Origin of the sequence: Rhizorhabdus argentea, from assembly GCF_037861105.1 — a bacterium.
Classification (GTDB): Bacteria; Pseudomonadota; Alphaproteobacteria; order Sphingomonadales; family Sphingomonadaceae; genus Rhizorhabdus; species Rhizorhabdus argentea.
Genome location: NZ_JBANFK010000005.1, coordinates 169,035 through 224,844, shown reverse-complemented (window position 1 = coordinate 224,844; position 55,810 = coordinate 169,035). Strand labels below are relative to the sequence as shown.

The 55,810-nt window shown below is 67.0% G+C and carries 53 protein-coding genes (1 of these 53 running past the window's edge); 16 read left to right on the top strand and 37 right to left on the bottom strand.

Translation table 11 applies throughout. From position 1 onward, the window contains the following. Positions 1–169 precede the first annotated feature (169 nt). The 4 genes from AAC645_RS07060 to AAC645_RS07045 all read right to left on the bottom strand — a co-directional run bounded on the left by AAC645_RS07060 (position 170) and on the right by AAC645_RS07045 (position 5,637). Positions 170–457: a hypothetical protein gene (locus AAC645_RS07060; RefSeq protein ID WP_340314847.1), complete on the bottom strand. Its 288-nt coding sequence runs from the start codon at positions 455–457 to the stop codon at positions 170–172. Positions 458–561: 104 nt separating this feature from the next. Beyond that, positions 562–1,689, bottom strand: a complete 1,128-nt coding sequence (gene prfB / locus AAC645_RS07055) for a peptide chain release factor 2 (protein WP_340314846.1) — start codon at positions 1,687–1,689, stop codon at positions 562–564. A gap of 127 nt (positions 1,690–1,816) precedes the next feature. Further along, positions 1,817–4,294 carry a penicillin-binding protein 1A gene (locus AAC645_RS07050; protein ID WP_422785801.1) on the bottom strand — a complete coding sequence of 826 codons (2,478 nt, stop codon included), beginning with the start codon at positions 4,292–4,294 and terminating at the stop codon, positions 1,817–1,819. Positions 4,295–4,452: 158 nt separating this feature from the next. Further along, the gene (locus AAC645_RS07045) at positions 4,453–5,637 is read right to left on the bottom strand and encodes an N-acetylmuramoyl-L-alanine amidase (protein WP_340314844.1); all 1,185 of its coding nucleotides are present in this window, start codon (positions 5,635–5,637) and stop codon (positions 4,453–4,455) included. Between the two features lie 518 nt (positions 5,638–6,155). On the opposite strand from AAC645_RS07045, the gene AAC645_RS07040 reads away from it, so the two are divergent. From AAC645_RS07040 to AAC645_RS07030, 3 genes are all read left to right on the top strand, one after another. Further along, positions 6,156–8,837, top strand: a complete 2,682-nt coding sequence (locus tag AAC645_RS07040; RefSeq protein WP_340314843.1) for an Rne/Rng family ribonuclease — start codon at positions 6,156–6,158, stop codon at positions 8,835–8,837. 79 nt (positions 8,838–8,916) lie between these two features. After that, positions 8,917–10,299 carry a M48 family metalloprotease gene (locus AAC645_RS07035; protein ID WP_340314842.1) on the top strand — a complete coding sequence of 461 codons (1,383 nt, stop codon included), beginning with the start codon at positions 8,917–8,919 and terminating at the stop codon, positions 10,297–10,299. Further along, a complete protein-coding gene (locus AAC645_RS07030; protein ID WP_340314841.1) occupies positions 10,296–11,051 on the top strand; it encodes a DsbA family protein in 756 nt (251 codons plus the stop codon). The genes AAC645_RS07035 and AAC645_RS07030 overlap by 4 nt, the downstream gene beginning before the upstream one ends. A gap of 114 nt (positions 11,052–11,165) precedes the next feature. Here the strand turns inward: AAC645_RS07030 and AAC645_RS07025 are convergent, their stop codons facing one another. From AAC645_RS07025 to AAC645_RS07010, 4 genes are all read right to left on the bottom strand, one after another. Then, on the bottom strand, positions 11,166–11,612 hold the full coding sequence (locus AAC645_RS07025) for a DUF4112 domain-containing protein (protein ID WP_340314840.1): 447 nt from the start codon (positions 11,610–11,612) through the stop codon (positions 11,166–11,168). Between the two features lie 32 nt (positions 11,613–11,644). Next, positions 11,645–13,135, bottom strand: coding sequence for an ABC transporter substrate-binding protein (locus AAC645_RS07020; protein ID WP_340314839.1), 1,491 nt, complete (start codon positions 13,133–13,135; stop codon positions 11,645–11,647). Beyond that, entirely contained in the window at positions 13,132–14,700 is a 1,569-nt protein-coding gene (locus tag AAC645_RS07015; protein WP_340314838.1) for a peptide ABC transporter substrate-binding protein, read from the bottom strand. The genes AAC645_RS07020 and AAC645_RS07015 overlap by 4 nt, the downstream gene beginning before the upstream one ends. Before the next feature lie 153 nt (positions 14,701–14,853). Further along, positions 14,854–16,407, bottom strand: coding sequence for an ATP-binding protein (locus AAC645_RS07010; RefSeq protein WP_340314898.1), 1,554 nt, complete (start codon positions 16,405–16,407; stop codon positions 14,854–14,856). Positions 16,408–16,757: 350 nt separating this feature from the next. Here AAC645_RS07010 and AAC645_RS07005 point away from each other — a divergent pair, with 350 nt between their 5' ends. Beyond that, complete coding sequence (locus AAC645_RS07005) at positions 16,758–19,460, top strand: TonB-dependent receptor (RefSeq protein WP_340314837.1); 2,703 nt, start codon at positions 16,758–16,760, stop codon at positions 19,458–19,460. A gap of 4 nt (positions 19,461–19,464) precedes the next feature. On the opposite strand, the gene fahA is transcribed toward AAC645_RS07005, so the two are convergent. From fahA to hppD, 3 genes are read right to left on the bottom strand one after another with little or no spacing between them, the layout of a single operon-like run. Further along, positions 19,465–20,742, bottom strand: a complete 1,278-nt coding sequence (gene fahA / locus AAC645_RS07000) for a fumarylacetoacetase (RefSeq protein WP_340314836.1) — start codon at positions 20,740–20,742, stop codon at positions 19,465–19,467. Then, positions 20,739–22,013: a homogentisate 1,2-dioxygenase gene (gene hmgA, locus AAC645_RS06995; protein ID WP_340314835.1), complete on the bottom strand. Its 1,275-nt coding sequence runs from the start codon at positions 22,011–22,013 to the stop codon at positions 20,739–20,741. The genes fahA and hmgA overlap by 4 nt, the downstream gene beginning before the upstream one ends. Before the next feature lie 47 nt (positions 22,014–22,060). Beyond that, positions 22,061–23,134, bottom strand: a complete 1,074-nt coding sequence (gene hppD / locus AAC645_RS06990; protein WP_340314834.1) for a 4-hydroxyphenylpyruvate dioxygenase — start codon at positions 23,132–23,134, stop codon at positions 22,061–22,063. Between the two features lie 74 nt (positions 23,135–23,208). Between hppD and AAC645_RS06985 the strand changes: the two genes are divergently transcribed. Beyond that, a complete protein-coding gene (locus tag AAC645_RS06985) occupies positions 23,209–23,661 on the top strand; it encodes a MarR family winged helix-turn-helix transcriptional regulator (protein WP_340314833.1) in 453 nt (150 codons plus the stop codon). 113 nt (positions 23,662–23,774) lie between these two features. Here AAC645_RS06985 and AAC645_RS06980 read toward each other — a convergent pair whose 3' ends face one another. The 6 genes from AAC645_RS06980 to AAC645_RS06955 all read right to left on the bottom strand — a co-directional run bounded on the left by AAC645_RS06980 (position 23,775) and on the right by AAC645_RS06955 (position 28,474). Next, entirely contained in the window at positions 23,775–24,413 is a 639-nt protein-coding gene (locus tag AAC645_RS06980) for a TetR/AcrR family transcriptional regulator (RefSeq protein ID WP_340314832.1), read from the bottom strand. A 146-nt stretch (positions 24,414–24,559) separates the two neighbouring features. Continuing rightward, positions 24,560–25,876: an anthranilate synthase component I family protein gene (locus AAC645_RS06975; protein ID WP_340314831.1), complete on the bottom strand. Its 1,317-nt coding sequence runs from the start codon at positions 25,874–25,876 to the stop codon at positions 24,560–24,562. Continuing rightward, the gene (locus AAC645_RS06970) at positions 25,873–26,886 is read right to left on the bottom strand and encodes a nucleotidyltransferase domain-containing protein (protein WP_340314830.1); all 1,014 of its coding nucleotides are present in this window, start codon (positions 26,884–26,886) and stop codon (positions 25,873–25,875) included. The genes AAC645_RS06975 and AAC645_RS06970 overlap by 4 nt, the downstream gene beginning before the upstream one ends. Beyond that, positions 26,883–27,752 (bottom strand): HprK-related kinase A, encoded by an 870-nt coding sequence (locus AAC645_RS06965; RefSeq protein WP_422785805.1) that lies wholly within the window; start codon positions 27,750–27,752, stop codon positions 26,883–26,885. Before AAC645_RS06965 ends, AAC645_RS06970 begins: the two co-directional genes overlap by 4 nt. Then, positions 27,749–28,030 carry an HPr-rel-A system PqqD family peptide chaperone gene (locus tag AAC645_RS06960; protein WP_340314828.1) on the bottom strand — a complete coding sequence of 94 codons (282 nt, stop codon included), beginning with the start codon at positions 28,028–28,030 and terminating at the stop codon, positions 27,749–27,751. The genes AAC645_RS06965 and AAC645_RS06960 overlap by 4 nt, the downstream gene beginning before the upstream one ends. Before the next feature lie 21 nt (positions 28,031–28,051). Continuing rightward, positions 28,052–28,474 (bottom strand): hypothetical protein, encoded by a 423-nt coding sequence (locus AAC645_RS06955; protein WP_340314827.1) that lies wholly within the window; start codon positions 28,472–28,474, stop codon positions 28,052–28,054. 338 nt (positions 28,475–28,812) lie between these two features. On the opposite strand from AAC645_RS06955, the gene AAC645_RS06950 reads away from it, so the two are divergent. The 4 genes from AAC645_RS06950 to AAC645_RS06935 all read left to right on the top strand — a co-directional run bounded on the left by AAC645_RS06950 (position 28,813) and on the right by AAC645_RS06935 (position 32,739). Beyond that, complete coding sequence (locus tag AAC645_RS06950; protein WP_340314826.1) at positions 28,813–30,030, top strand: ATP-binding protein; 1,218 nt, start codon at positions 28,813–28,815, stop codon at positions 30,028–30,030. A gap of 69 nt (positions 30,031–30,099) precedes the next feature. After that, positions 30,100–30,798, top strand: coding sequence for a phosphate signaling complex protein PhoU (gene phoU, locus AAC645_RS06945; RefSeq protein WP_340314825.1), 699 nt, complete (start codon positions 30,100–30,102; stop codon positions 30,796–30,798). After that, positions 30,798–31,496, top strand: a complete 699-nt coding sequence (phoB, locus tag AAC645_RS06940) for a phosphate regulon transcriptional regulator PhoB (protein ID WP_340314824.1) — start codon at positions 30,798–30,800, stop codon at positions 31,494–31,496. Before phoU ends, phoB begins: the two co-directional genes overlap by 1 nt. A gap of 178 nt (positions 31,497–31,674) precedes the next feature. After that, entirely contained in the window at positions 31,675–32,739 is a 1,065-nt protein-coding gene (locus tag AAC645_RS06935) for a hypothetical protein (RefSeq protein WP_340314823.1), read from the top strand. Between the two features lie 131 nt (positions 32,740–32,870). Here AAC645_RS06935 and AAC645_RS06930 read toward each other — a convergent pair whose 3' ends face one another. From AAC645_RS06930 to AAC645_RS06915, 4 genes are all read right to left on the bottom strand, one after another. Continuing rightward, positions 32,871–33,206 carry a DUF2794 domain-containing protein gene (locus AAC645_RS06930; RefSeq protein WP_340314822.1) on the bottom strand — a complete coding sequence of 112 codons (336 nt, stop codon included), beginning with the start codon at positions 33,204–33,206 and terminating at the stop codon, positions 32,871–32,873. Beyond that, on the bottom strand, positions 33,206–33,922 hold the full coding sequence (epsC, locus tag AAC645_RS06925) for a serine O-acetyltransferase EpsC (protein ID WP_340314821.1): 717 nt from the start codon (positions 33,920–33,922) through the stop codon (positions 33,206–33,208). The genes AAC645_RS06930 and epsC overlap by 1 nt, the downstream gene beginning before the upstream one ends. Before the next feature lie 145 nt (positions 33,923–34,067). After that, complete coding sequence (locus AAC645_RS06920) at positions 34,068–34,589, bottom strand: carboxymuconolactone decarboxylase family protein (RefSeq protein ID WP_340314819.1); 522 nt, start codon at positions 34,587–34,589, stop codon at positions 34,068–34,070. A 120-nt stretch (positions 34,590–34,709) separates the two neighbouring features. Then, positions 34,710–35,255: a peroxiredoxin gene (locus tag AAC645_RS06915; protein WP_340314818.1), complete on the bottom strand. Its 546-nt coding sequence runs from the start codon at positions 35,253–35,255 to the stop codon at positions 34,710–34,712. Between the two features lie 102 nt (positions 35,256–35,357). Between AAC645_RS06915 and AAC645_RS06910 the strand changes: the two genes are divergently transcribed. Continuing rightward, positions 35,358–36,257, top strand: coding sequence for a LysR substrate-binding domain-containing protein (locus tag AAC645_RS06910; protein WP_340314817.1), 900 nt, complete (start codon positions 35,358–35,360; stop codon positions 36,255–36,257). 100 nt (positions 36,258–36,357) lie between these two features. Here the strand turns inward: AAC645_RS06910 and AAC645_RS06905 are convergent, their stop codons facing one another. The 5 genes from AAC645_RS06905 to pgsA are packed head-to-tail and all read right to left on the bottom strand — an operon-like array spanning position 36,358 to position 38,846. Then, positions 36,358–37,050, bottom strand: a complete 693-nt coding sequence (locus tag AAC645_RS06905; RefSeq protein WP_340314816.1) for an anti-sigma factor — start codon at positions 37,048–37,050, stop codon at positions 36,358–36,360. Further along, entirely contained in the window at positions 37,043–37,576 is a 534-nt protein-coding gene (locus AAC645_RS06900) for a sigma-70 family RNA polymerase sigma factor (protein ID WP_340314815.1), read from the bottom strand. The genes AAC645_RS06905 and AAC645_RS06900 overlap by 8 nt, the downstream gene beginning before the upstream one ends. Continuing rightward, complete coding sequence (locus AAC645_RS06895) at positions 37,573–38,031, bottom strand: molybdenum cofactor biosynthesis protein MoaE (protein WP_340314814.1); 459 nt, start codon at positions 38,029–38,031, stop codon at positions 37,573–37,575. The genes AAC645_RS06900 and AAC645_RS06895 overlap by 4 nt, the downstream gene beginning before the upstream one ends. Continuing rightward, positions 38,028–38,285 carry a molybdopterin converting factor subunit 1 gene (gene moaD / locus AAC645_RS06890; RefSeq protein WP_340314812.1) on the bottom strand — a complete coding sequence of 86 codons (258 nt, stop codon included), beginning with the start codon at positions 38,283–38,285 and terminating at the stop codon, positions 38,028–38,030. Before moaD ends, AAC645_RS06895 begins: the two co-directional genes overlap by 4 nt. Before the next feature lie 9 nt (positions 38,286–38,294). Beyond that, complete coding sequence (gene pgsA, locus AAC645_RS06885) at positions 38,295–38,846, bottom strand: CDP-diacylglycerol--glycerol-3-phosphate 3-phosphatidyltransferase (protein ID WP_340314810.1); 552 nt, start codon at positions 38,844–38,846, stop codon at positions 38,295–38,297. A gap of 219 nt (positions 38,847–39,065) precedes the next feature. On the opposite strand from pgsA, the gene AAC645_RS06880 reads away from it, so the two are divergent. Continuing rightward, positions 39,066–40,331 carry an MFS transporter gene (locus tag AAC645_RS06880; protein ID WP_340314808.1) on the top strand — a complete coding sequence of 422 codons (1,266 nt, stop codon included), beginning with the start codon at positions 39,066–39,068 and terminating at the stop codon, positions 40,329–40,331. A 221-nt stretch (positions 40,332–40,552) separates the two neighbouring features. On the opposite strand, the gene AAC645_RS06875 is transcribed toward AAC645_RS06880, so the two are convergent. Next, positions 40,553–40,990 (bottom strand): hypothetical protein, encoded by a 438-nt coding sequence (locus tag AAC645_RS06875; protein WP_340314807.1) that lies wholly within the window; start codon positions 40,988–40,990, stop codon positions 40,553–40,555. A 125-nt stretch (positions 40,991–41,115) separates the two neighbouring features. On the opposite strand from AAC645_RS06875, the gene dinB reads away from it, so the two are divergent. Beyond that, a complete protein-coding gene (gene dinB, locus AAC645_RS06870) occupies positions 41,116–42,240 on the top strand; it encodes a DNA polymerase IV (RefSeq protein ID WP_340314806.1) in 1,125 nt (374 codons plus the stop codon). A gap of 146 nt (positions 42,241–42,386) precedes the next feature. Here the strand turns inward: dinB and AAC645_RS06865 are convergent, their stop codons facing one another. Then, a complete protein-coding gene (locus AAC645_RS06865) occupies positions 42,387–42,911 on the bottom strand; it encodes a glycine cleavage system transcriptional repressor (protein ID WP_340314805.1) in 525 nt (174 codons plus the stop codon). Positions 42,912–43,100: 189 nt separating this feature from the next. On the opposite strand from AAC645_RS06865, the gene AAC645_RS06860 reads away from it, so the two are divergent. Beyond that, on the top strand, positions 43,101–43,742 hold the full coding sequence (locus AAC645_RS06860; RefSeq protein ID WP_340314804.1) for a glutathione S-transferase family protein: 642 nt from the start codon (positions 43,101–43,103) through the stop codon (positions 43,740–43,742). Positions 43,743–43,951: 209 nt separating this feature from the next. On the opposite strand, the gene AAC645_RS06855 is transcribed toward AAC645_RS06860, so the two are convergent. From AAC645_RS06855 to htpX, 4 genes are all read right to left on the bottom strand, one after another. Next, positions 43,952–45,679 (bottom strand): heparinase II/III family protein, encoded by a 1,728-nt coding sequence (locus AAC645_RS06855; RefSeq protein ID WP_340314803.1) that lies wholly within the window; start codon positions 45,677–45,679, stop codon positions 43,952–43,954. Positions 45,680–45,689: 10 nt separating this feature from the next. Next, the gene (gene rpe, locus AAC645_RS06850; RefSeq protein WP_340314801.1) at positions 45,690–46,352 is read right to left on the bottom strand and encodes a ribulose-phosphate 3-epimerase; all 663 of its coding nucleotides are present in this window, start codon (positions 46,350–46,352) and stop codon (positions 45,690–45,692) included. Positions 46,353–46,421: 69 nt separating this feature from the next. Further along, the gene (locus AAC645_RS06845; RefSeq protein ID WP_340314799.1) at positions 46,422–47,690 is read right to left on the bottom strand and encodes an RsmB/NOP family class I SAM-dependent RNA methyltransferase; all 1,269 of its coding nucleotides are present in this window, start codon (positions 47,688–47,690) and stop codon (positions 46,422–46,424) included. Positions 47,691–48,007: 317 nt separating this feature from the next. Further along, positions 48,008–48,964 carry a zinc metalloprotease HtpX gene (gene htpX / locus AAC645_RS06840; RefSeq protein WP_340314797.1) on the bottom strand — a complete coding sequence of 319 codons (957 nt, stop codon included), beginning with the start codon at positions 48,962–48,964 and terminating at the stop codon, positions 48,008–48,010. A gap of 79 nt (positions 48,965–49,043) precedes the next feature. Here htpX and AAC645_RS06835 point away from each other — a divergent pair, with 79 nt between their 5' ends. Continuing rightward, positions 49,044–49,214, top strand: a complete 171-nt coding sequence (locus AAC645_RS06835; RefSeq protein ID WP_340314795.1) for a DUF1674 domain-containing protein — start codon at positions 49,044–49,046, stop codon at positions 49,212–49,214. Positions 49,215–49,319: 105 nt separating this feature from the next. On the opposite strand, the gene AAC645_RS06830 is transcribed toward AAC645_RS06835, so the two are convergent. From AAC645_RS06830 to AAC645_RS06815, 4 genes are read right to left on the bottom strand one after another with little or no spacing between them, the layout of a single operon-like run. After that, complete coding sequence (locus AAC645_RS06830; RefSeq protein WP_340314793.1) at positions 49,320–50,138, bottom strand: hypothetical protein; 819 nt, start codon at positions 50,136–50,138, stop codon at positions 49,320–49,322. Positions 50,139–50,171: 33 nt separating this feature from the next. Beyond that, positions 50,172–50,861, bottom strand: coding sequence for a uroporphyrinogen-III synthase (locus AAC645_RS06825; RefSeq protein ID WP_340314792.1), 690 nt, complete (start codon positions 50,859–50,861; stop codon positions 50,172–50,174). After that, positions 50,858–51,787: a hydroxymethylbilane synthase gene (hemC, locus tag AAC645_RS06820; protein WP_340314790.1), complete on the bottom strand. Its 930-nt coding sequence runs from the start codon at positions 51,785–51,787 to the stop codon at positions 50,858–50,860. The genes AAC645_RS06825 and hemC overlap by 4 nt, the downstream gene beginning before the upstream one ends. A 55-nt stretch (positions 51,788–51,842) precedes the next feature. Continuing rightward, positions 51,843–53,228, bottom strand: a complete 1,386-nt coding sequence (locus AAC645_RS06815; RefSeq protein WP_340314787.1) for an MATE family efflux transporter — start codon at positions 53,226–53,228, stop codon at positions 51,843–51,845. 82 nt (positions 53,229–53,310) lie between these two features. Here AAC645_RS06815 and tsaD point away from each other — a divergent pair, with 82 nt between their 5' ends. Then, a complete protein-coding gene (tsaD, locus tag AAC645_RS06810) occupies positions 53,311–54,345 on the top strand; it encodes a tRNA (adenosine(37)-N6)-threonylcarbamoyltransferase complex transferase subunit TsaD (protein ID WP_340314786.1) in 1,035 nt (344 codons plus the stop codon). After that, positions 54,345–55,352: an NAD(P)H-dependent glycerol-3-phosphate dehydrogenase gene (locus AAC645_RS06805; protein ID WP_422785800.1), complete on the top strand. Its 1,008-nt coding sequence runs from the start codon at positions 54,345–54,347 to the stop codon at positions 55,350–55,352. Before tsaD ends, AAC645_RS06805 begins: the two co-directional genes overlap by 1 nt. A gap of 61 nt (positions 55,353–55,413) precedes the next feature. Here AAC645_RS06805 and AAC645_RS06800 read toward each other — a convergent pair whose 3' ends face one another. Next, positions 55,414–55,810, bottom strand: partial view of an outer membrane protein assembly factor BamE gene (locus AAC645_RS06800; protein ID WP_340314784.1) — the 3' portion only. Its footprint extends 86 nt past the window's final position; only the last 397 of its 483 coding nucleotides appear in the window; its start codon lies beyond the right edge, outside the window — the gene reads right to left on this strand; its stop codon occupies positions 55,414–55,416.

The following is a 55,810-nucleotide window of genomic DNA, read 5'->3' as shown; positions in this document are numbered from 1 at the left end:
GTGCAACCTTCGCGAACGCCGGGCATCCTGCCCTGCTAGCCGTACCGATCGGCTTAAACAATCGTTGCGCTGTGCGGTTGCGAAGTTTTCAGGTGTCGGAACCGTTACATCACCGTTTCCCCTCCTGCTTCAGGAGGGGACAGGCTATGTGCAGTGCAGCGTAATCGGATCAGCGGCAGACCCGGACACGATGGTGGTGATGCCACTCCGTCCAGCATCGGGCCCTATAATGACCATGGCGGCGGTCCCAGCGCCGTTCGTCCCGCCAATGCCGATCACCGCTCCAGCGACTATCGCCGTCCCAGCGACGATCGCCGTCCCAGCGGCGGTCACCGTCCCATCGACGGTCATGGTCCCAGCGGCGGTCGTCCCAGCGATCATGCGCATTGGCGGCACCGCTCATGCCCAGCGCCGCGACGGTAAGGCCGATGGCGGCAAATATCTTCGTGAAGGTCATCGCAGTCTCCTCTCTCTACCGGCCCCGCGGTGAGAAGAAACTACGCCAACAATGCAGTAGCTTAGCTGAACGCCTGCTTCATCGAAGAGAAAGGATTGCGGTCATCAGTCGACATCCTCGACTTCGACGGTTTCGCCGGAAACGCGCTGTGACAGTGCCGCCGCCATGAACCGGTCGAGATCGCCGTCGAGCACGTCCGAAGGGGCGGTCGAGGTCACGCCGGTGCGCAGGTCCTTGACCATCTGATAGGGTTGCAGGACGTAGGAGCGGATCTGGTGGCCCCAGCCGATCTCGGTCTTGGCGGCATAGCCGGCCATCGTCTCGGCCTCCCGGCGCTGAAGTTCCTGCTCGTACAGCCGGGCCTTGAGCTGCTTCATCGCCTCCGCCTTGTTCTTGTGCTGCGAGCGCTGGTTCTGGCAGGCGACGATGATTCCGGTCGGGATATGGGTGATACGCACCGCCGAATCGGTAGTGTTGACGTGCTGCCCGCCCGCGCCCGACGAGCGGTAGGTGTCGATCTTCAGGTCTTTGTCGAGAACCTCGATGTCGATGTCATCGTCGACTTCGGGATAGACCCAGACGCTGGCGAAGCTGGTGTGGCGCCGGGCGGCCGAATCATAGGGGCTGATGCGGACAAGGCGGTGCACGCCGCTCTCGGTCTTGGCATAGCCATAGGCATTCTCGCCCTTGATCAGCAGCGTGGCGGACTTGATACCGGCCTGCTCGCCGGCATGGAAATCGACCAGTTCCACCTTCAGCCCGCGGCGCTCGGCCCAGCGGCTGTACATGCGCTGGAGCATGCCGGCCCAGTCCTGGCTCTCCGTGCCGCCGGCCCCGGCATTGACCTCGATATAGCTGTTGTTCGCATCGGCCTCGCCGGCAAGCAACGCGGAGATCTTGTCCTTCTCGGCGCGTTCCGCCAGCGCGGCCAGCGCCTTTACGCCGTCGTCGATCAGCGCATTGTCGCCCTCGGCCTCGGCCATTTCCATCAGCTCGACGGTGTCCGCGCATTCCTGCTCGATCGTCCTGACCGCCTGCACCGCCTCGTCGAGCCTGCGCCGCTCGCGCATGACTTCCTGCGCGGCCTTGGCGTCGTCCCACAGCTTGGGGTCCTCCACGCGATTGTTGAGCTCGTCGAGCCGGCGGAGCGCACGGTCCCAATCCAGGAAGCGGCGAACGAGCGCCATTGCCTGGTTGATCTGATCGACACTGGCTTGCGCTTCGGCGCGCATAATATGAACTCCGGTAAATCATCGTCATCCCAGCGCAGGCTGGGATCTCAGGAGGCATATATAGGCCCCCCTTCTGCCGCACGAGACCCAGCCTGTGCTGGGGTGACGATTGGCGTGGCGGGCTGCCCTAGTAGATACCGTCCTGGCTTTGCAAGAATTCGCTGTCGGTGGTCGTCGCCTTGCGCGGCGCCGCGGCGGCCCGCTTGGCGATCTCGTCGCGGCGGATCGTTCGCCTCGGCTCGCTCTCCGGCTTGAATGCTTCCCAGATCACCGGGCTGTAATAGCTGCCGTCGGGCCAGGCGCCGAACACGCGGCGGCCGGTCTTGCGGTCGATGCGGATCATGCGGATGCCGGCCGGCGCCTGGAAGGGCACGACCGGCATGCCCTTCATCGCCTTGGCGGCGAAGCTGTGGAAGATCGGCGCGGCGATCGTGCCGCCCTGCGCATAGCCGCCCATCGAGCGGGGATTGTCATAGCCCAGATAGACACCCCCCACCATGTCGGCCGAACCGCCGACAAACCAGACGTTGGTCGGGCCCGACGAGGTGCCGGTCTTGCCGAACAATGGCCGGCCGAGGTCGCGCAGCACGGTGGCGGTGCCGCGCTCGACCACGCCTTCCATGATGTGGAGCATCTGGTACGCGGTCATCGGATCGATCACCTGTTTGGCGCGCAGCCGCGGCCGCGGCATCGGCTTGCCGTCCCATTGCGGCATGTTGCAGCCCTCGCAGGCGCGCTTGTCGGCGCGCCAGATGATCTTGCCGTTGCGATCCTGGACATAGTCGATCAGCGTGGGCTCGAGCGCGCGGCCCTGGTTGGCGAACATCGAATAGGCGTTGACCATGCGCATCACCGTGGTCTCGCCGGCGCCCAGCGCATAAGCGAGATACGGCGGATAGTCGCCGATCCCCATCACCTTGGCGGTGTGCACGACCTTGTCCATGCCGATCTGGCTCGCGGTGCGTACGGTCATCAGGTTGCGCGATTGCTCGACGCCCCAGCGCATCGTCTGCTGCCCGGCATTGGCGCCGGAGAAATTCTTGAAGCACTTCTGGCCGAGCCGTGCCGACTGAAACACGCAGAATGGCCCGTCGATGATGATCGAGGCGGGAGTCATGCCGTTGTCGAGCGCAGCGGCATAGACGAACGGCTTGAACGTCGATCCCGGCTGGCGCCTCGCCTGGGTCGCGCGGTTGAACGACGATCCGCGAGAGTCGAAGCCGCCCTGCATCGCCAGCACCTGGCCGGTATGCGGGTTCTGGATCACCATCCCGCCCGAGATGTTGGGGATGCTGCGCAGCGTCCAGCTGTCGCCTTCGCGCCGTACGACGATCACGTCGCCGCGCTTCAGGAAATCGAAGGCGCGGCCGCCGACGCCGGCCTTGGGCATCGTCGCCCCCCAGCTCGGCAGAGTGCCCCGCGATCCATTTTCGAAACCGATTTCCGCTGCCGAACCGTCGCGCGACAGCACCACGGCGGGGAGCCAGTTGGCATAGCCGGCGCCGACGTTCAGCGTGGCGAGCGTGCGCGCCCAATTGCCGTCGGTGTCGATCTTCGCGATCCGGCCGCGCCAGCCCGCCGCCGCCTCGAAGCGGACGAGTCCGTCGCGCAGCGCGCCTTCGGCGGCATCCTGCACATTGCCGTCATAGGAGGTGCGCACCCACAGGCCGCCCGAATAGATTGCGTTGGGCCCGTCCGATGCGTTCTGGCCATAGCGGTCGATCAGCTCGCGGCGGACCTCTTCCATGAAATAACCGCCGACGCTGGGCCGCGGCGCATAACGCTCGACGACGCCCAGCGGCGCTGCCGCCGCGGCGGCGCGCTGCTGTTCGGTGATGAAGCCGTTCTCGACCATCTGCAGGAGCACATAGTTGCGCCGCTCGATGGCGCGATCGGCATTGCGCTCGATCGTGTAGTTGGACGGCGCCTTGGGCAGGATCGCCAGATAGGCGATCTCGGGAAGGGTGAGGTCGCCGACATCCTTGCGGAAATAGGCGCGGCTGGCCGATTGGACGCCATAGGCGTTGCGGCCGAGGAATATCTGGTTGAGGTACAATTCGAGGATCTGCTGCTTGGTCAGGGCATCCTCAATCCGGAAGGCGAGGATCGCCTCGCGCACCTTGCGCTTGATCGAATAATCGTCCCCGACGATCAGGTTCTTGGCGACCTGCTGGGTGATCGTCGATCCGCCCTTCGCGCGCCGGCCGCTGCCGAGCTTGGTCGCATAGTCCCACACCGCGCCGGCGAGGCCGCCGATGTCGATGCCGGGGTGGTGGAAGAAGGTCTTATCTTCGGCGGAGATGAAGGCATCGACGAGCATCGGCGGATATTCGTCATAGGAGAGCTGAACCCGCCGCTCGCGCGCGAAATCGGCGATCGGTTCGCCATCATAGCCGCGGACGTTGGTCGGCAGCGGCGGCTGATAGGCGAGCAGCGCATCGGCCGAGGGCAGCCCGCGTGCGAAGAAGAACCACATCAGCAGCCAGAACAGCGCCGCCGACCACAGCACATAGCCGGTCCAGCGCCAGCTCCGGAACGCCCAGAGCCGACGCGCCTCGGCGCGCCAGCCGGGAAGGGGGTTGTGGATTTTAGATGTGCTGGCCACGGCGGCGCTCTAGCAGCTTTGATGGGGTTTGGAAGGAGGAGAGCTTCATCGGTCTCCCCTCATCGTCATTCCAGCGAAAGCTGGAATCCCCTTTTCCCTGTGTCGTGGAAAGGCAGTGAGATCCCAGCTTTCGCTGGAATGACGGGCCAAATCTTTCATCACTCCCCCGTCAGCCTGCGTGCGAAATGCGTCTCGACCGCCTTGCGCACGCCGATCGCGATATTGCGGCGGTAGTCCTTCGACAGCAGCAGCGCGAGATCGTCGGGATTGGAGATATAGCCGGTTTCCAGCAGCACCGACGGCACGTCGGGCGCCTTGAGCACGATTAGGCCGGCGAAGCGGTGCGCGTCGTCCTTGAAGTGGATGGTCGGCTCCATCTCGCGCTGGAGCAGGGTCGCGAACTGGGAGGATATGTTCATCGTCTCGCGCTGGGCGAGGTCCAGCAGGATCGACGACACCTCGTTGTTCTCGCCACCGAGATCGACGCCGTTGAGGATATCGGCGCGGTTTTCCTTGGCGGCGAGCTGGGCGGCGACGCGATCGGAGGCGACCTCGGACAGGGTGTAGATGCTGGCCCCGCGCGCGGCGGTGTTGGTCGCGCTGTCGGCGTGGACGGATATGAACAGGTCCGCCTTCAGCCGTCGCGCGATCTCGCGCCGTTCGCCAAGCACCAGGAAGCGGTCGTCGCTGCGGGTCAGCGCCACGCGGACCCTGCCGGAAGCGGCGAGTTCGTCTCGGATCGCCCTGGCGATCGCCAGGGCGACATCCTTCTCTCTTGTCGCCCCGTCGGTCGATTGTGATCCCGGATCATGGCCGCCATGGCCGGCGTCGATCACCACCAGCGGCCGCTTGCTGCCTCGGGCGCCGATGACGGCAGGAACCGGCAACGGCGCGGGCGGATCGAGCGGCACGGTGATGCCGCCGCGTTGCGGTGCGCGCGCGTCCACCGGCTTCGCCGGGTCGAGGCCGAACAGCTGGCGGCCCCTGCGCACCGCTCGACCGAACAGGCTTTCGGTGACCGGCTTCAAGGTCAGGGTCAGCGACAGATGATCGGGAGAAAAACTGGCGTCCGAGACGACCGCCGCCGTGTTGAGCTCGAATACCACCCGCGCGGTATCGGGGTCATATTGGCCGTGGCGGGTGGATGCGATCAACCCGCCCGAGGCCGCTACCCGGCCCATCCGCGTGCCCGGCAGGTCGACGGCTATCCGTTGCGGCGCGGACAGCATGAAGGCCGAAGCGGTGGCCACTGGCTTGTCGAAGCGCAGGGTGATCGCCATCTCGCCGATGTCGACGGCCGTGATCGCCGCCGCTGCCCGCGCTGCGGCGGGCACGAAAAGCATTAGGAGCGCACATAGGCAAAGGGCGAGGCGCCTGCTGGAACTTGGTCTTGGCAAATTGGCCCCACGATACCCGGCCGGTCCTGAAACGCCGACAGCCCTGACACTTAACCAAAGCTGGGCGGCTCTTGTCCAGTGTGGTGATGCTTGCCCCGACCGGCGTCGGATGCTAGCACCGCTTGTCCGGATCTCGGCCGATGCGCGCCCAATGCGCGGATCGCGAGCGCCGTGCCGGACCTGTCGTCGTGATTTCGCGACGGCGCAACAGGTTGACGATCGCATGAGTCATTTTTCGCCCCGTTTCGAACGCTGCCAGACTGTTGGCGGCGTATGGAACGGCGCCTCCTTTCCGGCGCGGCGCGCCGGATGTGACCACGCGACGGCTGCGAACACCTTTCTTTCACCATCGATGATGCGCTCGGATGCGACGCGGCTTGCCGCACCGCCCGGCGCCTCGTCTTCATCATATCGCGCGTGCAGGCCCGGCGTCGTCGCCGGCCCACGCGCCTGGAGAATATTGAATGACAACCCGCATGCTAATCGACGCACGCCACCGGGAGGAAACCCGCGTGGCCGTCGTCCAGGGGAACCGCATCGAGGAATTTGACTTTGAGTCTGCCGAGCGCAAGCAGCTCAAGGGGAATATCTATCTCGCCAAGGTAACGAGGGTCGAACCGTCGCTGCAGGCGGCGTTCGTGGATTATGGCGGCAATCGCCATGGCTTCCTCGCCTTCTCGGAAATCCACCCCGATTATTATCAAATTCCGAAGGAGGATCGCGAAGCGCTGCTGCGCGAGGAGGCCGAGCACGCCGCCGAGGAAGAGGCGCTGCGCGCCCGCGATTCCGACCATGACGAAGACTTCGACGAGGTTGAGGACGACGGCCACGATCATCACGATCATGATGATGGCCAGGATCATGGCGAACACGGCGAAGAGGGCGGCGACGAACGGCCGCGTACGCGCCGGGAATCGGTTGGCGGCGGCTCCGACGACGGTGCGGTCGAGAATCTTCGCCAGCGGCGGATGAACCTGCGCCGCCGCTACAAGATCCAGGACGTGATCCGCCGGCGCCAGGTGCTGCTGGTCCAGGTCGTCAAGGAAGAGCGCGGCAACAAGGGCGCTGCGCTGACCACCTATCTCTCGCTGGCCGGCCGCTATTGCGTGCTGATGCCGAACACCAGCCATGGCGGCGGCATCAGCCGCAAGATCTCGAACGCGGCCGATCGCAAGCGGCTGAAGACGATCATGGCCGAGCTCGATCTGCCGCGCACGATGGGCTGCATCGTCCGCACCGCGGGTCTCCAGCGCACCAAGACCGAGATCAAGCGCGACTTCGACTATCTCGCCCGGTTGTGGGACGAGATCCGCGAGAATACGCTGAGCTCCTCCGCGCCGGCGCTGATCTATGGCGACAGCGACCTGATCAAGCGGGCGATCCGCGACATCTACAACCGCGACATCGACCAGGTGATCGTCGAAGGCGAGGAAGGCTTCCGCCAGGCGCGCCAGTTCATGAAGCTGCTGATGCCGAGTCACGCCAAGAAGGTGGAGCTCTATGCCGACGCGGTGCCGCTGTTCCAGCGCTTCGGCGTCGAAGACCAGCTCGCGGCGATGTACCAGCCCTTGGTCCAGCTCAAGTCGGGCGGCTATCTGGTGATCAATCCGACCGAGGCGCTGGTGTCGATCGACATCAACTCGGGCCGGTCGACCCGCGAGCATAATATCGAGCAGACCGCGACCGCGACCAACCTCGAGGCCGCGCATGAGATCGCCCGCCAGCTGCGGCTGCGCGATATGGCCGGGCTCGTCGTCATCGACTTTATCGATATGGAGAACAACTCCAATATCCGTAAGGTCGAAAAGGCGATGAAGGAGGCGCTCAAAAACGATCGCGCCCGCATCCAGGTCGGCCGAATCTCCAGCTTCGGCCTGTTCGAGATGAGCCGCCAGCGCCTGCGCACCGGCGTGCTCGAGGCATCGACCCGCCAGTGCCCGCATTGCGAAGGCACTGGGCTGATCCGCACCGCCTCGTCGGCGGGGCTGTCGGCGCTGCGCATGCTCGAGGACGAGGCCGCCCGCGGCCGCGGCTCGCGGCTGATGCTGCGCGCCAGCCAGGAAGCCGCCTTCTACGTCCTCAACCGCAAGCGCGCCGAACTCGCCGAGATCGAGGATCGCTATGGGGTGATGATCGAAATCCTGTCGGACGGCACGCTCGAAGGCGCGCGGATGAGCGTCGAGGCCGGCGGCCCGCCGCCGAGCCATGCACCACGCTTGCCGACGCCGATGCTGATCGACGCCGACGACGATCTCATGGACGACGAGATCGAGGAGGAAGAAGAAGAGGAGTTCGAGGCCGAGGCTGAAGGCGGCGACGCCGAGGGCCAGGACGAGGGCGATCGTGGCGATGGCCGCGGACGCCGTCGCCGCCGTCGCCGTCGTCGCGGCGGCCGTGGCCGCGAGCAGGACGGTCAGGTCGAAGGCGCTGAAGCTAGTGAAGACGGCGCCGAGGCCGATGGCGAGGAAATGGCTGAAGCCGAGGACGCTCGGGACGGTGCCGAAGAAGGTGGCGAAGCTACCGGTGGCGAGGACAGCGGCGGCGAGCCGCGTCGCGGTCGTCGCCGTGGCCGTCGCTCGGGCCGCCGTCGCGGTGGCGAGGGCGCACCTGTCGAGGGCACGCCGGCCGAGCAGATCGAGACTATGATGTCCGAGGAACTGCCCGCTCCGGCGTCCCAGCCACAGGAAGCTGCGGCCGCCGAGGAAGCAGCCCCGAAGGGCCGCCGCCGGCCGCGCGCCCGCAAGGGTGAAGCCGTCGCAGCCGCTCCCGCTGTTGCCGAAGAGCCGGTGGCGATGCCGGTCGAGGAGGTCGTCGCGCCGGCCGAACCGGCTGCCGAGGAGCCCAAGCCGCGCCGCGGACGCCGCAAGAAGGTCGAGGCCGTAGAAATGGTCGAGGCGGACGCCGGTGAGCCCGCCGTCGCGCTGGAGGCTGTAGCGGAAGCTGCTTCCGCCGAGGCTCCGGTCGCTGCCGAAGCGCCCAAGCGCCGCAGCCGTGCACGCGCCAAGGCCGCGCCTGGCGAAACCGCCGAGGTGATGGCCGCACCGGCCGAAGCCGAGACGCTCGGTGCCGATGACGCGGCGTCGGAGGAAGAAGGCGAAGGAGGCTCGCCACGCCGCGGCTGGTGGCAGCGCACCTTCGGCGCCTGAAGATGATCGGCGGGTCGGCTCGGGCTGGCCCGCCGTGCTTCACGCGCGGTTCAGCCGCGTAGCGCGAGGATGGATGAGCATGGGCCGGTTCCCCGTATCGTCGAAACATCTGCGCCTCGCGCTGCGCATGCTGCTGTTCCTGTGGCTGTCGATGTCGCTGGGCGCGCAGCCGCTGCTGGCGCAGTCGATCCTGCGCGATGCCGAAACCGAGGCCTATCTCAAGGAGATCGCCGCGCCACTCGTGGCGGCGGCCGGTTTGCAGCCCGGTAATGTCGACATCATCCTGATCGGCGACAAGGAGATCAACGCCTTCGTCGCCGGCGGGCAGGCGGTCTATATCCATAGCGGGCTGATCGAAGCCGCGGACAACACCAGCGAAGTCCAGGGCGTGATCGCCCATGAGCTCGGCCATATCACCGGCGGCCATGTCATCCGGTTCGGCGAAGGCGCCAAGGCCGCCACGGGCATCACGCTGCTGTCGCTGCTGCTGGGCGCGGCGGCGATGGCGGCGGGTGCGGGCGACGCCGGCATGGGCGTGATGATGGCGGGGCAGCAGGCGGCGATGGGAAAGTTCCTCGCCTTCAACCGGGTGCAGGAAGCCAGCGCCGACGCCGCCGGGGTCGGCTTCCTCAACAAGGCCGGCCTCTCGGGCAAGGGCATGCTCAGCTTCTTCCTGAAGCTGAAGAAGGAGGAGTTTCGCTACGCCTCCACCTATGCCGAGATCGATCCGTTCATGCAGACCCATCCGATGTCGGGCGACCGCGAGGCGGCGCTGTCGAACGACGTGATCAAGTCGCCCAGCTACAACCACAAGACCGATCCCGCGCTCGACGTGCGCTTCCAGCGGATCAAGGCCAAGCTTGTCGGCTATATGGACGATCCGACCACTGCGCTGCGCAAATACCCCGAAACCGACCAGAGCGCGCCGGCACATTATGCGCGGGCCTATGCATGGCACCGCGGCGCCTATCCCGACAAGGCCGTCGAAGAGGTGAACAAGCTGGTCGCCCTGGCGCCGAAGGATCCCTATTATCGTGAACTGCAGGGGCAGATACTGCTGGAATCGGGCAAGCCGGAGGAGGCGCTCGCACCGCTTCGGCTCGCGGTGCAGGGATCGCGCGGGTCGCCGCTGATCGCATCGCTGCTCGGTCATGCGCTGATCGCAACCGAAGATCCGGCCAATCTCAGGGAGGCTCGTGACGTGCTCAAGGTGTCGGTTGCACGCGACCGCGACAATCCCTTCGCGTGGTACACGCTCGGCATGGCTTATGCACAGCTGGGCGACGAGCCGCGCGCGCAGCTCGCCACGGCGGAACGTTATGCGCTGATCGGCAACAACCGGCTGGCAATGGCCAGCGCCGAGGCGGCAATGGCGCGGATCCCGCGCGGCACGCCCGATTATCTCCGCGCCGAGGATATCGCCCTGTCATCGCGCGCCGCAGCAAGCGACCGCAAGAAATGACGATCAAGGATCATATGCTCCGCAACCGACGCCTGGCCGCCACGATCGGTGCCGGCGCCGCGCTCCTGCTCGCCGGCGGCGCCGGCTGGCTGGCGCACCAGCGCACCGCCGCGCCGGCCAGCAAGGCTCAGATCGAGATGGTGGTGCGCGACTATATTCTGGCTCATCCCGAAATCCTTCCGCAGGCGATGGAAAGGTTGCGCGAAAAGCAGGGGCAGGACGCTTATGCCAGCAACAAGGCCGCGCTCGAAACGCCGTTCGCCTCCGCCTGGGCCGGCAACCAGCATGGCGATGTGACGCTGGTGATGTTTACCGATTATGCCTGCGGCTATTGCCGGTCGAGCCTGCCCGACGTCGATCGGCTGCTGGCGAGCGATCCGAAGCTGAAGGTGGTATGGCGCGAGATCCCGATCCTCGGCCCTGGCAGCGAAATTGCCGCCAGGGCTAGCCTGGCCGCGGCGCAGCAGGGCGCGTTCCGCGCCTTCCATGAACGGATGTTCGCCGCCGGGCGTCCCGATCCGGCGAAGGTGACCGCGGTGCTGCAATCGCTGAAGCTCGATGCTGGCCGGCTCCGCCGTGATGCCGCCGGCCCGGCCGTGGTGGCTGAGCTTCAAAAAAATCTCGACCTGGCGAGAAAGATCGACGAGTCGCTCGCAACCCCGACCTTCGTCGTCAACGGCCAGATGCTGAAGGGAGCCGTCGGCTACGACGCGCTTAAACAGGCGATCGACGAGGCGCGGCGCCGGACCTGACCATCGTCGCAAACAAGCCCGGATCCGTCATTCCGGCGGAGGCCGGAATCTCAGTAGAGGTTCGTGACCTATGCTCCGTCCTCGCTGATCGAGACCTCGGCCTGGCGAGTAGACTCAGGACTGCCGCTTCACCACCCCGCCTTCGATGGTCGCGCTCGCGGGATGATGGCGGTCGAGGTGGCGCTTGATCATCCTGAGATTGCGGCTGTTCGAGCGAAAGAAGAAGTCGGGAATCGCGCCTACCCAGGGAATGGCACCGAGCAGTAGATCCAAGCCGACATTGCCGAACATCCGGGTCAGCTGCCATTTCGACATGCCGAGATTGCGCGCTTCCCAGGCCAGCCAGCTTCCCATCACTGCACCAATGGCCGGTCCGACCAGGGGCACCATGTCGAGCAGCACGTCGAGCCCCACCGGTCGGTTGAGGCCCGGAATGACGAACATCCGTTCGAGCAGCGCTTCCATCGCCTCGACCCGGCGGCGAACCGATGCGGGATCGCGGCCCATGCCGGGCACGCGATCGGATAGCCCGTCGAAATCGGCCGGGGTGGGGCGTCTCATGCTCATTCTCCAGTTGGTGCCAACTGATCGCATCAGCGGTTGCTTTGGTTCCCGATCAGCGGTGCGAGGGGGTGGACCCCGCGCGCGTTGAGGCGAAAGCCCGGCAGATCCGGCGCCGCCAGCGACCAGCGCACCGGCTGCGCGATCGGGATGAACGGGGCCATTTCGGTCATGCGCCGCTCCGTATCCGCGATCATCCGCGCGCGCAGCACGGGTTCGGTGGCGTTGCGGGCGGCCCGGAACGCCTGATCAGCCTCCTCGCTGCAGGGCCGTCCGCTGTCGCAGAGGAAGTGGGCGAGGAACCAGTCGGCCTGGTCGGCCGGGCCGATCTCGTCGATCAGCCGAAGCTCCGCGGGATCGCGCGGCCCAACCCGTTTCGCCTCGACTCCGATCCAGCGCCATTGCCGCTGGATGGCCGCGAACAATATGGCCGATCCTGGGCCCTCGGGCATGGCGAGGGTCAGCCGCACTGCGCCATCCACGCCATGCTGCAGTCGCCAGATCCCGACGATCCGCCGCGCGGTGGCCACCCGGCCGGCAAGGGCTCGCTGGTCCGATCCGCGAACATTGGCAAAAGCCTGCGCCCAGAAAGGCCGAGCCGGTTCGGCAACGTCGGTCAACCCCGGTGGCAGGATCGACTGGACCGGCCGCCAGCCCGGCACGCCCAGCGCGTCCCCGATCGCATCGCGGTCGAGCGCCATCGCCAAGGCCTGGCGCATCTCGACCGCCATCAGCGGCGCCGAGCTGCGGGCCACGCGGAAGCCGAACAGCCCGACCGCGGGATCGACCTGCACGTTGCGTGGCGGGATGTTGGCCAGCCTGGTGTAGACGAAGTCGTCATAGCCGCCGCCGGTGACAAGCGTCGCCTCGCCATTGGCGAAGCGCGACACGGCGAGCGCCACGCGTTCCCCGCGCAGGTGGATGCGACGCCGGGCGGCGGCCTCGGCCTTGCCGTCCTCGTCGGGGCCTTCGACGCCCTTTGGCCGCAATCTGGTCAGCCGGCCCACCTTGCCGTCGATCAGCAGGGGACCGGTGCCCTTGCCGTCGATCAGCAGCGCGAAGGCGGGGCTGGCAAGCAACGACATCAGTTCGGGCCGCGGCGCGGCAAGCCGGATCTCGATGACCTCCGGAGTGACCGCCACGATTTCGCGGACTCCGTCGAGCCCGATGCCCAGTGCGCGGTCGCTATAGCGCCGTAGCAGCCTGCGAAGCTGGCTTGCCACCTTGTCGGCGTCGGCGAGCTCGTGGTCGAGCCGAAAGGTGTAATAAAGCCCGTCATCGGAGATCGCCCAGCGGATCGCCAGCCCCGGCTGGACCTGGCCCCCGGCGTCGATGCCCACCAGTCCCTGTGCGACTGCGCCGAGCAGCGCTGCGTCGGCCTGGCGGGGCAGTGCGCTGGCCGGATCGCGCAGGCGCGTCTCGCGGCCGATCACGCTGACCGTTACCTGCTCGTCATTGTCGCCGCGGCCGCAACTCGCGAGCAGCATTGCGGCAAGAAGCACGATCGGGGCGTGACGCATCATCTCAGGCGCAGGGTCCAGCTGGGGTGCATGTTAGGCGCATTGTCGTGCCAGCCATCGACGCGCGGGGCAACCAGGGCACGGCTGACATAATGGTATAGCGGGACGAGCGGCGCGTCCTCGACCAGGATCGCCTCGGCCGCGCGCATCGCCCTGGCGCGTGCCTTCGGGTCGGCGATGGCCATCGCACGATCGAGCGCGGCGTCGAAGGCGGGGCTGGCATAGCCCGCATAGTTGAGCGGGCCGGCGTCGGAGCGGTGGATTGCGAGATAATTCTCCGGAGCGGGGACATCGCCGATCCAGCCCGACCGCGCGAAGGCGAAGTCGCGGCGGCGGAGGCTGGCGAAATGCAGCGACGCCTCGCTATTGAGGAGATGCGCCTCGATGCCCAGAGGCCGCCACATCGCCGCCATCGCCACCGCGACCCGACGATGATCGGCGTCGCTGTTGAACCGCATGTCGAACAGGAGCTTGCGACCCGGTCCATAGCCCGCCGCCGCCAGCAGTTCGCGCGCAACGCCTTGCCGGCGCTCGCGGCTCCAGCCGGCCCAGACCGGCCGATAGCCGCCAGGCGCACCCGCCACCGCCGGCGGAACCACGCCCCAGGCCGGCAGCGTGCCGAGGCCGATCAGCTTCTGCGCTATCCACGGCCGGTCGACCGTCATCGACAGCGCGCGTCGGACGCGGGCATCGTCGAAGGGCGGAGCGGTGGTGTTGAAGATGAAATAATAGCTGCCGTTATAAGCGGCGACATGCGCCGCGCCGGGCAGGCGTTGCGCGATCCAAGCGGCTCGCGTCGGCGGAAAATCGTTGCTGGTGTCCGCCTCGCCCGCGGCGAAGCTGCGCACCGCCGTCAGCCGGTCGGTTATGGGCCGCCATTCCACCTCCGCAATCGCCGCGCGGCCATCGTGCCAATGGGGATTGCGGGCGAGCCGGATCCGCTCGTTGAGCCGCCATTCCTGCAGCCGATACGGCCCCGAAGTGACGAGCGGCCGTTCACCTGTCCAGCCGTCGCCCAGCACCGCGATGCGATGAACCGGCAGCGCCGCCACTGCCGGCAGCGCCAACAGGGCCGGCAATGCCGGCATCGGCGCGTGCAACCGGACGATCACGGCGTCGCGATCCGGCGTTACGCTGTCGATGTCGATGAACAGCGCGGCGCTCGGCGATGCCGTCGCGGAATCGCGCAGCCGCGCGAACACCGCGGCAAAGGTGGCGGGCGTGATCGGCGCGCCATCCGAGAAGCGCAGGCCGGGGCGCAGCGGAAAGCGCCAGCTCCTGCCGTCGGGCGACATGCTCCAGCCAGTTGCCAGCCCCGCTATCGCCTCGCCCTTGCCATTCATGCGGGTGAGACCCTCGAACTGGTCCTGGGCGACGCGGATCGTCGCGAGGTCCGACGCTCTTTGCGGATCGAGGCTCTTCACCTCGTCGTCGGCCAGGCGGACGATGCGGTCGTGCGGTGGCCCCTCGCGAGGGCCGCCATGGCATGCGGCCAGGAGGAGCAGGATCGGGAGGATGAGGCAGCGCATCGGTGCTGCGGTTAGGCCCGATGCAGCGGCGTTGCTCAACCCTTTTCCATTGCCCCGATCGTCTTTCCGGCGGAGGCGGGAATCCCGGTAGAGACGCGCGACCTCAACTCCGTCCTGGGTCCGCGCCGTGATCACGGGCAGCGGCACCGAGCGAGCGACAGGATACTTCAGGCCAGGACACTAGCAGACGTTTCAGGCGGACAGGGCTTTCCGCAAGGCCTCCGACAGCGCGCCGGGCGAGAAGGGCTTGCGCAGGATGATCGCCGCGTCGCCGACCGCTTCGTCGATCGCATCGGACTGAGCAAAGCCGGTGGCGAAGACGATCTTCAGGTCGGGCCGCCGGGCGAGCGCAGTGCGCGCGACTTCGGCGCCGTTCATGCCGGGCATTGCAAAGTCGAGCAGGATCGCCTCGGGCGGGTTGCCGTCGATCTCGACCAGCGCCTGCCCGCCATTCTCTGCGGTGCTGACCGCACAGCCGAACCCGCGGAGCATGTCGGCAATGACTTCGCGGATTATCGGCTCGTCGTCGACCACGAGGATCTTGAGTCCGGCAAGGTGCTGGAGCTCGCCGGGGGGAGCGTGACGCGGCGTCGTGTCGGGGGCGATCGGGCCATCGGCCCGCCGCAGGAAGATGGTGATCGAACTGCCTCTGTCCGGTACGGACTCGATGGTGACGGTGCCGCCGCTCTGGCGCGCCATCCCGAACACCATGCTCAAGCCCAGGCCGGAGCCCTGCCCGACAGGCTTGGTGGTGAAGAAAGGCTCGAATGCGCGGGCGATCACGTCCGGCGTCATGCCGGTGCCGGTATCGGTGACCGTGATGCCGACATAATCGTCATCGTCGACATCGTCGCGTCCTTCGAGAGTGCGATTGCGCACCTCGACGTGCAGCTTGCCGCCGCCCGGCATGGCGTCGCGTGCATTCAGCGCCAGGTTGAGCAGGGCAAGCTCGAACTGCACGCTATCCGCCAGTACGCCGTGTGGGGCCTCATCGATGTCGAAGCTCAGTTCGACCGAAGGGTCGATCGTGCGCGCAAGCAGCTCCTTGATGCCGGCGAGCAGATCGGCGACGCGGACCGGCTTGAGCTCGATCCGCTGGACGCGCGAGAAGGACATCAACTGGCTGGTGAGTCGTCGTCCGCGATCGACCGCGGACAAGGCCATGTCCACCAGATGCTGGACGCGCTCGTCGTTGGCGGTGCGGGAGGCCACCAGGTCGAGGCTACCGCTCACCGCCTGAAGCAGGTTGTTGAAATCATGCGCGATGCCGCCGGTCAGCTGGCCTATCGCTTCCATCTTGCGGGCCTGTACCAGTGCGGCTTCGGCCTTTTCCCGTTCGACGATCTCGGCGCGCAGCGCTTCGTTGGCCAATCGTAGATGGGTCGGGGACGGCAGCGCGATTGCCTTGGGGAGCAGCGGCCATAGCAGGATCGCGGTCAGCACCGATGCGGCCGCGGTGATCGCCTTGACGATGGCCTCGAGCTGATAGGCGCCGTTCCACAGATTCCACAGCGCGACGACATGAGTCAGGCCGCACGCCATTATGAAAAGCGCGAACAACCAGAAGATGCCGCTGAACTCCACGTCGCGGCGCCGGCGCACGAAGGTGACGAGTGCGATCGGAATGGAGAAATAGGCGAGCGCGATCAGGACATCGGAGATCGCCATCGTCCACACCAGCCACGGCCGCCACAGCAGGCAATAGCCATGTGGCGCATAACCACCGCCGAGCAGCTGCTGGATCATCGAAATCACCCGCGTTTCCCCTACGCTTGTCGATTATCCGCACAGAGGTAACCGAAGCCGTCTCGCGCAGGAAGATGGAACGGTCGCGGAACAGGGTCGTTCTGACCTCGCAAGCTTGTCGCGCGGCTTCGTCGCGGCGGCTCCCGAGGAGAGTGAAAATGGGCAAGGGCCTGATCCTGTGGTTGCTCGGCGTACCTGGCATCGTTGTCATTGGACTGCTGCTGTTCCACGTCATCTGACCAGCGATTTCACCGCTGACATCTCCGGTCGATATTTTCAGCTAAGAGCGCCCGATCGATGATTCGGGTGGGAGTGGCGTTTTGCGGGTAAGGGCATGGTCGGATGCGGGGGTGGCGCGCCTTTTGCTGGCGGGCATGACGCTGTGCGGCGAAGCCGCCTTGGCCCAGAATGCCGAGCCCCCGGCCCGCGCCGAGCAGGCGCCGCAGGACGACGGGCAGGACTATGATGAATCGGAGACGATCGTCGTAACCGGCCGGCGGCAGCCCGGCGCGGTGATCGGCGATATCGCGCCGGAGCAGCAGTTGAACAGCGGCGATGTACGCGCCCTCGGGGTGAGTTCGGTCGCCGAGCTGCTCCAGGAACTGGCGCCGCAGACGCGCAGCGATCGCGGCCGCGGCGGTGAGCAGCCGGTCACCCTGCTCAACGGCCGCCGCATATCGGGCTTTGCCGAGATTCGCGACATCCCTGCCGAGGCGATCGAGCGGGTGGATATCCTCCCCGAGGAGGTCGCGCTCAAATATGGTTACAGCGCCGACCAGCGCGTGGTGAACATCGTGCTGCGCCGCCGTTTCCGCGCTATCACCGGAGAGATTGAGGGGGCCACCACCACCCAGGGTGGCGGCAACAGCGGCCAGGTCGAACTCAACCTGCTCCACATCCGCCGCGACCAGCGGCTCAACCTCAACCTGGAATATCAGGCGAGCGCTGCGATCAGCGAGGACGACCGCCACCTGATCTCGCGCAGTGGTGGCCAGCTGTTCGACACCGTGGGCAACATCGTCGGCATTCCCTCGGGCGCCCAGATCGATCCGGCGCTGAGCGCGCTTGCCGGCGCGCCGGTGACCGTCGCCGGCGTTCCTGCCAGTGCCGCCAACGGGGCGCCCTCGCTCGGCGATTTCGTGGCCACGGCCAATCGCGCCAATGTCACCGACATCGGCCGCTATCGGACGATCCGCCCGGAGACGAAGACGCTCAGCCTCAATTCCGTCTATGCGCGCAACATCTTCGGCACTGTCGCCGCGACCATCAACGCGACGCTGGACGTGACCGACAGCGATTCGCTGCGCGGCCTGCCGGGCGCCAGCCTGACCTTGCCCGCCGGCAATCCTTATTCGCCATTCGGTTCGGACGTGACCCTGCGGCGTTATCTGGGCGCTAGCCCGCTCACCCAGCAGGTCGACGGCACCAGCGGCCATCTCGGGTTCACGCTCGACAAGGACGTCGCCAAATGGCGAATGTCGCTGACCGGCAATTACGATCATGACGTGACGCGCACCCGCACGACTCGAGGGATCAATGTCTCCGATCTGCAGGCCGGTCTGGATGCGGGGAACACGTCGCTCAATCCTTTCGGCGTCGACGGGCGCTTTGTCGATCGCGCCCGCGCGAAATCGGACAGCGGCAATGTCCAGCTGGTCGCGAGCGGCCCGCTGGCCAGCCTGCCGGCCGGGCCGGTCAACGCCAGCTTCAAGGCCGGCGCAAGCGCGCTGGGCCTCGATGCGACATCGGTGCGCTCCGGCATAGCCGCGTCGAGCGACCTGTCGCGTACCGATCTCAACGGCCGGGTCAGCTTCGACCTGCCGGTCGCCAGCCGCCGGGAGGGCGTGCTCGCCGCGATCGGCGACCTGTCGCTCAACGTGAACGCCGCCTTCGACCGCTATTCGGACTTCGGCACGCTGGGCAGCTGGGGCTATGGCGCCAACTGGACGCCGCGCGATGGGATCGCGCTGATCTATTCGATGAGCGAGGACCGCAACCCGCCGAGCGTCCAGCAGCTCGGCAATCCCGTGGTGCTGACGCCCGATGTCCGCACATTCGACTATGTTCGCGGCACCACCGTCGACATAGCCCAGCTTGGCGGCGGCAACCCCCTGCTGGATGCGGATCGGCGCCGGGTGATGAAGATCGGCGCCACGCTCAAGCCGTTCAAGGCCGATCTCACCCTCACCGCCAACTATGTGAACAGCCGCATCCGCAACGCCATCGCGGGCTTCCCCGAACCCACCGCCGCGATCGAGGCCGCCTTCCCCGAACGCTTCACCCGCGATGCCGATGGCGATCTGCTTCGCATCGACGCCCGCCCGATCAACTTCGCGCGGCAGGATCGCAGCGAGCTGCGCTGGGGCCTGACCTTCAGCCAGCGTCTCAAGACCGCGCAGACGTTGATCGACGCGATGCGCAACAGTCCGCGCGCCAAGCGGATGATGGAGCAGCGCGCGGCCGCCGCCGCCGCACGCGGCGAAGCGCGGCCCGCCGGCGACGCACCGCGTGATGGCGGACGCTGGCGCGGCGGTGGCGGCGGCTTCGGCGGGCGCGGCGGCGGGCAGGGCGGGCGTCTCGCGCTATCGGTCTTCCACACCTGGCACTTCAAGGACGAGGTGCTGATCCGTCGCGGGCTGCCGGTGCTCGATCTGCTCAACGGCGACACGATCGGCTCGGGCGGCGGCACCGCACGGCACGAGCTCGAGGTGCAGGCCACCTATTCGAACAACGGCCTCGGCGCGCGGCTGACCGCCAACTGGCAGAGCGGAACTACGGTCACTGGAGCGGCCGGGCTGCCGACGGGTAACCTGCGCTTCTCGCCGCGCGCATCGGTCAATGCGCGGCTGTTCGTCAATCTCGCGCAGATCCCGTCGCTGATCGAACAGGGCTGGGCGCAGGGCGCCCGGATATCGCTGCGCATCGACAATCTGTTCGATTCGCACCTGAAGGTGCGCGACGCGACGGGAGCGACGCCGCTCCGCTACCAGCCCGGCTATCTCGATCCGGCCGGGCGGACGATCCGGTTGCAGTTCCGGAAGCTGTTCTTCTGATGGATCAGCGCGCCGGCTGCACCATCGCCCGGCATTCCCCGAAACCGATGGGGACATAGCCGTCGGCGCGCGCCGTCGCGGTCAGGATTACCTCGTCGCCATCGGCGAGGAAGCCGCGCTCTTCGCCATTCGGCAGCAGCACCGGCTGGGTGCCGCCGCGCGAAAGCTCCAGCAGGCTGCCGAAACCGTCTTCGCTGGGCCCCGAGAGCGTGCCGGTGCCGAGCAGGTCGCCCGGATTGAGGTTGCAGCCGTTCGACGCGTGGTGGGTGACCAGCTGCGCGACCGTCCAGTACATGTTCGACGCCGGGCCGTGGCTCAGCCGGTGTGGCGACAGCCCGGCGTCGCGCATCTTCGCGGTGAGCAGGCTTGCCTCCAGATCGATGGCCAGCGCGCCATGGGCCTGATCGGCGTCGTCCCACAGATAGGCGAGTGGCATGGGATCGCCGTCGGGTCGCGGTGGCTGGGCGATGCGGAACGGTGCCAGCGACTCCGCGGTGATGACCCAGGGCGACACCGTCGAGTGGAAATTCTTCGCCAGGAACGGACCAAGCGGCTGGGACTCCCACGCCTGGAATTCGCGCGCAGACCAGTCGTTCAACAGGCAGAAGCCGGCGATATGATCCGCCGCGTCGGCAATCGGTATCGGATCGCCCAGGTGATTGCCCCGGCCGACCCACACCCCCAGCTCCAGTTCGTAATCGAGCCGTGCGGTCGGTCCGAATACCGGGCTGTCGGCATTGGGCGGCTTGCGCTGGCCGCGCGGCCGCACCACCGGCACGCCCGAAGGCCGGATCGAAGAGGCGCGGCCATGATAGCCGATCGGTACATATTTATAGTTGGGCAGCAGCGGATTGTCGGGCCGGAACTGCCGGCCGACATTGTTGGCGTGATGGATGCCCGCGTAAAAATCGGTGTAATCGCCGATCGCGGCCGGCAGGTGCATCGTCACCGCGCTCTGGTCGTACAGGTGGGGGGCGATGGCAGCACGATGGCCGTCGTCGGACAACAGGCTCGAGAGCTTGCGGCGCAACGCCACCCGCCGCTCCGGCGCAAGCGCGAACAGTGCGTTGAGCGTGCCCCCGGTCACTTCCACCGGCAGCAGCCAGGTGATCGCCGCCAGATCGAGCAGCTTGTCGCCGATCGCGACGGCGGGCCTTGGAGGTCGGCCGTCGACGGAGAAGATGCCATAAGGCAGGTTCTGGACCGGAAAATCGGCGTGTCCGTCGGCGCCGGGCACCCAGCTGGTCAGCGCCGGATCATGAGTTTCGTCGATCACGATCATCGCGGCAGCTCCGCCTTGGCGAAACCCGTCCAGACATCGTCATAGTCGAGCTGCATCAGCGGCGTTTCGAGCGCGAAGCGGGTCGGGCGCAACACCGCGCGGCTTTCGAACATGAAGGCCATCACGCCCTCGATCTTGCGGGGCTGGAGATCGGCGGTGAGGGCTTCTTCGTAGCTCGCCCTGTCCGGGCCGTGGCCTGACATCCGGTTGTGCAGCGATCCGCCGCCCGGCGCGAATCCGCTGGCCTTGGCGTCGTAGCTGCCTTCGATCAGGCCCATATATTCGCTCATTATATTGCGGTGGAACCAGGGCGGCCGGAAGCTGTCCTCGGCCACGGTCCAGCGTGGCGGAAAGATCACGAAATCGCAATTCGCGGTGCCGGCCGTGTCGCTCGGTGAGGTCAGCACCGTGAAGATCGACGGATCGACATGGTCGAAGCTGACCGTGTTGATCGTGTTGAAGCGGCGCAGGTCGTAACGGCATGGGGCGAGGTTGCCGTGCCAGGCGACGACGTCGAAGGGCGAGTGATCGAGCATTGTCGTCCACAGCGATCCCTCGAACTTCTGGACCAGTTCGACCGGCTCGTCGACATCCTCGTACCACGCCGACGGCGTCTCGAAATCGCGCGGATTGGCGAGACCGTTCGAACCGATGGGTCCCAGCTCCGGAAGGCGGAAGGGCTCCCCGCGGTTCTCGCAGACATAGCCGCGCGCCGCGCCATCGGTCAGCTCGACCCGAAAGCGCACGCCGCGCGGAATAAGGGCGATCTGGAGCGGCTCGATCTCGATCAGCCCCATTTCGGTGACGATGCGTAGCCGGCCCTGCTGCGGCACGATCAGAAGTTCGCCATCGGCGTTGAAAAAGGCGCGATGTTTCATCGACAGGGTCGCGGCGTAGAGATGCACGCCCATGCCGGCATTGCCCGCGATGCTGGCGAGCCCGTCGATGAAGTCGGTGGGCTCGGCCGGCAGTGGAAGCGGATCCCATCGCAGCCGATTGGGGGTGGGGGGCGCCTCGTCGAACGGGGCGGAGCGCAGCAGACTCCACCGGGTGTAGGGCTTGAACGGAGGATGGTTGGCGGCAGGGCGCAGCCGGTAGAGCCAGCTGCGCCGATTCTCGCTACGCGGCGCGGTGAAGGCAGTGCCGGAAAGCTGCTCCGCATAAAGGCCGAAGGGCACATGCTGTGGCGAATTCCGCCCGATCGGCAGGGCGCCGGGAACCGCCTCGGTCGCAACATGATTGGCGAAGCCGGGAAAATACGCCTCGACCATTCACCCCTCCGCTCGACGGGAGGGGCTTGCCCAGCGCTTATGGCCGATCACGCCTTCACCACGCCGCGGCGGATCTGGTCGGCTTCGATCGATTCGAACAACGCCTTGAAATTGCCCTCGCCGAAACCCTCATTGCCCTCGCGCTGGATGATTTCGAAGAATATCGGGCCGACCATGTTCTCGGTAAAGATCTGCAACAACAGGCCGCCGCCGGTTTCGGGAGCGCCATCGATCAGGATGCCGCGCTTGCGCATCTCGCCGACATCATGGCCGTGGCCGGGCAGGCGCTTGTCTATGCCGTCGAAATAGCTGTCGGGGCTGACCTGGAAACGGATGCCATTGGCGCGCAGGGCATCCACGGTGGCGAAGATGTCGTCGGTCGCCAGTGCCAGGTGCTGGATGCCCTCGCCCCGATATTCGCGCAGGAATTCCTCGATCTGGCTGTTCTCGTCCTGGCTTTCGTTCAGCGGTATGCGGATCTTGTCGTCGGGCCCGGTCATCGCCCGGCTCACCAGCGCCGTCGCCTTGCCCTCGATGTCGAAATAGCGGATTTCGCGGAAGTTGAAGACGCGTTCGTAGAACCGCGCCCAATGATCCATCCGCCCGCGATGGACATTATGGGTCAGGTGATCGAGCGTGTGGAGGCCGACCGAGCGGTCATCCTTCTTTGCACCCGGCACTGGCCGGAAATCGATATCGTAGATCTCCTGCGCGCCATAGCGGTCGATCAGATAGAGGTTGGAGCCGCCGATGCCCTCGATCGCGGGGATGTTGAGCTCCATCGGGCCGACCGGGCCCTGCACGGCCTTTGCCCCGCGTTTGACGGCTTTTTCCAGAGCCTTGGCGGCATCGTGGACGCGGAACGCCATCGCGTTGGCGGACGGTCCGTGCGCGGCGCGGAAGTCCGCAGCCTGGCCGGTCGCGTCCATGTTGAGGATGAAGTTGATGTCGCCCTGATTGTAGCGGCGGACATTCTTCGAGCGGTGATCGCCGAGGTGCGTGAAGCCCATCGCCTCGAACAGGGCTGCCAACGCCTTTGGATCGGGACCGGTGAACTCGACGAATTCAAACCCGTCGAGGCCAAGAGGATTATGGTGGGGCTCGAGATGCGAATCGGTCATGGCCGCCTCTCCATTGTAACATATGAAACGATTATCCGGTTTGCGGTGAGTCGTGTCAAATGTTACCAACGCGCATGGCTCCGAAACGTCTTATCCTCGATCATTTCATCCCCTATAGGCTGTCGGTCACCTCCAATGTCGTCAGCGATGTCATCGCCAGCGCCTATGAGGCACTGTTCGGCCTGACCATTCCCGAATGGCGCGTGATCGCGGTGGTCGCCGAGAATGACGGCATCACCCAGCAGGGCATCTGCACGGCGACGCGGATGGACAAGGTGACGGTCAGCCGGGCGGCCATCGCGCTGGTCGATCGTGGCCTGATCGCGCGGGCGCCCAATCGTGCCGACCGCCGCTCACGGCTGCTCGCGCTCACCAATGCGGGGCAGGCGCTCTATGCGGAGGTCGCGCCCAAGGCGCTGGAATATGAGCAGCGGATCTTTGCCAGCTTCTTGCCCGAGGAAATAGATCGCTTCATGGCCATGCTGCACGCGATCGAGATGCGCGCGCTGGAGGTCGGCCACCCGTAGAGTGATTTCAAGTGGGGTGGACTCACCTGACGGCCCGGAAATCACGCCGACAAAGGGAAAGCTGTATCAAGTCCAGACATGCTTCCGCACCGCAGCGGGGAGGATTCGGAGATCTATGCCCTGACGCGCGCCCCGGCATGCGCTTCGATCAGGGCGTCGGTGGTCGCGGTCATGGCCGCACAGGGGCCCTGGCTGCCGAAAATGTGGTGGGCCGCCATGCCGCCCTCGATGATCAGCACAAGGCCATCGGCGAGTTCGTCGGGACTGGCGATGTCCATGCGTCGGGTGACCTCCGCCACCGTAGCCCGCATCTCCGCCTTGCAGTGCTCGAGCACGGCGCGGCCCGGATGACCGGGCTCGGGAATCTCGACAGCGGTATTGCTCATCGCGCAACCCCGAAAATCGGGTGCGGCGATCCGGCCGGCGAAGTAATGCACTATCGCCCGCAACTGATCCCGCGGGTCGTCTCCGGCCTGCTCCACCGCGGCGTGGAGAGCCGCCCGACTTTCGCGGCCGCTCTCTTCGAGGCAGGCGGCGACCAGTTCGTCCTTCGAAGCGAATGCGCGATACAGGCTCGGCTTGGTCACGCCCGCCTTGCACACGATTTCGTCTACCCCGACCGCCCGAATGCCGCGATGATAGAAGAGGTCGCGCGCCGCCTCGAATACGCGGATAGCGGCGGTCTTCTTGGATCCCGTCTCGTCGCTATCGCAAGTCAGACTGTTCTTGGGTGCAGGCACAGGCAATCCCATCCTCATTTCCGGTGGATATGTAACAGATCGGTACGGCCGATTCAACCTGTGTTTCCGGGCCGCCTGAATTTATGTCGTGCGACGATGCGGCCAGGCGAGCGCGGCATCGACCTACCGAACAGGTTCACTCTTTCCGCCTGCGGCAGTTATCCGAGCACGGGATCGATCTTGGCGTGCAGTTCGGCATATTCGTCGGCGGCCACGCTGTCCGCGACGATCCCGCCGCCCGCCCGCGCGATCAGGCGAGACGGCGTCGCGGCGATCGACCGGATCACGATCGAACTGTCTAACGTTCCGTCGTTCGAAAGCGCGAACAGAACTCCGAAAAACGGGCCGCGTGGCGATTCCTCGACCGCGTCTATGATCTCCACAGCCCGGCGCTTCGGTGCGCCCGTGATCGATCCGCCGGGAAAGGTTGCCGCCAGCAGGTCGATCGCATCCTTTCCGGTGCGCAACCGCGCATGGATAGCCGAGACGAGGTGCCAGACGGATGCGAAGCCTTCGAGTTCGGCGATCTGCGAGACGGTAACGCTGCCTTCCTCGGCGACGATCGAGAGGTCGTTGCGCAGCAAGTCGCAGATCATCAGATTCTCGGCGCGGTCCTTGGCCGATTCCGCGAGGCGCTCGCCGTTGCGGCGATCCTGTTCGGGATCGCTGGACCGCGGGGCGGTTCCCTTGATCGGCCGCGTCTCGACCCGGCCGGCGGGATCGCAGCGCACGAAACGTTCGGGCGAGGCGCTGAGCAGGCTGCTGCCGCCGCCGAGGTCGAGATAGGCGGAGAAGGGCGCCGGGGTGCGCGCGCGCAGGGCGAAATAGGCAGCGGCGGGCGAGAAGCCGGGCGGGCGCGGGGCCGCGAAGCGCGTGCTGATATTGGCCTGATAAATGTCGCCTGCGCGCAGATAGCCGAGCACCGCCTCGATCATCTTCGCGTGGCGCTCCGGGCTCGTCTCCTCGGCCCATGCCGGGACCGGGTGGCGTGCAGGCAGCGGCTCCGCGATGTCGAGCAGCCGGGCGAGGCGCTCCTCCGCACGCGTTGCGCCGCGCGGCCGGGCGAAGCCCCACGCACGCTGGGTGCCATGATCGAAGCCGAGCACCAGATCGTAGCGCCGCACGACAAGCGCGGGCAGTTCTGGGTCGGTGGCATGGCGGCTCCGCACCCCCAGCGCGCTGGGGCCGAGATCATAGGATAGCAGTCCGATCAGGCCACCGCTGAAGGGGAGCGGCGTCGGTGATGCTGTCGGCACATGCAGCCGCCGCAACGCCCGGAGCGCCTCGTCCATCGATGCGGTGCCGAGCCGTATCTCCTCGGCCGGATCGATGGCGATGTAGGAGGTTGTCGAGCGCGGATCGCCGATGGCGGCGCTGTCGAGGAAGGCGATGCCGGGTAGGCCGGACAGCCGCATGAACATCTCGGCAGGCTCGATCCAGGCCAGCTCGCGGACCAGCAGCTCGTCCGCCTTCATTTCGAGCGCGCCTTGATCCACAAGTGTCGCGCCAGCATCAGTGGCGGCATCCGCATCCAGTGCGAGCGCATGTAGAAGCCCAGCCGGTTGAGCGGCCGGATCGGCCGTCCCCAGCCGTCGCGGGCAAGCAGCCTGCGGACGAACAGGCCGTCGCGCATCCGGTCGTAGCCGGCGAGACGCGGCTCGACCGGCGTAGCGAAGATGCGGTCGGCAAGCCGCAGCGCCAGGCCGAGGGGCTCGCGCATCTCATGGAGCGTGGCACGGCGGTCCAGTATGTCCCAGAAATCGGCACTTGTCGCGAACAGCCGCAGCAGCCGGTCTATGTCCCACAGGTTGCGCAGGCCGCCGGCGAGGTCCCCGTCGGCAAGCAGGTGCGCGACCCCATGGATGATCATGTCGGCGGGGTTCAGAATGCGCAGCGACGGCGCGATCTCCATGCTGGCCTCGATCAGGGCGGCGGCGTCCGGCGTGCGCCGGGCGGTCGGTGGAAGGATGGTGTGATGAACGTCGATCATGCTGCCGCGTTCGCGATGCACCAGCGGCGGCAGCTCGTGCATCCAGCGCCGGTAATAGAGCTGGGTATAGTCGTCGTCCTTGACCCATTCGAAGCCGGCTCCGAGCAGCGCCGCTTCGGCATCGTCGATCCTGTCGCGGGGGACGAGGATGTCGAGATCGCCGACCAGCCGCCCTACTCCGGCGGGCAGCCTGGCGAAGGCGAAGGCGCTGCCCTTGAGCAGGATCGGCGCAATGCCGATCGGCGCCAGAGCGCGCCGCGCCATTTCCACCTCCCACAGCGCCTGGGTCTGGCCGAACTCGGCCTGGGCACGCGCATCTTCCAGCGCCCGGAGCACGACCTGTGGCAGCGGCAGGTCGGCCAGCCGGAAGGCGAGGCTGCCGTCGAGCCGTTCGGCCCTCGCGATAGCGAGCAGGCTCGTCCAGTCATCGGGCGAAAAGGACAGCACCGATACGGGATCAGCCAACGCCGTCGCCAGCGGACGCGCATCCTTCATAGCCCCGCCTCGGCGCAGAACTGCTCGACGATGGCGATGCCGGTATCGCTGTCCGGATAGGCGAAGCGCGCGGACGGCACGCTTTGGGCGAGACGGAGCAACCCCTCGAAGCCGGGTTGGCCGAGCGCGACATAGTTGGTCGAGCCCTCGGTAAGGCGCATGAACAGTTCCGACCGGCTGACGCCGTCGCTCGCCGCCTCGAAGCCGAACGACGGGAACAGGATCAGCGCGGGCACAGCCGGCTCGTCCATTCGCGATATCGCTTCGGCATTGGGGCGCAGGTGGCGCAGCTCGCCCTTTGGGGTGGCGCTCAGATGCGGCCCGAAACGGCTGGGGTCGGCGATCCGACCGGCCATTTCGGCGATCGCGCTGTTCTTCAGGCTGATCGCGCGCGGGAAGGGCAGCGCCATGCCGCTCGCCAGGTCGATCATCACGAACTCGTCGGCCATCAACCGCCAGCCCGCCTCGCCGAGCAGCGCCGCCAGCGTCGATTTGCCCGAGCCGGACTCGCCCGGCATGATCAGGGCCTTGCCGCCGCGCTCGACTGCCGAGGCGTGGAGCAGCAGGTGGCGGCGTTCGCCCAGCGCGACCTGCATGTTCATCGCCATCTCGGCGGCGAGCAGCGCATGGCGCAGCGCCATCGGCACCGTGTCCGGCAGGCTGTGATCGCCTTCGATGGCGACCTGCGGGCGGATCCAGCGCCGCCATGGCGCCGGCGGGCCGATCCGCGCCGTCACTGTGGCAATGCCGTCCTCGGGCGCGGGGTAGCCTGCGTAGAGCCGGCGCAGCGCCGCGATCGGCGCCAGCCACGGCGACCCGACCCGATAGGAAAAGGTGCCGACGCGAAGTTTGATCTCGTGCATCAGGCAGCCTGCACAAGGCCGCTGGCGACCAGCTCCCGCAGCCGCGCAGCGACGACCGCAAGCGCCTCGTCGTCTTGCGCCAGGTCGAGTTGCTCGCACAGACGGCGGCATAGATCCGTTATATCGGACGGGGCTTCCGCCAGCAGCGCGAGCATCTCGGGCACGGGACTGGCCAGGAAGTGCGTTGTCCCCGAAGGACGGTGGAAGACGAGCAGCATCCCGTCGATCGCATGCGTCCGGCAATGACGAGGGAAATCGCTTCGGTAGAGCGCTTCTGTCACCGTTCAGCCACGCCTGTAAGCCTATTGACGGCCGGGGCTCTGCAGCGAGGCATAGCAGGTATAGCCCTGTTTTCCGATGCTCAGCTTCTGGATGTACGCGTTATAGGCGTCGGTTTGGGCCCCGCTGTAGCCGGGATAGTTGGTGCCGTATTTCAGCGAGTTCTTGACGTCCTCGCCGGCGAGCGGAGAGTTCGGTCCGCCAAAGGCTCCTTTGGTGTTCTTCTTTACCAGCGAGCCGTCCGCGGCGATCCACTTGTCGGCGTTTGCGCTGTCGGGCACCGGCACCGAACAGGTCAGCGCCGAGCTTGCGGCCTGGGCGATGCCGGGGCGGATCGTCACCACCGCGGCGGTGCCGAGCGCACCGATCCGCAGCATCGCACGACGTGTCTGGGTCTGGTCTGCGCGGTCCGCGCCGCCTTCCGGCTGTTCGTCCTCTTCACGCATAATCACCCCCACACGCCCCAGGCGCGCTCGTCTTACCGCCAATCCCGACTATCTCCAACCGTCATTCCCGCGGAGGTGGGAATCCATGGACGGCGGGACATTCTGTCAAAAAACGTTCCGTTTCCGTGGATCCCCGCTTTCGCGAGGATGACGATGAAGGAGCGCCTTGCTTGCGAACATAGCCCAACCAAGTCTAACCGATTGGTCAAGCTCACACATCGGCAGCACCTGCTCGTGCCGGCGAGCAACAGCTTACATGTCCGACAGATTTCACATTTCGGTTATAAAGGGGTCTGATGAAGCATGAACCCTTGCAGCCTCTCGGGAAGGGCGCCGCGATGACTGGCCGCATCGCGGACGGGCCGATCCTGCGCAGCGTCATCGCGCTTCTCGTCGTCGCAGGCGTGGCGCTTGCGCTGTCTGCGCCCCCGTTCGCAGCGGTCGTGGCCGGCCTCTGCGCGGCGGGCTTCGCCTGGCGCCCGCGCAGTTCGGGGGCCGCGTCGACCCCGCTGCCGCCGGCTCCGCCCGTCGACATGGCGGATCGCACCGAGGAGTTGATCGACGCCGTCGACGATGTCCTGCTGATCCTCGACCGCCAGCGGATCACCCATGCCAATGCCGCCGCCCGCCGGCTGTTCGGCGCGGAAAAGGTCGAAGGCGATTTCCGTCTGGCGCTCCGCCATCCTGTCGCCGCCGAGCTGGTCGCGGCCGATCGCGAAACCGACGCTCCGGTTGAAATCGCAGGACTTGGCGAGCCCGACCGGCGCTGGGCGATGACGGTGCGCCGGCTTGCCGGGGGCAACAGGCTGGTGACCCTGCGCGACCGCACCGATAGTTGGATTGCCGAACGCATGCGGGTCGATTTCGTCGCCAATGCCAGCCATGAACTCCGCACCCCGCTCGCGACCATCCTGGGCTTCATCGAAACGCTTGGCGAAGGCGGCGGCGCGGAAGATCCGGCGATCCGCGCGCGCTTCCTCGGGATCATGCTCGGCGAGGCGAAGCGGATGCAGCAGCTGGTCGACGACCTGATCTCGCTCTCGCGGATCGAGGCGGATCGCTTTGCAATCCCGCAGAACACGCTGGCGCTGGGGCCGGTGATCGAGGAAGTCGTGGGGGTGATATGCTCGGGCCTGCGCGGCGAAGCCGACCGGAATCGCATCGAGTTGCTGGTCCAGCCGACGCCGCCAGTCCGGGCCGATCGTGTCCAGATCGGCCAGCTGCTCCACAATCTGATCGGCAATGCCATGAAATATGGCCGGCCGGGCACGCCGATCCGGGTGTCGCTCAAGCCGGTCGGCGAGAAGGTCCGCCTGCGCGTCGTCGATGAGGGAGAGGGCGTCGCGCCGGAGCATCTGCCGCGGCTCACCGAACGCTTCTACCGCGTTGATCCGGGGCGCAGCCGCGCGGTGGGCGGTACCGGGCTGGGCCTTGCGATCGTCAAGCATATCGCCGAGCGTCATCGTGCGACCCTCGACATCGCATCGCGGGTCGGCGAGGGCACCGCGGTCACCGTCACATTTCCGATGGCTGCGCCGGATATGATGTCATCATAGTGCAACAACCGGCCCCCATAGGCGGCGTCAAAGCGGCGCCGGCCTCCGGCGCCCAAGGAAAGTGAAATCATGGCCACGGGACATACGGTAAAGGCGTTCGACGAGGATCTGGGACAGCTCCGCGCGCTGATATCGGAAATGGGCGGCAGGGCGGAGGCGGCGATCACCGGCTCGCTGGAAGCGCTGGTCAACCGCGACCTTGAATCCGCCGCGCTGATCGTCGAGGGCGATCGCAAGATAGACGAGCTTGAGGCCGAGATCGAACGCCGGGTGGTCCGCCTGATCGCGCTGCGCGCGCCGATGGCCGATGATCTCCGCGAGGTGCTCGCGGCGCTGAAGATAGCGGGCGTGGTCGAGCGCATGGGCGATTATGCGAAGAACATCGCCAAGCGCGCCCCGCTGCTGCAGGATGCGCGCGGCATGGAGGCGATGTCGGTGCTCCCGGAGATGGGCAAGGTCGCAACGGAAATGGTGCGTAACGTCCTCGACGCCTTCGTGTTGCGCGATGCGGACGCCGCGGTGGCGGTTTCCGCGCGCGATCGGGCGGTCGACGACTTCTACAACAGCCTGTTCCGCACGCTGCTGACCCACATGATGGAAAATCCGCACAACATCACCGCGTCGACCCACCTCCTGTTCATCGCCAAGAACATCGAGCGGATCGGCGATCATGCGACCAACGTCGCCGAGATGGTCTATTATGCGGCGACCGGCCAGCAGATGGTCGAACGCGCGAAGGGCGAAGACCCCCTCGCCGGAGACGCCTGATGGCGCGTGCGCGGGTCCTCCTGGTCGAGGACGATGCCGCGCTAGCCGAGCTGGTCAGCTGGCATCTTGAGCGGGAGGACTTTGAAGTCGAACGTACCGGCGACGGCGACGAGGCGATCCTGCTCGCGCGCGAGACGCCGCCCGATCTCGTCCTGCTCGACTGGATGATCGAGGGCGTGTCGGGCATCGAGGTATGCCGCCGGCTGCGCCGGATGCCGGACACGGCCAATGTGCCGATCATCATGCTCACCGCGCGCGGCGAGGAAGAGGATCGGGTGCGCGGGCTGGAAACCGGCGCCGACGATTATGTCACCAAGCCGTTCAGTCCACGCGAACTGCTCGCCAGGGTCGCCGCGGTGCTGCGCCGGGTACGCCCGGGGCTGGCCGGCGAACGGCTGGCCTATGCCGATATCGAGATGGATACCGCCAGCCACCGCGTGCGCCGCGGCGGCAGCCCGATCATGCTCGGACCGACCGAGTTCCGCCTGCTCAAGCATTTCCTCGAACATCCCGGCCGGGTCTTCTCGCGCGAGCGGCTGCTCGATTCGGTGTGGGGCCGCGACAGCGATATCGAGCCGCGCACCGTCGACGTCCATATCCGCCGGCTCCGCAAGGCGATCAATCTCGCCGACGCCCCCGACGTGATCCGCACTGTCCGCTCCGCCGGCTACGCGCTGGACAGCGAAGGCGTCGTCTAAAAACCCTCTCCCACTTGGGGAGAGGGAGGGTGAGCGCACGCGATTTCCTCTCCCCGCCGCCGCCGACCTATTCCATGCCATCGCTCACCCTCCCCCTTTGCCAAAGGGGAGACGGGTAAGTGTATTGTGAAAATAATACAGCTCTGCTATCACGTCCCCGGAACATCAGGAGAGACCCGTGTATAGCGAGAGCGATATCGATGGCGCCGTCCAGGCGGGGGCCCTCAGCGCAGAAGCGGCCGCATCCTTTCGCAGCCATGTCGCCGCCCTGCGCGCCATACCGGCGGCGGATGAGGAAAGCTTTCGGCTGCTCACCGGATTTAACGACATCTTCGTGTCGATCGCGGCGGTGCTGATGCTCGTCGCGATGGGCTGGCTCGGCAACATGGTCCGCCTGCTTGCTCCCGAATATGGCCCGTCGCCGTTCAGCGGCTTCGCGGTTGCCGCGGCCGCCTGGGGTCTCGCCGAATATTTCACCCGCGAGCGGCGCATGGCGCTGCCCAGCATCATCCTGCTGCTCGCCTTCGCCGGCGGCCTGTTCGGCGGCTGCGCCATTCTGTTCGGCGGTCCGTCCGGTTCGCAGCCGCACGACGAGCGCGCGATGGCGCTGGTCATGGCCGGCGCCGCGGCGCTGACGGCGGGCGGGGTGTGGCTTCATTGGCGCCGTTTCCAGGTGCCGATCACCGTGGCTGCCGGTGCGGCGACGCTAGCCGGGCTGGTGCTGGCATTGGCCGTCGCGGCGGTTCCGGGTCTTGGCGAGCATGTCCTCAAGCTGATGCTGCTGGCGGGGTTCGCGGTGTTCGCGCTTGCGATGTGGTGGGACATGAGCGACCGGACGCGAACCACCCGCCGCTCGGACGTAGCCTTCTGGCTGCACCTGCTGGCCGCGCCGATGCTGGTCCATCCGATCTTCGCGATGATGGGCATGCTCGAGGGCAGCGCCGCGCCCGCCCAGGCGGCGATCGTCGTCCTGCTCTACATCGGCCTAGGTTTCGTGGCGCTGGCGATCGACCGGCGCGCGCTGATGGTGTCGGCGCTCGTCTATGTCCTCTACGCGCTGTCGAGCCTGATCGAGCAGAGCGGCGTGGTCGACCTCTCCTTCGGCCTGACCGCGCTGATCATCGGCTCCGCGCTGCTGCTGCTCTCCGCCTTCTGGACCAGCGCCCGCCGCTTCGTGGTGGGCCTGCTGCCGGATGATATGGCGCTGCGGCTCCCGATCACCGATCGGCGCGTCACGGCTTGATTCATATCGTCATACTGAACTTGTTTCAGCATCCACTCCGCACCAGGGGAGCGTTCCAAGGGGAAGAGTGGATCTTGCAACAAGTTCAGGATGACGCCGGCGCTCGATAAGCCACCCGCGCGCTATGCCAGCTACTCGCTCACCAGCTTCATCAGCCGCCGCTCGACCGGCGCCAGCACCGGCCCGAGTTCCGGCCCGCGCTTGAGGACTGCGCCGCCTTCGCCGATCAGTGCCCACATGCCCTGGCGGTGGCGCAGGGCGGGGCGTTTCTCGATGCGGTATTCGGGCCGCTCGGCGGTGCGGCGAAAGGCTGCGAAGGAGGCGGCGTCGCGCCCGAGGTCGATCGCATAGTCACGCCACAGGCCGGCCGATACCATGCGGCCGTAAAGATCGAGGATGCGCGAAAGTTCGATCCGATCGAAGCCGATCTGCAGCGGCTTCCCCGGAAAAGGAGATACCGTGCCCATCAGGCGCGTTCACGGTCCTCTGCGATCTTGGCTTCTGTTATCTTCTCTCGCGCCGCATCGCGCTCGTCGATCAGCATGGCGATGCGACCGCGCAAGGTCTCTAGCTCGCAGCGCAATATCTCGAGCTGCTGGGTCTGCGGATCGAAGCGTTCGCTGCAGGGCGTGCCATAGGGCACGAAGCCGCGCTGATATTCGCGAGCATCGACCAGCATCGGCTTGGCGGGAATGCCGACCACGACCTGGCCTTCCGCAACGTCGCGGGTGACGACGGCGTTGGCGCCGACCCGCGCGCGCGGACCGATCGTGATCGGGCCGAGGATCGCAGCGCCCAGGCTGACGATAGCGCCGTCGCCGATGGTCGGGTGGCGCTTGCCGCCTTCGCCGCTGGTCGGGTTGGTGCCACCCAGCGTTGCGCCCTGGTAGATGGTGACGTCGTCACCGACCACCGCGGTCTCGCCGATCACGACGAAACCATGGTCGATGAAGAAGTTGCGCCCGATCTGCGCGCCAGGATGGATGTCGATCGCGGTGATCATCCGCGAGAAATGATTCACCAGCCTGGCGAGGAAATAGAGGTCGGCCTGGAACAGCCAGTGCGCAATTCGATGCAAGCCCAGCGCCAGGACGCCCGGATACAGCAAAATCTCCCAGCGCGATCGCGGCGCGGGATCCCGCGCTTTGATCGAATCGAGATAGGAAATCAGTCCGTCGAACATCGGCCTTCCTTCAGGGACCACGCAGCGCGAACGGCCAATATAGGCCGACCGTTCCGCGCTGGAAAGATGTTCCTGAGCGGTACGGGATAAGCTGGACTTGTGTGGCAGTGAAAATCCTCCCGTAAAGAGGGAGGATCCCAGCAGATCAGACCGCGGTTGCGTGCACCGTCGCGGCGGCCTTGATCACTGCACCGACGCGCGCGGCGGTCTGGATCACCTCGCTGGCGACCTCGTGCTGGCGCAGCACCTTCTCATGGCTGTCGATGCACATTCCGCAGCCGTTCATTGCCGAGACGGCGAGGCTGAACAGCTCGAAGTCGACCTTTTCGATACCCGGCGATCCGATCACGTTCATCCTGAGCTTTGCCGGCAGCTGCCCATATTCCTTGTTCGAGGCGAGATGGACGAAGCGATAATAGACATTGTTCATCGCCATGACGGCGGCCGATGCGCGGGCGGCATTCGCCGCTTCCGGGGTCAGCTTGCCGGCCACCTCGGCCTCGGCGGCGTCGACGATCGGCTTGTAGCCGCTGCCATGGGCGCAGGCGAGCAGCAGTCCATATTTGCGCTGATCGCTTAGCGTCTGGTCGCTGAGCAGCGAGCCGACGTTGAGCCGGATATCCTTGGCATAGTCCGGCAGTGCGTCGGCAAATTCCTTGAGGGACATGGGGGGCTCCTGTTGGGAAGACTCGAACAAAAAGGGCGCGGAGGTCCGTCGGGAATCCTCCGCGCCCGTCGGCCGCGCCGAGCGGGGGGCTTCGGCGCGGCGGGCTACCTGAAAAGGGGATCAGGCAGCAGGCTTGAGGACCTCTTCACCGGCGTGCCAGTTGCACGGGCAAAGCTCGTCGGTCTGCAGCGCATCGAGCACGCGGATCGCTTCGGCGGGGTTGCGGCCCTGGTTGAGGCCGTTGACCGTGACGTGCTGGATCACATTGTGCGGATCGACGATGTAGGTCGCGCGATAGGCGACACCGGCCTCGGCATCGACGATGCCAAGTGCATTCGCCAGCTTCTTCTGGTTGTCGGCGATCCAAGGGAAGTCGCACTTCGCCAGGCGCTCGTCCGACTTGCGCCACGCGAAGTGCACGAAATCGGTGTCGGTCGAGGCGCCGATCAGCACCGCGTCGCGATCCGCGAAATCCCTCTGCAGTTCGCCATAGCCGATGATCTCGGTCGGGCAGATGAATGTGAAGTCCTTCGGCCAGAAGAAAACGACCTTCCACTTGCCACCGGTGTCACCGGTGTCGATCGTTTCACCTGCGGGAAGCGCGGAAGTGCCCTGCTGGACCGGAAGAACCAGGGCGGGAAACTTGTCACCAACGGTAAGGGCCACTGTGTATCTCCTAGGGCTTTGGTTTGGAGCAGCTGTGATGGCAGGGTGGACCTAAGCAATCAAATTGATTATTCCGCCAGGAATGATCGAGTGAGGCGATGAATGGCCACCTATCTTCCGACTCTCAAGCAACTCCAATATCTGGTCGCCCTGCGTGACCACGGCCATTTCGGTCGTGCCGCCGAAGCCTGCTTCGTCACCCAGTCGACGCTGTCCGCCGGACTGCGCGAACTGGAGTCGCTGATCGGCATCACCCTGGTCGAGCGCACCCGCCGCGTCGTGCGGTTCACGCCGCTCGGGCTGCGCATTGCCGACAAGGCGCAGCGCGTGCTCCGGGAGGCGGAGGAATTGGGCGATCTTGCCCGCTCGGCCGGCAAGCCGCTGTCGGGCGATCTGCGCATGGGCGTGATCCCGACAATCGCGCCGTTCCTGCTGCCGCGGATCCTGCCCCGGCTGCGGGCGGCCTGGCCAGACCTGAAGCTGTACCTTCGCGAAGAAACCACCAGCGCCGCGTGCGACTCGCTCCATCGTGGCCATGTCGACTGCGTGCTGCTGGCGCTGCCCTACCACTGCGGCGACATCGAGTCGGTCGACCTGTTCCTCGACCGGCTGTTCATCGCCTTTCGCGACGGAGAGATTCCGGGCGGTGCGCATAGCATCAGCGCCGATGCGATCGATGAAAGCAGGCTGCTGCTGCTCGAGGATGGTCATTGTCTGAAGGATCATGTCCTTTCCGCATGTAACCGGCCCGAGCTGCGCGCGGAGGCGGCTATGCTCGGCACGTCGCTGCACACACTGGTGCAAATGGTCGATAACGGCCTGGGGGTGACGCTGCTGCCGGCGATGGCGCTCGATGCCGGCATCCTCGACAACACCCATGTCGTCGCCAAGGCGCTCGATGCCGAACATCCCTCGCGCCGCATCGCGCTCGCATGGCGCAGGGGCTCCCCGCGCGACAAGGAGTTCAACCTGCTGGCCGACGCCCTGCGGGCGGCGGAGTGATCCCTCCCCCTTCCACATGCGCGGATGCCCGCATCCCGGCTCTGTCATCGCCCGTTCATCGGACGGATGGACAAGCGGCCCGGTAGGTTGCGTTTGCGTATCAGCTGGTCGGCAGGGTGATCATCCGGCCCGAATAGACGACAGGCCCCGTCGGCAGCCCGGTCGGCGATCCGCCGCGGGGCTCGACCGATACCGCAATCGTCATGTCCTGCTTGAGGTCGAGCGCCATCCGGTCGAGCGCGGTGGCGCCCTCGTCGTGCATCAGCCCGATCGACTTGGGTGCCGCCTTGCCGGCGATCACCCATAATTCGAGGCTGTGGCCCGGCCGAGGCGAGACGTTGACCGGGGTGATCCGCATCTTCTTGCTAGTCTGGTCGTAGGTGACCAGCAGCGCTGGAGCACCGCCGGTTTCGCTGAGCGCTGCGACCGACTGGAACAGCGGCGGCTGCGCTGGCTGGAACGCAGTCGTAGGCGCGCCCAGCCGTGGTCGCAGCGCCAGGCCCGAACTCAGCACCGCGAGCAGCGCAGCGGCGGCGGTTGCCGCCTGCCAGCGGCGCAGCGGGCGATTGTCGTTGGCGGGGCGAGCGCCGATGTCGATACGGTCGATCAGCCCGGCCGGAGCCTCGACCTCCGGCACCGCGAGCAGCAGCGGCGACAGCCGCTCCTGCCAACGGGCGACAGAAGCTGCGGCGTCGCGATCGGTCAGCAGGCGGCGCTGAAAAGCCCGCCGCTCCGCCTCGTCCAGCGTGCCGAGCACATATTCGCCGGCGAGCATGTCGATGTCGTCAGCCATCCAGGCAGCCCTTCAGCCGCGCAAGGCCACGGTGCAGCCAACTCTTGATCGTACCCGTGGGATGACCGAGACGTTCGGCCAGTTCCTCGCGGCTTTCGCCGTTCAGATAGGCCGCCAGGATCAGCGCCCGCTGTTCGGGATCGAGCCGGTCCAGGCAGGCGCGCAGCGCCGCCCTGTCCTCGGCCGAGACGCCACCGGCGGGATCGCTCATCGCGTCGAAGTCGAAATCCTCGTCGCGGATGCGGCCGCGCGGGTGCTCGCGGCGCCTCAGGTCGATCGCCACGTTGCGCGCGATCGTCGCCGCCCAGGTTATCGGACTGCCGCGCCGGGCATCGTAACCCGCGGCATTCCGCCAGATCTTCGCATAGGCATCCTGCATCGCGTCTTCAGCCACCGACCTTTCGGGCAAGATACGCAGCACAACTCCAAAAAGTTTTGCCGAAGTCCGCTCGTAGAAACGCGTGAAGGCGGCGCGATCGCCGTCGGCGATGGCGAGCAGCAGATCGGGCAACTCCTGTGCGCTCATCCCTGGCTCATCCAACGCGCGGCAGCGTCGTCGTCCGACGCCCGCGCCTCGACCCAGCGGCTCGTCCCGTCCGCGAAATATTCCTTCTTCCAGAATGGCGCCCGGGTTTTCAGCCAGTCGATCAGGAAGGCGGTCGCCTCGAGCGCGGCGGCGCGATGCGGTGATGCGGCGGCGACGAGCACGATGCGCTCGCCGGGCAGTAGCCGGCCGTGGCGATGGATCGCGGTGACGCCGAGCAGCGGCCATCGCGCCGCGGCGTCCTCGGCGATGCGGGTCATCATGGCGAGGGTTACGCCGGGATGATGTTCGAGTTCGAGCGCCGTCAGCCCGCCTCCGCCGCGCACGATGCCGGTGAAGCTCGCCACGCCGCCCCCGCCGAGCGCCTCGAGCCGCGAGAGTTCGGCGCCGACGTCGATCTGGACGGTGTCGACCAGGATCCGCATCGTGGCGCTCATCCTCCGGTCACCGGCGGGAACAGGGCGATCTCGCGCGCGCCGGCGATAGGAGTCTCCGGATCGGCGAAGGCATCGCCGATTGCAGCCCGGACCAGGCCGCGGTCGGCGAACGCCTCGGCATAGCCGTCGCCACGCGTGGCGAGCCATGCCACCAAGTCGCCGAGCGTGACCACCTCATCCGGAGGCGTCACGGTTTCGGCGCTGCGGCCGATCGCTTCCCGGATGCGCGCGAAGTAGAGGATCTCGATCGCCATGTCCCTAGCCTAGTCCATGTGCTTGATGCCGACGCGAAGATAATCCCAGCCGGTGATCAGCGTGAGCGCCGCCGCGGCCCACAGGCTGAACAGCCCGAGCTGCTCGATCCATCCCCATTCGGGTACCGCATTGCCGAGGATGATCGCGCCGAGCGAGACGAGCTGGAGGGTCGTCTTCCACTTGGCGAGCTTGCTGACCGGCACCGACACCTGGATCCCGGCGAGGAATTCGCGCAGGCCCGACACGGCGATTTCGCGGAGCAGGATGACCAGTGCGGCGATCGCCGCAAAGCCGGAGACATCCCGCGTCAGCACCAGCATCAGGATGACCGCGGCCACCATGATCTTGTCGGCGATCGGATCGAGGAAAATGCCGAGCTTCGAGACGGCCCCCTGCGCTCGCGCCAGATAGCCATCGAAATAGTCGGTGATGGCCATCAGCGCGTAGAGGCCGAACGCCAGCCCATATTCGAACTCTCGCGGGTCCGGCCACAGCAGGAAGACGAGGATAGGCACCGCCAGGATGCGCGAAAGCGTGAGGATGTTCGGCAGCGTCAGCATCTGTAGGATGCTCTAGCGTGGATGAACGCGAGAGATAAGCCCCCGCCTGCGAGCGGCGGCTGCGCGGCGCGGACGCATATCCTGACAAGGCAGGCGCAGTCTGCCGTCGTCGCAGAACGGACGCGCGCCGGCGTTATCGGCTTGGACCTCGCCGCTGCTATCGGCTATGGGAGCGCCCGAATGATGCCGGCAACGACACATAAGGCGCAAAATTCCCACATGACTCCGTCTTTCCGGCTTCTCGCCAAGCGCCGGTTCTTGCCGTTGTTCGCCACCCAATTCCTGGGCGCGTTCAACGATAACCTGTTCCGAACCGCGATGATCATGCTGGTGATTTATCGTATCTATAATGATCCGGCGCAGGAGGCCGCATTTTCTGCGGTGGCCGGCGGGTTGTTCATCCTGCCGTTCTTCCTTTTTTCGGCGCTCTCCGGGCAACTCGCCGATTGCCACGACAAGGCGCAGATCATCCGCCTCGTGAAGACCGCGGAGATCGTCATCATGATCGCCGGCGCGGCCGGCCTCATCCTTGAAAATATCCCGTTGATGCTGCTTGCGCTGCTGTCGATGGGTGCGCACTCGACCTTCTTCGGCCCGATCAAATATGCGATCCTGCCGCAGCACCTCGAGGATGATCAGGTGCTGCCCGGCACCGGCCTGGTCGAGGCGGGCACCTATATCGCGATCCTTGCCGGCACCATCGTGGGCGGCATCATCCCCTCCGAGCAGGCGGCAATGGGCGTGCTGGTGGTCGCCTGCATCGGCTGGCTCACCGCCCGGCAGGTGCCGCCGGCGCCGCCGATGATTCAGGATGCAGGGGTCGATTTCCACATCATTCGATCGTCGATAAAGCTGGTGTCGGACACGATGCACGTCCGGCGGCTGTTCCTCGCCATCTGCGCGATCAGCTTCTTCTGGGCGCAGGGCACGGTGCTCGCGGCGCAGTTCCCGCCGCTTGTGAAGAACGTGCTCGGCGCGAACCAGGACGTGGCGACGCTGTTCCTCGCGATCTTCTCGGTCGGCGTTGCGATCGGCTCGATCGCGGTCAATCGGATCCTGGGCGGCACCGTGTCGGCCCGTTGTTCGCCGGCCTCGGCGCTGGTGATGGGAGCATTTGTCTGCGATCTGTGGTGGACCGCGCATTATTGGCCGGTGCCGCAGGGTCCGCTGCTCGGTTTCCAGGCATTCATCGCCGTGCCCAATGGCGGACGGGTGATGATCGACCTGCTCGGCGTCGCGATCGCCGGCGGCATGTTCGTGGTGCCGCTTTACGCCTTTCTCACCACGACGGTCGCCAAGGCCCAGACCGCGCGAACGGTCGCTGCGAACAACATCGTCAATTCCGGCGCGATGGTGGCGTCGACGCTGATCCTGGCCGGGATGGTGCATATGGGCGTGTCGGTCGCCGAGACACTGCTGATCGTAGCGGTGGGAAGCCTCGGCGCCGCCTGGCTGGCCTGGCTGCTGCACAAGGCTTGCGACTGACAACCTGTCGGTCACGGACGGGATATATCTGTCAGGGCACCAGTGCGCTGAACGCGATGATACCAAGCACATAAGCCAGCAGGAACAGCCGCAGATCGTAGCGCCATCGCTCGCTCGTGGGGTCGAATCGCATCGGTCGAGAATGCAGGAGGGCGACGCGGCTGTGAAGCCGCGCCGCCCTCTGCGGTTGCGTTGCCGTCCCGCGCCGGGACAGCAGGGCTTCAGCCGCTGACCGCCATCGGCTCACGAATCTCTGCCGAGGGCGCCGGCTCGTTTCGCGAGCGGAACCTGGTGATGTTGTCGCGGGCCTGGTCGATGCGCTCGTGCGCCATCGTCGACAGATCATCCGCAGCTTTTTTCAGCCGTTCGCCGCCGCTCGATGCAACGTCGCGGAGCCGGTCGCGATTCATGAAGATCGCCACGCCGGCGCCAACCAGGCCGGCGAGCACGCCGACGGCGATCGACAGGCTGGTCCTGTCGGTCGGCACCTTCTTCACAGCGCGGCTCGCGCGGGTGCGCACCGACCGCACAGCCGTCTTGGCCTCGTTGGCGAGCGACTGGGTGCGGGCGGCCGAGCTGGCGCCATCGGTGCGACGCTTCCTCGGAGCAGCCTTGGCGGCAGTCGAACGCGACCGGGTAGAGGGATTTCTGGAAGCCATGATCGTCTCTCCTGTGGAATTGCGCCAAAAACGCCAGGGTACCGGGCGAGTTCCGTTTGACGGTAGCTTCGGCGATGAAACGGCCTCTGGCGTGGGCCGGCGCTCTATTGTATCTGCTTTGTTCCATGGTTCGACCCGAACAGGCGCTGGCACCCGGCGGTCCGGCCGAAGGCGGCCGCAAGATAATCCATATCGACATGGATGCCTTCTACGCGTCGGTCGAGCAGCGCGACGATCCCGCGCTGCGCGGGAAGCCGGTTGCGGTGGGCGGCACCCGCGAACGTGGCGTGGTTGCGGCGGCGAGCTACGAAGCGCGCCGGTTTGGGGTGCGCTCGGCGATGGCCTCGGCCGTGGCGCGGCGGCAGTGCCCGGACCTGATCTTCGTACGGCCGCGCTTCGATGTGTACCGCGAAGTGTCGCGGCAGATCCATGAGATCTTCGCCGACTATACCGACCTGATCGAGCCGCTCTCGCTCGACGAGGCCTATCTCGATGTGACCGAGAACCACCAGGGCATCGCGACCGCTACCGATGTCGCGCGTGCGATACGGGCGCGGATCAAGGAGGAGACCGGGCTGACCGCGTCGGCCGGCGTCTCGTACAACAAGTTCATCGCCAAGCTGGCATCGGACCATAACAAGCCGGACGGGTTGTGCGTGGTTCGCCCGGAACAGGGGCTCGCCTTTATCGCCCGCTTGCCGGTGTCGCGCTTTCATGGCGTCGGACCGGTCACCGCGACCCGCATGGAGAAGCTCGGCATCCATTCCGGCGCCGACCTGCGCCGCTGCAGCCGCGAGTTCCTGTCGCAGCAATTCGGCAAGTCGGGCGATTATTTTTACCTCGCCGCCCGCGCGATCGACCACCGCCCGGTGCGTCCGGATCGGGTGCGCAAATCTATCGGATCGGAAAATACCTTCTTCACCGACCTGTACGCGCATGACGATCTCGCGGCGGCGCTGGCGCAATCTGCGGAGACGGTGGCGCGTCACGCGGAGCGCACCGGCAAGGCAGGTCGCACCGTGTCGATCAAGCTGCGCTATGCCGATTTTCGCACTTTGACGCGGGCCCGCACGCTACCGGCGCCGATCGCCGACGCAACCCGGATCGGCGAGGTGGCTCTCGCGCTGCTCGCGTCCCTGGAGCCGGTCGAGCAGGGCGTGCGCCTGCTCGGGGTCACCCTGTCGAGCCTCGGCGAGGGCGAAGAGGAACTGGTCGTAACCGCCGAGCAACTGGCGCTCGCGCTGGAATAGCCCTGCACGGCAGCCGCAACCATGATCCCTGTCGGCATGCGGGCGCGGAGCATCCCTTCAACGCGGCTTCGGCGTTCCGCAGGCGGCCTTCGCTACACCATCTCGGTGCCGGTGTCCGCACGAAGCTGGATTCGGCGGAGGGCTGCTCAGGCGACCTCTGGCTGCGCGTTGAAATCGACCATGATTTCCCCCGAAATCCGTTCCAGTGCTTCGCGAACGGCGTCGGTCGATATGTTCGAGGGGATCAGCAGGCGGGCCTTGGCGCGGAACAGGGGCGCGCCCGACCAGGCGCTGTCCTCGATCGCCGTTGCGAAATCCTCGATGTTGACATCCAGGCCGGCAAGAACCGTGGTCACTTCGCGGACGATGCCCGGACGGTCCTGACCGACGATCTCGATCGCCAGCGGCTCGCCGGGACGCTGGGTTGCGCCCGACGAGGCGATGATGTCGACCTTAAGGCCCACTGCATCGATCCCGCGCGCGGCCGCTTCCAGTTCGCCGAGCCGCGCCTGCGGCAGCTCCACGAGCACCGATCCTACATATTTGCCGCCCAGCCGCGACAAGTGGCTCTCGAGCCAGTTGCCGCCTGCGGCATAGACGGCGTCGGCGATCGCGCGGGTCAGGCCGGGCCGATCGCTGCCCACGACCGTCAGGATTACCGATTGGTTCATGCGATCTCTCCCAGCTAGGCTGCGCGATGGTGCGCGGTTTCGGTGGCAATCGCAATCGTTGCGCGCAACGGGACGATCGCTTCGGCCTGTTGATTGACCGCCCAGTCCCCGCCCGTTAGCCCTTTCACGGTGTGCGCGCCACAATGCGCGGCCCGGTGGGAAGGCCCCCGGAAACGGACAGGACAGCCAATGATAAGGGTTCACCACCTGAGCAATTCCCACTCGCATGTCGTGCTGTGGCTGATGGAGGAACTGGCGCTTCCCTACGAACTGGTGGATCACCAGCGCGATCCGGTGACGAAGCTGTCTCCCGACTCGCTGCGCGCGATCCATCCGGCCGCAAAGGCGCCGGCGATCGAGGATCATGGCCTGGCGATGATCGAATCGACCGGCATCATCCTCTATATCCTCGAGGCTCATGGCGGCGGCCGGCTTCGCCCGCCCGCCGACACGCCCGAAGCGATGATGTTCTTCCAGTGGCTGACCTTCATCGAAGGTTCGGCGAAAGGGCCGTTGGTCCATCTGTTCCGGGCCAGCGACGATCAGGCGCGGGCAGCCGCAAAGCAAGCCATGGCCGTGCCGATAGACCTGATCGAAGCAGCCCTGCAGGATCGGGAGACGATTGTGCCTGGCCTGTTCACTGCGGCCGATATCCAGCTCACTTTCTTCGAGGAACTGCTCGAGGGGCTTGGCGTCATCGGAAATTGGCCGAACATGCACGCACATCTGCTGCGCATGCGCCGCCGCGACGCCTATCGTCGCGCCGAGGCGAAAGGCGGGCCCGTAGGCTTGAAGCAGATGTTCGCCGAAATGGGGATGAGCGCGGCCTAGAGTGGAATGACTTTTCTCTGATCCGTTCGTCCCGAGCGAAGTCGAGGAACAGGCCGCAGGCGATACGCTTGGCGTCTCGACTTCATCCATTGGATGAAGTTCATCCTGAGCGCCTGCCTTGCAGGCAGTCGAAAGGCTCGACACGAATGGGTCGAGGGGTTCGGTGCCGACCACGTCGTTCCGCTCAGAACCCGCGCAGAAAGGATCGCTCAGCCGGACTTGGCGAGAATCCAAGTCACCTCTATGCCTTCGGCAGGCACCGGGCCGGCGATTACCAGCTGCCGGGTCGATTGCGGGCGTCCGCGCGAATCGACCCACAGGCTGTCTTCGATCGCCACCTCGCCGCCGATCGCACGGAAGCGCCACAGCGAGCCTTCGCCGATCCGCAGCAGCGCACCCGAGCCATCGGCCGTCGCGGAGACCTCCACGCCAGGCGCCAGGTGGAAGCGGATCGCATAGTCGACCCTGCTGCCACGCGCCCGCCGGCTCTGCGGCACCAGCGCGTCGAGGCCGCGCACTTCGCGCCCACCCGGGCCGATCGCGATCTTGCGGCGGTGCGCCATCCCGAACCGCCGGACATAGCCGTCGTGGCGCATGTCGATGACGCTGCCGTGCAGATCCTCCTGCCGATCGAGCTCGAGCTCCGTCACCCCTTTCCCCAGGGTTCCGTCGGGATGAACCGCGGTCGAGTTGCTGTCGTCGATCACCAGGGTGGAGTGGGCGGCGGTGGTGCGCAGTGCCTGGGCGAGTTCGGGATGAAGTGCATTGTTCGCGCCTCGGCCTCCGCCGCAATTGACGATCAGCCGCCAGGGGCCGTCGGACAGTTCCATGGCTAGCGTCGAGGCGCAGGCTTGGGTGGCGAAGCGCGATATCGGCGGCGGTGCGGCGTCGACGACGATGCGGGTCTGCCCCATCGACAGGCGCTGATAGCCCCATTCGCGGGACTGCCGCAGCGGCCGGGCGCGGACGCCGGAAGCGGCAACGACTGCGTCGATCCTGCCGCCGTCGATCGGTGCCGAGCCTTGCCAGCTCGATAGGCCGCCATCGCCCAGGGTCAGCCCCAGCAGCGGCGGCACCGCCCGGCCGAGCGCCTCGTTGAAAGCGGCCGGCGGGGTCTGGCCGCGCATTTCGTGATAGCGGCGCAGCATCGCCAGCAGCGCGACCAGGTCCATCTGTTCGACCGGCGATCGGCTGACGAGCCCGCCGTCGCCATGCAGCGCCCCGTCCAGCGCGCGGGCAAGGCCCTTCTCGCCATGGATCTGGCGCAGCTCGCCGCCTGGGATCAGCAACCCGGCCGCGACCACGCCCGTCCAGGCGGCAATGCGCGCAAGTCCGGGCGCCGCCTTGTCGGCGCTGCGATCGAGATGCTTGGCGCCGCGGTTGAGCGCATTCAGGACCGGGCCGCGCAGCTCGTCGGAGGACATGATGAGCGGCGCATGGCAGCCCCAGAACAGGATGCGTCGCCCCCACAGGTCGGGGCGCCACGCCGCCTCGTGGATCTGCCGGCCAAAGGCTTCCAGCCAGCGGCGGGTCAGCAGCTCGGCGATCGGCGCCACCCGCTGGCGCGGCCCTGCGGCGCTCAGGTCGCGCAGCCAGGCAAAGCTCTGGAGGTGGTCGCTGAACGCCGCCGACATGGTGCGCGGCCGGAAATCATAGCCCTCGATCGCGACGCTCTCGCCCTGCCACAATATCTCGCCGTCCAGCATCGCGCCGCCGAGGCGAACCATGCCCTCGATCGGATCGGCCGGGACGTCGTACAGCTTGAGCGGATGTTGGCCGCGCAGCCGCAGGCCATGGACGGGCGTGCGCCAGGAGAGCGCGTGCAGCCGCCCTGTCAGCCGTTCGGCGAGGGAATGGCTCTTGTCGTGCTCGACGCGGATAAGGCGCCGGCCAGGCTCGACGCTGTCGCCGTAGCTGGGCCCGGCGCCGTCGCTCATCACGCGATGCTCACGCCTGCTTCAAAGCTGCGATGTTGCCGGCATAGGCCGTGGGGCCGCCCTTGAAGCTGGCGGTCCCCGCCACGAGCACCGTCGCGCCGGCTGCGATCGCGCGCGGCGCGGTGTTGACGTCGATGCCGCCATCGACTTCGAGATCGATCGCCTTGCCGGTCTTGTCGATCATCTTGCGGATCGCCTCGATCTTGCGCAGCTGGCCGTCGATGAAGCTCTGTCCCCCGAAGCCCGGATTGACGCTCATCACCAGCACGAGATCGATGTCGTCGATCAGATAATCGAGCATCTTGGCCGGGGTCGCGGGATTCAGCGAAACGCCGGCTTTCTTGCCCAGCGCCTTTATGCGTTGGATCGTGCGATGGGTATGGGGCCCGGCCTCCGGATGGACCGTGATGATGTCCGCGCCGGCGTTGGCGAAGTCCTCGAGGAATGCGTCGACAGGCGAGATCATCAGGTGGACGTCGAAGGGCTTGGCGCTGTGGGGGCGCAGCGCCTTCACCACGGCGGGCCCGATCGTGATGTTCGGCACGAAATGCCCGTCCATCACGTCGACATGGATCCAGTCCGCCCCGGCGGCGTCGATGGCGCGGACTTCCTCCCCCAGCCGGGCGAAATCAGCGGAGAGGATGGACGGCGCGATGCGGATGGGGCTGGTCATGATCGCCTCCGATTAGCGGGGTGGGAAGGGGCGGGCAAGCTCACCGCCGCCTTCGGCTTGCATCGGTCGTCATCGGCGCCGGAACCGGGCGATGAAGAAGCCATCCGCGCCGCCCTTATCGGCGATTGCGCCCGGCCGGATACGGACACGACCGACCTTGTCCGGCGCGAAACCATGCGGGAGCTCGTCATCGGCGACCGGATCGAGGCGCCAGTCGGCATGGCGCGAGAGGAACGCCTTGGCGATCTGCTCGCCCTCGTCGGCTTCCAGCGAGCACACCGCATAGATCAGCACGCCGTTCGCGGCGACCAGCCCTGCGGCATGGTCGATCAGCCGGGCCTGCCCATCCGCGGCCTCTGCGATGGTCCGCAGGCCGGCGCGGTGAAGCACGTCGGGGTGGCGGCGGAAAATGCCGGTGGCGGAGCAGGGCGCGTCGAGCAGGACGGCATCATAGGGCGCGCCATCGGCGAAGCTCGCTGCATCGGCGACAATGAGCTCGGCGCTCAGGCCGGTGCGGGCCAGGTTCTCGGTAAGGCGTACCATCCGCGCCTCGGACAGGTCGACTGCGGTCACGGCCCAGCCATTGCTGGCCAGCTGCATCGTCTTGCCGCCCGGCGCTGCGCACAGATCGAGCGCGCGCCGGCCGTCGCCTTTGCCGAGCAGCCGCGCTGGGATCGATGCGGCGATATCCTGGATCCACCAATATCCTTCGTCATATCCTGGCAGGTCGACGACGCGGCGTCCGGCGGCGATGCGGACATGACCCAGCGCCAGGCTCTTGCCCTCGAGGCGTTCCGCCCAGTCGGCGAGGTCGACGTCCGGCTTGAAGCTCAGGTCGACGGGAGGGGGCGCCGCGATCGAAAGCCGTGCGGCTTCGGCCGCTTCCGCGCCCCATGATCTGGTCCAGCGATCCACTACCTCTGTGGGCAGATGCGGGGGATCGGGCAGGGTGCCGCCGTCGCGCAGGACATGCGCGAACACGCCGTGGACCAGCTTGCGCGGGCCGCCATCGACCAGCGGCAGCACCGTGGTGATGGCGGCATGCTGCGGCGTCTTCATGGCGAGCGCCTGGACCAGCGCGATGCGCAGCACCATGCGGGCCTTGGAGTCCGGCGGCAACGCGCGCTCGGTGGCGGCATCGATCAGAACGTCGAGATCGTCCGTGCGGCGCAGCACTTCTGCAGCGATGGCGTGGGCGAAGGCGCGGTCGTCGGAGCGGTCCAGGTCGGCGCAGGCGCCGTCCATCGCGGCTTCGAGCGGCAGGCCGCGACGCAGCACCGCATCGAGCAGGCGCAGCGCCGCGCGGCGGGTGGCGGTTCCGGTGGGATCTTCTTTCACCCGCGCGCCTTAGAGCCTGATCGTTGGAGGTGGAAGCGCTTTGCGCTTCCGCCGGAAGCGTGAATTAGAGCGCCGTGCCATATATCTGATTCGCTCATCCTGAGGAGGGGCTGAGCTCGTCGAAGACCCGTCTCGAAGGACTTGGCCGGGGACGTCCTTCGAGGCGCCACTTAAACAAGCTCAAGCCGCGATGCGGCTTCTCCTCAGGACGAGCGGAGTGGAATGATTCAGATTAACCACACTGCGCTTAGGCTCTCATGAGCGGCCTTGCCGTTCGTACCAACCAAAGTCGAGGATGTGTTCGAAAACCGGAAGCGTCAGCCGCGCCCGCGCGGATCGAGTGCGCTGCTCCGCCGCTTCGTCTTCGGCACCGACGAGATGGAGGCGCGGCGCGGCGGCGATGCCATCGCCGCGAAGTTGGGCGACGGGGTCAGCACGCCCATCTCATTGGCGATCATCTCCAGCTGGGCGATGCGGTTCTCGGTCGCGGGATGGGTCGAGAACATGCTGTCGCCGCCGCGCTGCATGCCCGGCACGATGTACAGCGCTGCCGCGGCCGGATTGCGCTCGACCACCGGATTGGGAATCTGTGCGGCCCCCCGCGCCAGCTTGGCGAGCGCCGAGGCCAGGGCGCGGGGCTTGCCGGAAATCTCCGCGCCGCCGCGGTCGGCGCCATATTCCCGCGAGCGGCTGATGGCCATCTGCACCAGCATGGCGGCGAACGGCGCGACCACCACCGCGAGGATCGTCGCCAGCATCTGCCCACCATCGCGGCGCCCATGGCCGAAGAACAGGCCGAAATTGGCGAGCATCGAGATCGCCCCGGCGATCGTCGCGGTCATCGTCATGATCAGCGTGTCATGGTGACGGATATGGGCGAGCTCGTGCGCCATCACGCCTTCGATCTCGTCGCGGTTGAGCATGCCAAGCAGCCCAGTGGTCGCGGCGACAGCGGCGTTGGCTGGATTGCGGCCCGTCGCGAACGCGTTGGGATGAGGGCTGTCGATCAGGTACACGCGCGGCATCGGCAGGCCGGCGCGGCGCGCGAGCCCATGGACGAGGCCGACGAACTCGGGACAGGCAACCGCATCGACCTCGCGCGCGCCATGCATGCGCAGCACGATCTTGTCGGCATTCCAGAAGGTGAACAGGTTCATGCCTGCGGCGAAAAGCAGCGCGACCATCGCTCCGCCCGAACCGCCGATGGTAAAGCCGAGTGCCATGAACAGCGCCGTCAGCGCGCCCAGCAGCATCGTCGTCTTCACCATGTTCATCTTGCCTTTGCTCCTTCCACAGCCAATGTGGGGAAGACTGCCGCGCTCTTCAATCATGCGCGCCCAAGGATGAATCGCTATGTCCGGAAATCGCCCACCCCATGTGAAACCCCCGGCGCACCTGTCGCCGAATACGCCCGTGCCCGCCCCCGAGGAGATCAGGCCCGAGCCGGAATCGGGCGGTCGCAAAGGCCCGGATCCTACCCGCTACGGCGATTGGGAGCTCAAGGGCGTGGCGGTCGATTTTTAGAGCGTCACCCCGGCGGAGGCCGGGGTCTTCGTCGTCGGGACGGAGCTGGGGTCGCGAACCATGACCGAAATTCCCGCTTTCGCGGCAATCTCGGAAGAGGGAGATTTACGCCGGGTTGTTCGCAGGTTGCAGCAGCGCCGCGGTCTCGATCCGGTCCAGCGCCGCGCGCGCCTGGACGTAGCGGCGGGCGCTGGCGATCCAGGCGGTAGCGGCCTTGCGGCCCGGCAGGCGCGCGATCTCGACCAGCGCGGCGTCGACATGCCCGGCTGAGAGATCGTCGCGCGCTCGGGCGAGCCGGTCCACCGGGGCGATCGACGGCGCCGAGGCGCTGCGGATCACGATGAGGCTTGCCATCTCACGGCGAAAGCCTTCCCACCAGCCTTCGTTCGCCGACGCCAGCGATAGCTGAGGCTCGAGGGCGTCGAGTTGATCGCGGAGCTGGTCGACCGTAACCGGCTGACGCGAGGCGCTGATCACCATCGCGACGGCCTGCGGCTCGACACCGCCGAAGCGATCACGCAGCACACCTTCGAGATAGCCCAGCGGCGCACCACGATCGATTGCACGGCGCGCAGCGAAAGCCACGAGCAGGCCTTCCGCGCGGTGGGCTTCGCTCGTGGCGACGGCGGCGCGCTCGCCGATGTCGTCGATCTTGTCCTCGATCGTGTCGATTCGACGATCCACGATGGTTTCGACGACTTCGGTCGGTGGCGCGGGGGCGATGTTGACGAGCGCCGGGCGCGGCGGTGGCGCGGGTGCCGCGATCACCGGCGGCGCTGGCTTGACGATTTCGGCAACGCTGTCGAAGCGGTGGAACAACCAGGCCATGGCGGCCATGCCGAGCAGCAGCGCCACGATCATCGACGCCAGGATCGGCGTCCACGACCGGCGGCGCGGGCTATAGAGGTCGGCGGGATCGGGCATGCTCGGCTCGTCTCTTTTCGATCACTGGCCGTCTTATTGGCACAGCCGCGCCGCCGCCGCCAGCAGCGCCGCGTCGTCGGGCTTCGCGGCCGCGATCGCTGCGCGCCAGCCGGGGCCGGCCGCAGCCAGCACGGTGGGCGCCAGCGCCGCAACGGCAATCGACCCACGGGCGATCCTCGCATCGTCGCACAGCTTGCCGAAATGCTCGGCCGCGCGGCCCGAATGGAGCAGCGCGACCGCCTCGCCTTCTCGAAGCGCGGTCAGCGCCTTCTCGCCCAGGCGGCCGATCGCGGCGCTGCGATAGACGATGCGCCGGTCGATCGTGATCGCGTCATGGCCGACATCGCGGTAATCTTCACCGGCAAGGTGCAGCGCGCGCGCTACGCTATTCTCGGCTGCCGCATCGAGCATCGTCGCCGCATCGCCGCGGCCGGTACGGATATCGGTGAAGCCCGCGGCCTTCAGCGCGCGCGCGGTCGCGGCGCCGACGGCATAGGCCGGCATCGCCGTGAACCGCTTGAGGCCCTTGCCGGCCTGGCGCACGGCATTGGCGCTGGTGACGAACAGCGCGTCGTAATCCTGCGGGCCGGGCGCCGTCCAGGCGATCGGCTCGATCTGGAAGATCGGCGAGATGATCGGCCGCCAGCCTTCGTCGAAGGCGCTCTTGGCGGTCAGGCTGGCCGCCGGCTCGGGGCGCAGTACGAGGAGCGGGCGGCGGCTCATGCGCCGGTGAACAGGGCGCGCAGGCGAGGCGATGCCGATTCGAGTAGCCGGTGGGCCAGCGTCGCCGCATCGGCCGTGCGCAGCAGCAGCGCTTCGCCCGAGCGGCATTCGCTGCCGTCCTCGGTCAATATCTCCGCGCGCAGGTGCAGCCCGGCGCCCGACCGGACGGCGAGCGCTGCCACCGGCGAGCGGCAGTCCGCGCCGAGCGCCGCCAGCAGCGCGCGTTCCGCAGTGACGCAGGCGTTGGTCGTCCCGTCGTCGATGCAGTCGAGCAGTGCCCGTATCTCATTGCTGCCGGCCAGCGTCTCGATTCCCACAGCGCCCTGTGCGGGCGCCGGGAGCATCTCGTCGATCGCGATCGGACGGCCAATCTCGTGGCGGCCGAGCCGGTCGAGCCCGGCGCCTGCCAGCAGCGTCGCTTCGGCCTCGCCGGCGGCCAGCTTGGCCAGCCTGGTGTCGACATTGCCGCGGAACAGCACGATCTCGGCATCGGGCCGCGCGCGCCGTACCTGCGCCGAGCGCCTCGGCGACGACGTCCCCACCCGCGCGCCGCCCGGCAGCGCCGCGAGCGAGTCCACGCCGATCAGCCTGTCGCGGACATCCGCGCGGGGCAGCATCGCGCCGATGACGATCTCGGCGGGGCGGATCGTCTCGACATCCTTCATCGAGTGGACCGCAAAATCGATGTCTCCGTCAGTCAGGGCGCGGTCCAGCTCCTTGGTCCACAGCGCCTTGCCGCCGACCTCGGCCAGCGGTCGGTCCTGGATTCGGTCGCCGCTGGTCTTGATCGTGACGATCTCGATCGCCTCCTCGCTCCAGCCATGGGCCGACCGCAGCGCGGCGATCACCATGCGGGCCTGGGTAAGCGCCAGCGGCGATCCGCGGGTGCCGAGGCGCAGCGGGCGGGAAGGGGCAGGGGTCGTCATTCGCTGTCCTTAGAGAAGAGGCCGGTCGAGCAAAAGCCTTCCCTGCCATTTGCCTCTAACTGGTCGAGACCAGCCCGAGCCGCTCGCGCCGAGTCCAGCGCCAGACCAGCAGCACCGCCACGACGCCCAGGCCGCAGGCGAGGCCGAGCCAGATCCCCAGGCCGCCCATGCCGAGCGGGAAGGCGAGCAGCGTGCCGACGCCGATCCCGATCACCCAATAGCCGATCGCGGCGAAGATCATCGGTACGCGCGTGTCCTGCAGGCCGCGCAGTACGCCCGAGGCGACCGCCTGGGCGCAGTCGACCAGCTGGAACAGCGCGGCAACGGCGAGGAAGGAGACGGCGAGCCGTGTCACTTCCGCATTGGCGGGCGCATCGACATCGATGAAGCCACCGATCAGCAGCCGTGGCGCGCCGATCAGCAGCGCTGCCGAAAGCATGGCGAAGGCCGTGCCGAGGATCAGCGCCAGCCATCCGGCCCGGCCCGCCGCATCCCCGTCGCCCCGACCATGGGCATAGCCGACGCGAACCGTCGCCGCCTGGCCGATCCCCATCGGCACCATGAAGCACAGTGCTGCTATCTGGATCGCGATGGCGTGTGCGGCGAGCGGTGCCCGGCCGATCAGTCCCATCAGGAACACCGCGGCGTTGAATACCGTCACCTCCAGCGCGAGCGTCACTGCGATCGGCAAGCCGACCCGCCACACCGTGCGGAACCGGTTCCAGTCGGCGGCCCAGAAGCGGCCAAACAGGCGGTAGCGGCGAAACTGACGATCCAGGCCGACCACGGCGATCATGCCGAGCGCCATGAAGACGGCGCTCAGGAAGCTGGCGAACCCGGCGCCGTGCAGGCCCATCGCAGGCACGCCGAGATGGCCGAAGATCAGCATCCAGCCCATCAGCGCGTTGAACGGCACGGTCGCGAGGGTGACGATCACGCCCCAGATCGGTCGTTCCAGCGCCGCGACGTAGTTGCGCAGCGTCAGGAACAGCAGATAGGGCAGCAGCGCCCATTGCAGGCTGCGCACCAGCTGGGCGGCGCCTGCGGCGAGGGCGGGATCCTGGCCGATCAGGACGAGGATTTTCTCGCTGTGCCAGAGCAGCGCCCAGCTCGGCAGGCAGATCAATGCGCCGGCCCAGATCGTCTGGCGCACGCTGCGGCGGATGTCGCGCACCGAATGGAGCCGCCGCCCGCGCTCGCTCGCGATCAGCGGTGAGGCGGCGGTGGTGAGCCCGATCCCGAAAATAAGGAAGGCGGTGTAGAGATTGAGGCCGAGCGCGCCGGCCGCCACCGCGTCGGCACCGAGATGGCCGAGCAGCAGCAGGTCGGTCGCCGCAATCGCCGCCCAGCCGAGATTGCCGATGATCAGCGGCACGCTCAGCGACAGGAGCGCGCGCGCCTCGGCACGCCAGGGCGTCTCTGAAGTCATGGCTGCACGCATGGGGATCCCTTAGCCTTGCCGCGGTCGCGCGGGAACCCTGCCGGCAGTTAACATTCCGTCCCCGCTCGCCTACAGGCGCTGCATGGCCATCATCCTTGGTATCGAATCGAGCTGCGACGAGACCGCCGCCGCGCTGGTGACGAGCGACCGCCGCGTCCTTGCGCATCGCCTCGCCGGGCAGGAGGATGCACACCGGCCGTTCGGGGGCGTGGTGCCGGAACTGGCGGCGCGCGCCCATGTAGAGATGGCCGTGCCGCTGGTCCAAGCGGCGCTGGCCGATGCCGGGCTGAGGCTGGACCAGGTCGACGCGATCGCCGCCACTGCAGGGCCGGGCCTGATCGGCGGGGTAATGGTCGGGCTGATGACCGGCAAGGCGCTCGCCCATGCCGCGGGCAAGCCGCTGATCGCGGTCAACCATCTCGAAGGCCATGCGCTGTCGCCGCGGCTCGCCGACCGGGATCTTCGCTTTCCCTATCTGCTGCTGCTGGTCTCGGGCGGCCATTGCCAGCTGCTGCTGGTCAACGGCGTGGGCGATTATCGCCGCCTCGCCACCACCATTGACGATGCCGCCGGTGAGGCCTTCGACAAGACCGCGAAGCTGCTCGGGCTTGGCTTTCCGGGCGGACCGGCGGTCGAGTCAGCGGCGCGGCTGGGCGACGCGACGGCCGTGCCGCTGCCGCGCCCGCTGCTCGGCAGCGCCGAACCCCATTTCTCCTTCGCCGGCCTCAAGAGCGCGGTGTTGCGGGCCCGCGACGCCGGTACCCATCGGCCCGAGGACATCGCCGCGTCCTTCCAGCAGGCGGTGGTCGACTGTCTGATCGATCGCACTAGCCGTGCGATCGCGGTCGCCGATGGCGCTACCGCGCTGGTGATCGCGGGCGGCGTCGCCGCCAATCAGGCGGTGCGCGGTGCGCTGGCGGCACTCGCAGAGCGATCGGGGCTCGCGTTCGGCGCGCCGCCGCTGTGGCTTTGCACCGACAATGGCGCGATGATCGCATGGGCGGGCGCGGAACGCTTCGCGGCCGGACTGATCGACGATATGCATGTCCCGGCCCGCGCCCGCTGGCCGCTCGATCCCAGCGCGGAAAAGGCGCGCGGCGCCGGAGTGAAAGCCTGATGACCGTTGGAGAGACGATGAAGCTGCAAAGGCTGGGCGTGATCGGCGGCGGCGCCTGGGGCACCGCGATGGCGCAGGTCATTGCAAGCGACGGATCGGACGTGCTGCTGTGGGCGCGCGAGCCCGAGGTGGTCGACGCGATCAACGATACGCATTGCAATCCGATCTTCCTGCCGGTGCTGCCGCTCAGCGAGCGGATCAAGGCGACCGACCACCTCGCGGCGATGGCGATCTGCGATGCGCTGGTCGTCGTGGTCCCGGCACAGTTCGTGCGCCCCGTGCTTGCGGCCTTGCCGGCCGCCGCCCGGCCGCTGGTGCTGTGCGCCAAGGGCATCGAGGCAGGCAGCCAGATGCTTATGTCCGAGGTCGCCGAGGCGGTCGTGCCTGGCGCGCCGGTCGCGGTGCTGTCGGGGCCGACCTTCGCGCACGAAGTGGCGGCAGGGCACCCGACCGCGATCACGCTGGCCTGTGCAGACGAGGCCGTGGGGCTGGCGCTTGCGGAACGGCTGCGGCGGCCCGGCTTTCGCCCCTATTTGTCGAACGACGTGGTCGGCGCCGAGATCGGTGGCGCGGTCAAGAATGTGCTCGCGATTGCCTGTGGCGTGGTCGACGGTGCCGGGCTTGGACAGAATGCCCGCGCTGCGCTGATCAGCCGCGGCTTCGCCGAGATGACGCGCTTCGGCCTGGCCCGGGGTGCAAAGGTCGAGACGCTGGCCGGACTGTCGGGACTGGGTGACCTGGTGCTCACCTGCTCGTCTGTCAGCTCGCGTAATTTCTCGCTCGGCAAGGGCTTGGGACAAGGCATCCCGGCCGCGGAACTGCTCAGCGACCGCCGGACCGTCGCCGAGGGCGCGTCGACCGCCCCGGTCCTCGCGGAGGCGGCGCGTGCGGTGGGCGTCGACATGCCGATCGTCGACGCGGTCTGCGCGCTGCTGACCGGGGGCGCCAAGGTCGACGATGTGGTCAAGGCGCTGCTGGCGCGACCGTTGAAGCAGGAAGGGAAGTAGTTTTTTGTTTAGCCCTCGCCGGCGCTTGAGGCTCGAACAAAAACCTAACTAAGCCGCAGGCTTAGTTAGGATTATCCGCGGTGCCGCCCGACTGGCCGACCGAGCCCACCCGGCCGATATTGCCGAACAGCTCGCGGAAGAAGCCGCGCTTGCTGCCCAGGGTCGGCGTCTTGTCGCCATAGAGCGACACGCTGGCCACCTTCTCGAGGCCGGTGCGCTCTACCGAGGCGACGTTGCCGCGCTCGTCGAAGTGGATCGCCAGCACCGTCTGGGCGGAGACCTTGGGGTCCCGGAAACCGATCTGCTTGGTATCGCGGGCGACATAATACCAGGTCTTGTCCTTGTCGAACTGCCCCGCGAAGGTCGGCCGGCCCAGCGTGCGCCCGACCGATTCGCGATTGTCGACGCCGGGCTGGACCGTGCCGATCAGGGTCGAGTCGATGACATAGCCCTTATGA

Excerpts from the sequence above, each read along its gene's own strand:
- AAC645_RS07025 (WP_340314840.1), bottom strand. The coding sequence starts at position 11,612 with ATGAGACGCCCCACCCCGGCCGATTTCGACGGGCTATCCGATCGCGTG.
- AAC645_RS06930 (WP_340314822.1), bottom strand. The coding sequence starts at position 33,206 with ATGGGCACGGTATCTCCTTTTCCGGGGAAGCCGCTGCAGATCGGCTTC.
- AAC645_RS06830 (WP_340314793.1), bottom strand. The coding sequence starts at position 50,138 with ATGCCCGATCCCGCCGACCTCTATAGCCCGCGCCGCCGGTCGTGGACG.
- AAC645_RS07060 (WP_340314847.1), bottom strand. The coding sequence starts at position 457 with ATGACCTTCACGAAGATATTTGCCGCCATCGGCCTTACCGTCGCGGCG.
- hppD (WP_340314834.1), bottom strand. The coding sequence starts at position 23,134 with ATGACCGATTCGCATCTCGAGCCCCACCATAATCCTCTTGGCCTCGAC.
- AAC645_RS07030 (WP_340314841.1), top strand. The coding sequence starts at position 10,296 with ATGACGATCAAGGATCATATGCTCCGCAACCGACGCCTGGCCGCCACG.
- AAC645_RS06910 (WP_340314817.1), top strand. The coding sequence starts at position 35,358 with ATGGCCACCTATCTTCCGACTCTCAAGCAACTCCAATATCTGGTCGCC.
- phoU (WP_340314825.1), top strand. The coding sequence starts at position 30,100 with ATGGCCACGGGACATACGGTAAAGGCGTTCGACGAGGATCTGGGACAG.
- AAC645_RS06980 (WP_340314832.1), bottom strand. The coding sequence starts at position 24,413 with ATGGGATTGCCTGTGCCTGCACCCAAGAACAGTCTGACTTGCGATAGC.
- dinB (WP_340314806.1), top strand. The coding sequence starts at position 41,116 with ATGGTTCGACCCGAACAGGCGCTGGCACCCGGCGGTCCGGCCGAAGGC.
- hemC (WP_340314790.1), bottom strand. The coding sequence starts at position 51,787 with ATGACGACCCCTGCCCCTTCCCGCCCGCTGCGCCTCGGCACCCGCGGA.
- AAC645_RS07045 (WP_340314844.1), bottom strand. The coding sequence starts at position 5,637 with ATGCTTTTCGTGCCCGCCGCAGCGCGGGCAGCGGCGGCGATCACGGCC.
- moaD (WP_340314812.1), bottom strand. The coding sequence starts at position 38,285 with ATGGCGATCGAGATCCTCTACTTCGCGCGCATCCGGGAAGCGATCGGC.
- AAC645_RS06860 (WP_340314804.1), top strand. The coding sequence starts at position 43,101 with ATGATAAGGGTTCACCACCTGAGCAATTCCCACTCGCATGTCGTGCTG.
- epsC (WP_340314821.1), bottom strand. The coding sequence starts at position 33,922 with ATGTTCGACGGACTGATTTCCTATCTCGATTCGATCAAAGCGCGGGAT.
- AAC645_RS07035 (WP_340314842.1), top strand. The coding sequence starts at position 8,917 with ATGGGCCGGTTCCCCGTATCGTCGAAACATCTGCGCCTCGCGCTGCGC.
- AAC645_RS06985 (WP_340314833.1), top strand. The coding sequence starts at position 23,209 with ATGGCTCCGAAACGTCTTATCCTCGATCATTTCATCCCCTATAGGCTG.
- prfB (WP_340314846.1), bottom strand. The coding sequence starts at position 1,689 with ATGCGCGCCGAAGCGCAAGCCAGTGTCGATCAGATCAACCAGGCAATG.
- rpe (WP_340314801.1), bottom strand. The coding sequence starts at position 46,352 with ATGACCAGCCCCATCCGCATCGCGCCGTCCATCCTCTCCGCTGATTTC.
- AAC645_RS06880 (WP_340314808.1), top strand. The coding sequence starts at position 39,066 with ATGACTCCGTCTTTCCGGCTTCTCGCCAAGCGCCGGTTCTTGCCGTTG.
- AAC645_RS06905 (WP_340314816.1), bottom strand. The coding sequence starts at position 37,050 with ATGGCTGACGACATCGACATGCTCGCCGGCGAATATGTGCTCGGCACG.
- AAC645_RS06975 (WP_340314831.1), bottom strand. The coding sequence starts at position 25,876 with ATGAAGGCGGACGAGCTGCTGGTCCGCGAGCTGGCCTGGATCGAGCCT.
- AAC645_RS07010 (WP_340314898.1), bottom strand. The coding sequence starts at position 16,407 with ATGATCCAGCAGCTGCTCGGCGGTGGTTATGCGCCACATGGCTATTGC.
- AAC645_RS07020 (WP_340314839.1), bottom strand. The coding sequence starts at position 13,135 with ATGATGCGTCACGCCCCGATCGTGCTTCTTGCCGCAATGCTGCTCGCG.
- htpX (WP_340314797.1), bottom strand. The coding sequence starts at position 48,964 with ATGAACATGGTGAAGACGACGATGCTGCTGGGCGCGCTGACGGCGCTG.
- AAC645_RS06895 (WP_340314814.1), bottom strand. The coding sequence starts at position 38,031 with ATGAGCGCCACGATGCGGATCCTGGTCGACACCGTCCAGATCGACGTC.
- AAC645_RS06920 (WP_340314819.1), bottom strand. The coding sequence starts at position 34,589 with ATGTCCCTCAAGGAATTTGCCGACGCACTGCCGGACTATGCCAAGGAT.
- AAC645_RS06815 (WP_340314787.1), bottom strand. The coding sequence starts at position 53,228 with ATGCGTGCAGCCATGACTTCAGAGACGCCCTGGCGTGCCGAGGCGCGC.
- AAC645_RS06970 (WP_340314830.1), bottom strand. The coding sequence starts at position 26,886 with ATGAAGGATGCGCGTCCGCTGGCGACGGCGTTGGCTGATCCCGTATCG.
- AAC645_RS07040 (WP_340314843.1), top strand. The coding sequence starts at position 6,156 with ATGACAACCCGCATGCTAATCGACGCACGCCACCGGGAGGAAACCCGC.
- AAC645_RS06875 (WP_340314807.1), bottom strand. The coding sequence starts at position 40,990 with ATGGCTTCCAGAAATCCCTCTACCCGGTCGCGTTCGACTGCCGCCAAG.
- AAC645_RS06865 (WP_340314805.1), bottom strand. The coding sequence starts at position 42,911 with ATGAACCAATCGGTAATCCTGACGGTCGTGGGCAGCGATCGGCCCGGC.
- fahA (WP_340314836.1), bottom strand. The coding sequence starts at position 20,742 with ATGATCGTGATCGACGAAACTCATGATCCGGCGCTGACCAGCTGGGTG.
- tsaD (WP_340314786.1), top strand. The coding sequence starts at position 53,311 with ATGGCCATCATCCTTGGTATCGAATCGAGCTGCGACGAGACCGCCGCC.
- AAC645_RS06805 (WP_422785800.1), top strand. The coding sequence starts at position 54,345 with ATGACCGTTGGAGAGACGATGAAGCTGCAAAGGCTGGGCGTGATCGGC.
- pgsA (WP_340314810.1), bottom strand. The coding sequence starts at position 38,846 with ATGCTGACGCTGCCGAACATCCTCACGCTTTCGCGCATCCTGGCGGTG.
- AAC645_RS06855 (WP_340314803.1), bottom strand. The coding sequence starts at position 45,679 with ATGAGCGACGGCGCCGGGCCCAGCTACGGCGACAGCGTCGAGCCTGGC.
- AAC645_RS06900 (WP_340314815.1), bottom strand. The coding sequence starts at position 37,576 with ATGAGCGCACAGGAGTTGCCCGATCTGCTGCTCGCCATCGCCGACGGC.
- AAC645_RS06955 (WP_340314827.1), bottom strand. The coding sequence starts at position 28,474 with ATGCGTGAAGAGGACGAACAGCCGGAAGGCGGCGCGGACCGCGCAGAC.
- AAC645_RS06835 (WP_340314795.1), top strand. The coding sequence starts at position 49,044 with ATGTCCGGAAATCGCCCACCCCATGTGAAACCCCCGGCGCACCTGTCG.
- phoB (WP_340314824.1), top strand. The coding sequence starts at position 30,798 with ATGGCGCGTGCGCGGGTCCTCCTGGTCGAGGACGATGCCGCGCTAGCC.
- hmgA (WP_340314835.1), bottom strand. The coding sequence starts at position 22,013 with ATGGTCGAGGCGTATTTTCCCGGCTTCGCCAATCATGTTGCGACCGAG.
- AAC645_RS06950 (WP_340314826.1), top strand. The coding sequence starts at position 28,813 with ATGACTGGCCGCATCGCGGACGGGCCGATCCTGCGCAGCGTCATCGCG.
- AAC645_RS06825 (WP_340314792.1), bottom strand. The coding sequence starts at position 50,861 with ATGAGCCGCCGCCCGCTCCTCGTACTGCGCCCCGAGCCGGCGGCCAGC.